General features: G+C 31.5%; 44 protein-coding genes (2 of these 44 running past the window's edge). 22 read left to right on the plus strand and 22 right to left on the minus strand.

Annotation, left to right across the window (positions count from 1 at the left end; translation table 11 throughout):
- Nucleotides 1-195: the start of a RadC family protein gene (gene radC, locus BT151_RS00585; RefSeq protein WP_072399621.1), read on the minus strand. It extends 504 nt beyond the left edge of the window; the window shows 195 of its 699 coding nt (coding positions 1-195); it begins with the start codon at nt 193-195; its stop codon lies beyond the left edge, outside the window.
- Nucleotides 196-244: 49 nt separating this feature from the next.
- Here radC and BT151_RS00590 point away from each other — a divergent pair, with 49 nt between their 5' ends.
- Both BT151_RS00590 and BT151_RS00595 read left to right on the plus strand, forming a co-directional pair.
- The gene (locus tag BT151_RS00590) at nt 245-1,048 is read left to right on the plus strand and encodes a dienelactone hydrolase family protein (RefSeq protein WP_072399623.1); all 804 of its coding nucleotides are present in this window, start codon (nt 245-247) and stop codon (nt 1,046-1,048) included.
- Nucleotides 1,049-1,217: 169 nt separating this feature from the next.
- Nucleotides 1,218-3,035: an FAD/NAD(P)-binding protein gene (locus tag BT151_RS00595; RefSeq protein ID WP_072399625.1), complete on the plus strand. Its 1,818-nt coding sequence runs from the start codon at nt 1,218-1,220 to the stop codon at nt 3,033-3,035.
- Between the two features lie 194 nt (nt 3,036-3,229).
- Here BT151_RS00595 and BT151_RS00600 read toward each other — a convergent pair whose 3' ends face one another.
- Nucleotides 3,230-4,585 carry a UDP-N-acetylmuramate--L-alanine ligase gene (locus BT151_RS00600; RefSeq protein ID WP_072399627.1) on the minus strand — a complete coding sequence of 452 codons (1,356 nt, stop codon included), beginning with the start codon at nt 4,583-4,585 and terminating at the stop codon, nt 3,230-3,232.
- A 71-nt stretch (nt 4,586-4,656) separates the two neighbouring features.
- The gene (locus tag BT151_RS00605; protein ID WP_072399628.1) at nt 4,657-5,607 is read right to left on the minus strand and encodes a tetratricopeptide repeat protein; all 951 of its coding nucleotides are present in this window, start codon (nt 5,605-5,607) and stop codon (nt 4,657-4,659) included.
- A 229-nt stretch (nt 5,608-5,836) separates the two neighbouring features.
- On the opposite strand from BT151_RS00605, the gene BT151_RS00610 reads away from it, so the two are divergent.
- The 4 genes from BT151_RS00610 to BT151_RS00625 all read left to right on the plus strand — a co-directional run bounded on the left by BT151_RS00610 (nt 5,837) and on the right by BT151_RS00625 (nt 14,344).
- Nucleotides 5,837-11,890 (plus strand): alpha-2-macroglobulin family protein, encoded by a 6,054-nt coding sequence (locus BT151_RS00610; RefSeq protein ID WP_072399630.1) that lies wholly within the window; start codon nt 5,837-5,839, stop codon nt 11,888-11,890.
- Between the two features lie 64 nt (nt 11,891-11,954).
- Complete coding sequence (locus tag BT151_RS00615; protein ID WP_245794672.1) at nt 11,955-12,326, plus strand: DoxX family membrane protein; 372 nt, start codon at nt 11,955-11,957, stop codon at nt 12,324-12,326.
- Nucleotides 12,327-12,500: 174 nt separating this feature from the next.
- Entirely contained in the window at nt 12,501-12,914 is a 414-nt protein-coding gene (locus BT151_RS00620; protein WP_143144227.1) for a hypothetical protein, read from the plus strand.
- Entirely contained in the window at nt 12,914-14,344 is a 1,431-nt protein-coding gene (locus BT151_RS00625; RefSeq protein WP_072399635.1) for a T9SS type A sorting domain-containing protein, read from the plus strand. The genes BT151_RS00620 and BT151_RS00625 overlap by 1 nt, the downstream gene beginning before the upstream one ends.
- Nucleotides 14,345-14,346: 2 nt before the next feature.
- On the opposite strand, the gene BT151_RS00630 is transcribed toward BT151_RS00625, so the two are convergent.
- The 4 genes from BT151_RS00630 to BT151_RS00645 form a co-directional block, all read right to left on the minus strand.
- Nucleotides 14,347-15,072 carry an SDR family oxidoreductase gene (locus tag BT151_RS00630; protein ID WP_072399637.1) on the minus strand — a complete coding sequence of 242 codons (726 nt, stop codon included), beginning with the start codon at nt 15,070-15,072 and terminating at the stop codon, nt 14,347-14,349.
- A gap of 86 nt (nt 15,073-15,158) precedes the next feature.
- A complete protein-coding gene (locus BT151_RS00635) occupies nt 15,159-15,680 on the minus strand; it encodes a DUF4136 domain-containing protein (RefSeq protein ID WP_072399639.1) in 522 nt (173 codons plus the stop codon).
- Nucleotides 15,681-15,895: 215 nt separating this feature from the next.
- Nucleotides 15,896-16,894: a GTPase ObgE gene (obgE, locus tag BT151_RS00640; protein WP_072399641.1), complete on the minus strand. Its 999-nt coding sequence runs from the start codon at nt 16,892-16,894 to the stop codon at nt 15,896-15,898.
- Between the two features lie 145 nt (nt 16,895-17,039).
- Entirely contained in the window at nt 17,040-18,149 is a 1,110-nt protein-coding gene (locus BT151_RS00645) for an adenylate kinase (RefSeq protein ID WP_072399643.1), read from the minus strand.
- 134 nt (nt 18,150-18,283) lie between these two features.
- Here BT151_RS00645 and BT151_RS00650 point away from each other — a divergent pair, with 134 nt between their 5' ends.
- The 6 genes from BT151_RS00650 (at nt 18,284) to BT151_RS00675 (ending at nt 24,630) form a co-directional block, all read left to right on the plus strand.
- On the plus strand, nt 18,284-19,441 hold the full coding sequence (locus tag BT151_RS00650; RefSeq protein ID WP_072399645.1) for a 5-(carboxyamino)imidazole ribonucleotide synthase: 1,158 nt from the start codon (nt 18,284-18,286) through the stop codon (nt 19,439-19,441).
- Between the two features lie 2 nt (nt 19,442-19,443).
- Nucleotides 19,444-19,926 (plus strand): 5-(carboxyamino)imidazole ribonucleotide mutase, encoded by a 483-nt coding sequence (purE, locus tag BT151_RS00655; RefSeq protein ID WP_072399647.1) that lies wholly within the window; start codon nt 19,444-19,446, stop codon nt 19,924-19,926.
- A 151-nt stretch (nt 19,927-20,077) separates the two neighbouring features.
- Entirely contained in the window at nt 20,078-22,123 is a 2,046-nt protein-coding gene (locus tag BT151_RS00660) for a M3 family metallopeptidase (RefSeq protein ID WP_072399649.1), read from the plus strand.
- A gap of 96 nt (nt 22,124-22,219) precedes the next feature.
- Nucleotides 22,220-22,723, plus strand: a complete 504-nt coding sequence (locus BT151_RS00665; protein ID WP_072399651.1) for a GbsR/MarR family transcriptional regulator — start codon at nt 22,220-22,222, stop codon at nt 22,721-22,723.
- Between the two features lie 400 nt (nt 22,724-23,123).
- Nucleotides 23,124-24,026, plus strand: a complete 903-nt coding sequence (locus BT151_RS00670) for a TIGR01777 family oxidoreductase (RefSeq protein ID WP_072399653.1) — start codon at nt 23,124-23,126, stop codon at nt 24,024-24,026.
- Between the two features lie 49 nt (nt 24,027-24,075).
- Nucleotides 24,076-24,630 (plus strand): sigma-70 family RNA polymerase sigma factor, encoded by a 555-nt coding sequence (locus tag BT151_RS00675; RefSeq protein WP_072399655.1) that lies wholly within the window; start codon nt 24,076-24,078, stop codon nt 24,628-24,630.
- A 259-nt stretch (nt 24,631-24,889) separates the two neighbouring features.
- Here the strand turns inward: BT151_RS00675 and BT151_RS00685 are convergent, their stop codons facing one another.
- On the minus strand, nt 24,890-25,723 hold the full coding sequence (locus BT151_RS00685) for a UbiA prenyltransferase family protein (RefSeq protein WP_072399658.1): 834 nt from the start codon (nt 25,721-25,723) through the stop codon (nt 24,890-24,892).
- Between the two features lie 120 nt (nt 25,724-25,843).
- Here BT151_RS00685 and gcvP point away from each other — a divergent pair, with 120 nt between their 5' ends.
- The 4 genes from gcvP (at nt 25,844) to BT151_RS00705 (ending at nt 31,258) form a co-directional block, all read left to right on the plus strand.
- Nucleotides 25,844-28,693 (plus strand): aminomethyl-transferring glycine dehydrogenase, encoded by a 2,850-nt coding sequence (gene gcvP / locus BT151_RS00690; protein ID WP_072399660.1) that lies wholly within the window; start codon nt 25,844-25,846, stop codon nt 28,691-28,693.
- 105 nt (nt 28,694-28,798) lie between these two features.
- Complete coding sequence (locus BT151_RS00695) at nt 28,799-29,857, plus strand: 3-oxoacyl-ACP synthase III family protein (protein WP_072399662.1); 1,059 nt, start codon at nt 28,799-28,801, stop codon at nt 29,855-29,857.
- A 3-nt stretch (nt 29,858-29,860) separates the two neighbouring features.
- Nucleotides 29,861-30,382, plus strand: coding sequence for a methyltransferase (locus BT151_RS00700; RefSeq protein WP_072399664.1), 522 nt, complete (start codon nt 29,861-29,863; stop codon nt 30,380-30,382).
- A 24-nt stretch (nt 30,383-30,406) separates the two neighbouring features.
- Nucleotides 30,407-31,258 (plus strand): glycosyltransferase family 2 protein, encoded by an 852-nt coding sequence (locus BT151_RS00705; RefSeq protein ID WP_072399666.1) that lies wholly within the window; start codon nt 30,407-30,409, stop codon nt 31,256-31,258.
- 107 nt (nt 31,259-31,365) lie between these two features.
- On the opposite strand, the gene BT151_RS00710 is transcribed toward BT151_RS00705, so the two are convergent.
- Both BT151_RS00710 and pafA read right to left on the minus strand, forming a co-directional pair.
- Nucleotides 31,366-32,172 carry a DNA/RNA non-specific endonuclease gene (locus BT151_RS00710; RefSeq protein WP_072399668.1) on the minus strand — a complete coding sequence of 269 codons (807 nt, stop codon included), beginning with the start codon at nt 32,170-32,172 and terminating at the stop codon, nt 31,366-31,368.
- Entirely contained in the window at nt 32,172-33,854 is a 1,683-nt protein-coding gene (pafA, locus tag BT151_RS00715; RefSeq protein WP_072399670.1) for an alkaline phosphatase PafA, read from the minus strand. The genes BT151_RS00710 and pafA overlap by 1 nt, the downstream gene beginning before the upstream one ends.
- Before the next feature lie 108 nt (nt 33,855-33,962).
- Here pafA and BT151_RS00720 point away from each other — a divergent pair, with 108 nt between their 5' ends.
- Nucleotides 33,963-34,703, plus strand: coding sequence for an MlaE family ABC transporter permease (locus tag BT151_RS00720; protein ID WP_072399672.1), 741 nt, complete (start codon nt 33,963-33,965; stop codon nt 34,701-34,703).
- On the plus strand, nt 34,700-35,467 hold the full coding sequence (locus BT151_RS00725) for an ABC transporter ATP-binding protein (RefSeq protein ID WP_072399674.1): 768 nt from the start codon (nt 34,700-34,702) through the stop codon (nt 35,465-35,467). Before BT151_RS00720 ends, BT151_RS00725 begins: the two co-directional genes overlap by 4 nt.
- A 90-nt stretch (nt 35,468-35,557) precedes the next feature.
- Here BT151_RS00725 and BT151_RS00730 read toward each other — a convergent pair whose 3' ends face one another.
- From BT151_RS00730 to BT151_RS00760, 7 genes are all read right to left on the minus strand, one after another.
- Nucleotides 35,558-37,024 (minus strand): DUF389 domain-containing protein, encoded by a 1,467-nt coding sequence (locus BT151_RS00730; protein WP_072399676.1) that lies wholly within the window; start codon nt 37,022-37,024, stop codon nt 35,558-35,560.
- 5 nt (nt 37,025-37,029) lie between these two features.
- Complete coding sequence (locus BT151_RS00735; protein WP_072399678.1) at nt 37,030-38,109, minus strand: mannose-1-phosphate guanylyltransferase; 1,080 nt, start codon at nt 38,107-38,109, stop codon at nt 37,030-37,032.
- 4 nt (nt 38,110-38,113) lie between these two features.
- On the minus strand, nt 38,114-38,710 hold the full coding sequence (locus BT151_RS00740) for a SprT-like domain-containing protein (protein WP_072399680.1): 597 nt from the start codon (nt 38,708-38,710) through the stop codon (nt 38,114-38,116).
- Between the two features lie 9 nt (nt 38,711-38,719).
- A complete protein-coding gene (locus tag BT151_RS00745) occupies nt 38,720-39,355 on the minus strand; it encodes an HAD family hydrolase (RefSeq protein ID WP_072399682.1) in 636 nt (211 codons plus the stop codon).
- A 3-nt stretch (nt 39,356-39,358) separates the two neighbouring features.
- Nucleotides 39,359-42,622 carry a T9SS type B sorting domain-containing protein gene (locus BT151_RS00750; protein ID WP_084647815.1) on the minus strand — a complete coding sequence of 1,088 codons (3,264 nt, stop codon included), beginning with the start codon at nt 42,620-42,622 and terminating at the stop codon, nt 39,359-39,361.
- 77 nt (nt 42,623-42,699) lie between these two features.
- Nucleotides 42,700-43,383: an SDR family NAD(P)-dependent oxidoreductase gene (locus tag BT151_RS00755; protein ID WP_072399684.1), complete on the minus strand. Its 684-nt coding sequence runs from the start codon at nt 43,381-43,383 to the stop codon at nt 42,700-42,702.
- A complete protein-coding gene (locus BT151_RS00760; protein WP_072399686.1) occupies nt 43,376-44,404 on the minus strand; it encodes a M28 family metallopeptidase in 1,029 nt (342 codons plus the stop codon). The genes BT151_RS00755 and BT151_RS00760 overlap by 8 nt, the downstream gene beginning before the upstream one ends.
- 163 nt (nt 44,405-44,567) lie before the next feature.
- Here BT151_RS00760 and BT151_RS00765 point away from each other — a divergent pair, with 163 nt between their 5' ends.
- From BT151_RS00765 to BT151_RS00780, 4 genes are all read left to right on the plus strand, one after another.
- Nucleotides 44,568-46,991, plus strand: a complete 2,424-nt coding sequence (locus BT151_RS00765) for an outer membrane beta-barrel family protein (protein WP_072399688.1) — start codon at nt 44,568-44,570, stop codon at nt 46,989-46,991.
- Between the two features lie 35 nt (nt 46,992-47,026).
- Complete coding sequence (locus BT151_RS00770) at nt 47,027-48,133, plus strand: nickel-binding protein (protein WP_072399690.1); 1,107 nt, start codon at nt 47,027-47,029, stop codon at nt 48,131-48,133.
- 118 nt (nt 48,134-48,251) lie between these two features.
- On the plus strand, nt 48,252-48,626 hold the full coding sequence (locus tag BT151_RS00775; protein ID WP_072399692.1) for a group I truncated hemoglobin: 375 nt from the start codon (nt 48,252-48,254) through the stop codon (nt 48,624-48,626).
- Between the two features lie 30 nt (nt 48,627-48,656).
- The gene (locus BT151_RS00780; RefSeq protein WP_072399694.1) at nt 48,657-50,045 is read left to right on the plus strand and encodes an FAD-binding oxidoreductase; all 1,389 of its coding nucleotides are present in this window, start codon (nt 48,657-48,659) and stop codon (nt 50,043-50,045) included.
- Between the two features lie 77 nt (nt 50,046-50,122).
- On the opposite strand, the gene BT151_RS00785 is transcribed toward BT151_RS00780, so the two are convergent.
- The 5 genes from BT151_RS00785 to porU all read right to left on the minus strand — a co-directional run.
- Entirely contained in the window at nt 50,123-51,745 is a 1,623-nt protein-coding gene (locus BT151_RS00785) for a pyruvate dehydrogenase complex dihydrolipoamide acetyltransferase (RefSeq protein ID WP_072399696.1), read from the minus strand.
- 3 nt (nt 51,746-51,748) lie between these two features.
- Nucleotides 51,749-52,747 (minus strand): pyruvate dehydrogenase (acetyl-transferring) E1 component subunit alpha, encoded by a 999-nt coding sequence (gene pdhA, locus BT151_RS00790; protein ID WP_072399698.1) that lies wholly within the window; start codon nt 52,745-52,747, stop codon nt 51,749-51,751.
- A 153-nt stretch (nt 52,748-52,900) separates the two neighbouring features.
- Entirely contained in the window at nt 52,901-53,383 is a 483-nt protein-coding gene (gene cdd / locus BT151_RS00795; protein ID WP_072399700.1) for a cytidine deaminase, read from the minus strand.
- A gap of 96 nt (nt 53,384-53,479) precedes the next feature.
- Nucleotides 53,480-54,682, minus strand: coding sequence for a type IX secretion system outer membrane channel protein PorV (porV, locus tag BT151_RS00800; RefSeq protein ID WP_072399702.1), 1,203 nt, complete (start codon nt 54,680-54,682; stop codon nt 53,480-53,482).
- 34 nt (nt 54,683-54,716) lie between these two features.
- Nucleotides 54,717-57,671, minus strand: the 3' portion of a protein-coding gene (gene porU, locus BT151_RS00805; protein ID WP_072399704.1) for a type IX secretion system sortase PorU. It continues 933 nt past the right edge of the window; 2,955 of the gene's 3,888 nt are visible here — the last part of the coding sequence; the start codon falls outside the window, past its right edge — the gene reads right to left on this strand; its stop codon occupies nt 54,717-54,719.

The raw sequence follows: 57,671 nt of genomic DNA on the forward strand, positions 1-57,671 counted from the left end.
TAAATTATTACCAACACTTGCTAAAATACGTTTGCATAAAGCTACTGCGCTTTCGTCTCTATTTCCTGAGCCAATTAAAATAGCTACTAATTCTGCATCACTTAATGCTGCTTTTCCTTTGTAAAGTAATTTTTCTCGAGGTTGATCGTCTTGACTCCAATTTTTTATGGAAAAAGAAGGTGGTTTTTCTGTCATGCAATAAAGATAAATATTGTAAATTTCAGAAGCAATAAAAACTCACACAATGAAACCATTAAAAAAAGAAGACATCAATCAAGACGTTTTTGATTTGTATGACGATTATGCTCATAATAAAATTGACAGACGCAAATTTGTTGAAAAGCTATCACTTTATGCCATTGGTGGCGTTACTGTTTCCTCATTATTAAGTTTTATTACGCCAAATTATGTAGATAATCTTTTAGTAAAACCAGACAGTACTACAGGCAAATTATCTGGAGTAATTGTAGTGCATGAAAACCGTGGATTGAATCCTTATATTGAAGATGTTGGTAGACGAACTGCTATTGAAGGTTTTATATCTTTAGCTCCAGATGCATTATCGCCTTTAGGAGGTTACCCAGGAAATGATGATGATGGTAGAGAATTACAACGCCAACGTGATAGAAATGAAATGCTTGAAGATTTTATTGCGGCTTATAACTATTTAATGTCTCATGAAGATTGTAATGGAAAAATAGGCGTGGTTGGGTTTTGCTTTGGCGGATGGATATCAAATATGATGGCTGTAAAAATTCCAACTTTAAAAGCAGCAGTCCCTTTTTATGGCGGACAACCATCAACTGAAGACACACTCAAAATAAAAGCACCATTACTATTACAATATGCAGGATTAGATACTCGTGTAAATGCTGGTTGGCCAGATTACGAAACAGCTTTAAAAGAAAACAATGTAGAGTATACTGCACATTTTTATCCAGATGTTAATCATGGATTTCATAATAATACCACACCTAGATATGATGAAAAAGCAGCTACTTTAGCTTGGGAACGAACCATTGCTTTTTTTAAGGAAAAATTGAAATAATTAGTTTAAAAATAAATTTAACTAACTTCCTTTAACTATCGATATAAATATTTAAAACTCTCCATTTAGTAACATTGTGTGCAATTTAGAAAATAATTATTTTAACTTTAAAACTTTAATCCTAGGACCTAAATAAGAAGGAGACTTCCAAAATTTTAAACTTTAACACATGCTAAACCTTTCTAATATTGCAATTGTGGGTAGTGGACCAACGGCTATATATTTACTAAATAATATTTGGAAGCATATAGATATACTGAAAGATGATATTAAAAGTATAACTATATTTGAGAAGGAAAAAATTTCTGGTATGGGAATGCCATACCATCCTAATACTACAGATATATATAACCTAGCAAACATTTCTTCGGAAGAAATTCCAAAACTCCCGCAAACTTTAGGCGATTGGCTTCGTCAACAAGAGCGTAAGTCATTACATCATTTTAATATAAAAGATATGCCTATTGATGACACAAAGGTATATAGTCGTGTTGCTATGGGGCATTATTTTCACGAGCAGTTTAAGCAATTGATAACATCTCTAACTTTTAAAGGCATTAAAGTTGTCGAGCGGTGCGAAAGTGAAGTAATAGACATTACTAAATCGAAAGAGGACGAAATAGAAATAAAAGACGTTCACGGAAAATTATATACTTTTTCAACAGTTATTATTGCTAATGGTCATGTATGGAAGGAAAAGGATAAACCAGAATCAGGTTATTTTGCTTCCCCGTGGCCAATACATAAGTTACTTCCAAAAAAGGATACATACTATAATTTTCCAATAGGTACTCTTGGGGCTTCATTGAGCGCTTTCGATGTTATAACTTCTCTATCTCATCGTCACGGAAAGTTTATTATGATTAGAGACGAATTGAAGTATATAAAACATAAAGAAGCTTCTCGATTTAAAATAGTTTTACATTCGGCTGAAGGATGGCTACCACATCTTCAATATGAGCAACAAGAACCAATGCGAGAAATATACCGTCATTTTAGCCGTGAACAATTAATTGAACTGTTAAACGAGGATGGTTTTCTAAGAATTGAGGAATTTTTCAATGTCCTATGCCGCCCAGCGTTGGTTGTCGCTTTAACTAAAGACAATAAACTTGATGTAGTTGAGAAACTCAAGGATGAAAATTTTAGTTTTAATGATTTTGTGAATTTGATGTCTGAAAAACATGAGTATATTAATTCATTTGATGGTATGAGATATGAAATGATAGCTGCTAAAGATTCTGTTTATAACAATATCCCCATTCATTGGATGGAAACATTGGATGACTTGATGTATAGCTTGAATTACCATGCCGAATTATTACCAGCTGAAGATCATCACTTTTTTCACAAAGAGATTATGGCTTTTTTGATGAATGTTATAGCAGCACTACCACTACAGTCAGCAAATATACTTTTAGCCCTTTACGATGCAGATTGCATAGAATTGAAGACGGGAATGGTGACAGTAGAAGATAATTCATTTAACACAGGAAAAACTAGAATAACTTTGGAATTAGAGAATGGTAGCTATGAAACATTGGAGTACAATTTATTTATTAATTGTGCTGGACAAAAAAAGATTGAAATAGAAGAATATCCTTTTCCATCATTAGTAAAAGAAGGTACTGTACGTAGCGCTTCAGCTAAATTTATAAATTCGGAAAATGCTGAAATTTTAATAGAAAAAGGGATGAAAGATACTATCATTTTTGATAGTGATTGTGCATGGCTGAAATTGCCAGGAATAGATATTGATTCAGCCTATAGGACAATCAATAAAAATGGTACATCCAACAATATTCTTTTTGATATCAATTTTTCTCATACTTTAAGTTTACGACCATATTCTTATGGACTTCAAGCATGTAATGCTACGAGTTTAATTCTTATAGAATCTTGGATTACAGAATTTGAGCAAGGAAAAAATATTGGTAAAGAAATTAAAAAAATAACTGAAATGTATGAAGATAATGATGAATTATAATATACCGCTTATGTTACTATTAGCCAAAATTAAAAACAAAACTTCTAGTTTGGTTCAATATTATAGCAAATGATAGTTATTATAAATATTTAATTTAAAAAGGAGATTAAGAACGGAAGTTTCTAAAAATCAGATAACTGCGCACTACAACCTATAAAAAATAGTAATTTAAATACTAACACCTAAGGATGAAATTATTCCATCAATCTTTTAACAGCATCAAAATCTAAACCACCATAATTACCAGAACTCATTAATAGTAACGCTTTATTTTCAAAATTTTGTTCAAAAAGAAAAGCTTTAAAATCGTCTGGGTTGGTATAAATAATTAAATCATCACGCTCAAAAGCATTAGCAATTTGCTCGTGAGTCACTTCTTCTAGTTTTTTAATTTCCACGGCATGTGGTGAGTAAAATACGACTGCAACATCGGCTGCATCTAAAGCTCCTTTATATTCTTTTAAAAATTCCGCATTTAAACTGCTATAAGTATGTAGCTCTAAACATGCTACCAATATTCTATTATTATATTGTTCTTTTACTGCTTTTGTAGTCGCTTCTACTTTACTTGGTGAGTGTGCAAAATCTTTATAAGCCACACTAGTTTTGCTTTCTGCTATTTTTTCTAAACGTTTGCTTGCTCCTTTAAAGGTAGCTATAGCTTCATAAAAATCGTCTTCATCAATACCCATATGTTGGCAAATCCATTTTGCTCCAGCAAGGTTATTTAAATTGTGTGCTCCAAAAACTTCAATTGGTAAAGGTCCTTCTGGAGTTTCTAAAAGCGTTTGTCCATTTTCAACAGTATATTCTGGTGTTTTGTATGCAATTTTTCTAATAGTATTATTACTAGCTTCAACCACATGTTTTACCTCAGGATCTTCTTCATTGTAGTTTATACTTCCGCCACTTACAATGCTATCAACAAAAATGCTAAACTGAGCTACATAATTCTCGTAAGTTGGAAATACGTTTATATGATCCCAAGCAATACCGCTTAACAAAGCAATGTTGGGTTTGTATAAATGAAATTTTGGACGCATATCAATTGGAGAGCTTAAATATTCATCACCTTCAAGCACTATAAAATCGTTGGTTTCGGTAAGTTTTACCATCACATCAAAACCTTCTAATTGCGCACCAACCATATAATCCACTTCTTTATCATGGTAATGCATAACATGCAGAATCATAGAGGTTATGGTAGTTTTACCATGACTTCCTCCAATAACAACTCGTGTTTTATGTTTAGATTGTTCGTACAAAAACTCAGGATAGCTATAAATTTTAAGTCCTAATTCTTGAGCTTTTAGGAGTTCTGGATTATCGGCTTTGGCGTGCATACCCAAAACAATGGCATCAAGAGATTTTGTTATTTTTTCTGGAAACCAACCAAAAGTTTCGGGTAGTAAACCCTTAGCTTCTAACCTAGATTTAGAAGGCTCAAAAATCGTGTCGTCACTTCCGGTTACTTGATATCCTTTATTGTGTAATGCTAATGCTAAATTGTGCATTGCTGCACCACCAATGGCTATAAAATGTACGTTCATGTGTTGTTGTAGAATGTCTTCAAATATACTTTTTTCACCTCGAATTCACGAATATTTTATGGTGCTTACCACTAAAGATTTAAAATCTTCTCTTTTTCCTCTTTAAAAGGTTTTATTTTTGGAAGTTCAGCAATAGCTAAATCTATATACTTTAAGGCTTCATTTTTATTATTTTTATGCATGTGTATTTGTGCCAAACGGTAATTTGCCCATGCTTTTGGAACACCATCTTCAGGAGAATATTTTTTAAGATAAGTTAGTAGGCATTGTTCACCTTTTTCTAATTCAATATTATATTCTGCAGCCACTTTTCCTATTTGATAATGCAGTGCATTTCGAGGATGTTTATCGTTAGCCTCCTCAATATTCTTAATAGCCTTTTCTGGCTCACTTTCATTTTCATAAAGCTTTGTTAACTTATCAAAGCAGACTAAAGAACCCCCTTCTTGAATGGCCATTTTATAATATTTCTCAGCTAATTCTGGATTATTATCATACTCATAAATATAACCTTTTGCTAAATACCCATCTACTCTTGAAAGATTTTCTAGCTCTTTAGCATATTGCAACGATTTACTTTTACTACCACCAAAAATACCCGGTAATTGCATATATAATTCCACCAAAGCCCAACGTACATCTATATGTTTTTCATCTAATTCTGCGGCTTTTAAAAACGAAGATTTAATATCACCAATTAAACCAATGGCTTTAAACTTATTTTGTAATGCTTTCATTCCTAAAGCACCACCATATTTGTAATAATAATTGGCATTATCTTGATTAGCTTCAACAAGTTTTTTATAACTCTCTATTGATTCATTCCATTTTTTTTGATGTCCAAAAGCATCACCTAACAACTCGATAGCCTCAAGGTTATTTGGGTTTACCTCTAAGTAATTAATGATAAAAACTTCAGCTTGTTTGAATTGTTTTTCTTGAAAAAAAACATCTACTTCATTAAGATTTGGTTGACAAAAACCCAATATTGGGAATAGCAATAAGAACAAAAAGTGCTTCATAATAATTAAGTCGATTATGCAAAAATAAGCTTTCATCTATAAATTTTCGCTCTTATAAAAATAGATTTTAACTCATCTAGTATAACGGTTAGTTTTAACTATAATTATAAAAAGCTAACTTCTATTTTAGGTTTAAAATAACTAACTTCACTCAACCAAATAAGTAGTTCGCTCATCCAAGGTTTTTTGGTATGGCTTTTGAAACTATTTTAGAGACAAACTTTAAGAAATGAAACAGATACTTTCTATAATAATGATTATACTTTTTGCAAACTTTTCTAACGCTCAATCTCAAAATTACGGAGATTTATGGAGTAAAGTAGAGCAATTTGAAATAGATAACCTACCCAAATCGGCATTAAAAATTGTTGAAGATATTGCACAAAAAGCTACTAGGGACAAAAACACACCTCAACTTATAAAAACCATGCTTATTAAAAGCAAGTTTGCTTTAGTTTTAGAAGAAGATGCACAATTAAACATTATAAATGACTTTAAAACTGAAATAAAAAACAGTTCGTTTCCAACAAAAAACGTTTTAGAAAGCATATTGGCGAATTTATATTGGCAATACTTTAATCAAAACAGGTGGCTGTTTTACAATAGAACTAAAACTTCTGAAAAGGTAGATACTGATGACTTTAGAACTTGGGATTTACAAACACTTTTTAACGAAATACATATACATTATCAAAATTCGTTACAAAACGGATTAATGCTTCAGCAAGAAGATTTAAGTAACTACGACACCCTTTTAAATCTTCAAAAAGATTCTAAAATTTATAGACCGACGCTTTTTGATTTCCTAAATCAGGAAGCTTTAGGTTTTTATAAAACAAACGAAACTCAAATTACGAAGCCAGCTTATAAATTTGAGATTGATAATCCTAAATTTTTAGATAACACAGAAAAATTTTTAAACTTAAAAATTGAATCAAAAGATTCTACGTCGCTTCAACTTAATGCACTTAAAATTTATCAGGATTTAATACAATTTCATTTAAAAGATGAATCGCCTTTCGCTTTAGCAGATGTTAATATTCAGCGTTTTAAATTCGTAAATGAACAAGCTACTTTTAATGATAAAGAAACTATTTTATTGGATGCTTTAAAAACGGAAAGCGAACGTTTAAAAACACATGAAGTTTCTGGTTTATACAATTTTGAAATTGCCTCTATTTACTACCAACAAAGCAATCAATATGAACCTAAAACCAATGAAGAAAATCGTTGGAAAGCTAAAGAAGCCATGGATATTTGTGATAACGTTATTGCAAAATTTCCAAAAAGTAAAGGTGCCGAAAAATGTGTCGTTTTAAAATCTCAAATCGAACAGCAAATACTTCAAATTACTACTGAAGATTATTTACCTATTCAAAAAGATGCGCGTTTATTAATAAGTTATAAGAACTTGGAGGAACTTAATTTTCAAGTTTTCAAAATAAATAGAAATCAGTTAGAAAAATTTAATAAAACCTATCAGAAAGAAGAACAGCTCGCATTTATTAAAAAACTAGATGCCTATAAAAACTGGGAAAGCAAATTACGTAATGAAAGTGATTTTCAAACGCATTCAACCGAAGTTCTAGTTCCCAAACTTGATAATGGTACTTATTTAATTTTTGCATCGGTTAAAAATGACAAAGAAACCTTTGCTTTTGCCACTTTGCAAGTCACTAATTTGGCTTTAGTTGAAACCGATAACAGCAAACACAAAATCTTTCAAATTATTGATAGAAATAACGGCAAGCCGATAAGCAATGCTACTGTTGAATTAAGTTACTACGAAAACAACAGCAGAAGCACGCAAAAAGAAAACTATACAACAAACTTATATGGTGAAGTAAAAATCGAGAAAAACAATGATCGTTACAGAAATATTAGTACTAAAGTTAATTACGGAAATGACACTGCATATTTTGGCGATTATTATGTAAATCCATATTACCAACGTGAAAAAGAAAAAGACACATACAAAGCATTCATTTTTACCGATAGAAGTATTTACAGACCAGGACAAACTGTTTATTTTAAAGCCATTGCTATAAAAAACAAAAATGGTAAATCTGAGGTTGTAGCTAACGAATCTGTTTATGCTACGCTATACAATGTTAACGGTGAAGACATTAAAGAGTTTGAATTTAAAACCAATGAATTTGGCTCTGTTGCTGGGGAATTTATTTTACCAAATAATGGTTTGAATGGTGAATATTACATTGAATTTGATGGTGAAGAAAAAGATTTTTTTACAGAACATTATTTCTCAGTCGAAGAATACAAACGCCCCAAGTTTGAAACCAAATTCACACCTATTACCGAAACCTTTAAAATTAACGATTCTGTAAGTATAAATGGTAGTGCTTTAGCTTATGCAGGCAGCAATATTACCGATGCTAAGGTAGTATATCGTGTACAACGAAAAGTACAATACCCGAGTTGGTATTTTTGGTATCGACCTTGGTTTAATAGCGAACCTCAAGAAATTACTCACGGGGAAAGCATCACTAATGATAAAGGAGAATTCGAAATCATTTTTAAAGCCATTCCAGACCAAAGTGTCGATAAAAGTAGCTTACCTATTTTTAATTATGAAATTACTGCCGATGTTACCGATTTAAATGGAGAAACCCGAAGCGCAACTACGGTTGTAAATGTTGGATATCATGCTTTGGTTGTTAAAATGAGTGTTGATAATGTTATAGATAAAACTAAAAAAGACATTAGCATTAATATTGATACTAAAAACTTAAATGGTGAATTTGTTCCTGCGAAAGGAGTTGTTAAAATATACAAATTAAAAGCACCAAACCATGTTTTAAGACTGCGACCTTGGGCAGCACCAGATTATCAAGATTTATCTGAAGAAACTTTTAAAAACCTATTTCCGCATCAAGCTTATTCAAATGAAGACAATGCAAATAATTGGGAAAAAGGTGAACTTGTTTTTGAAAAAGAATTTAATACTCAAAAATCAAAAGAACTCGCTTTAGGTAAAATTAAAAAGTGGAAGTCGGGTCAATACATTATCACTTTAGAAAGCAAAGATAAGTTCGGGCAAGTCGTAAAAGATGAAGTTAAAACAATCCTATTTAGTGATGACGATAAAACTTTAGCCGATAATCAATTATTTTCTATAACAACAAATAAACCAAATTATAAATCAGACGAAACAGCTATTATAACATTTGCTTCAGCAGCAGAAAATTTGAATGTTACTGTAACTATTGAAAAAGATCATAAGGTTATTAAAACACATATTATTCAACTTAATAACAATAAAAAAACCATTTCAATTCCTATTACAAATAAAGATATTGGTGGCTTTGCAGTACATTATAGTTATGCTGCGTTTAATAGTTTTCAATCTTCTACAGAGATTATATCGGTACCTTATCCTAAAACAGAATTAGATATTGAAACCACAACCTTTAGAGATAAATTACAACCTGGAACCGATGAAACTTGGAGTTTTAAAATAAAAGGACCACAAGGTGAAAAAATAAGCAGCGAATTACTAGCCAGTATGTACGATGCATCTTTAGACCAATTTAAACCTCACACTTGGAGTTTTAATCCAATACAACAATCCAATTATTATTCTAATAATCAAAGTAGAGGTTATAGTAATTTTGGCACTAAAAACTTTAGAGTTTATAATGAAAGAGCTTATGTCAGCTATCCTCAACAACAATATGATGATTGGAATTGGTTTGGGTTTAGTTTTGGGAATCGAAATATAATGCTTCGAGGAGTATCAAGTGTTTCTAATGCTCTAAGTGGAAGAGTCGCTGGAATTGAAGTTCAAGAAGACTCTTCAAACTTAGATGAAGTTGTAGTTGTTGGTTATGAAACTCAAAAAGAAAAAGCTTTAATTGTAAGTACTAAAACAGAACAAGGAGAGGGAACTGTTATTGCTCAAATAACTAAAAAAGAAAAACTAGATTTTGACAACGTTCTAATCCGTAAAAACCTTCAAGAAACCGCCTTTTTCTTTCCGCAATTACGAACAGATGCCGAAGGCAATATAAGTTTCAGTTTTACAACACCCGAAGCTTTAACACAATGGAAATTGCAATTATTAGCACACAAAAAAAATTTAGAAAGTGCTACTAAAACATTAACTACGGTTACCCAAAAAGAATTGATGGTTATCCCAAATGCACCTCGTTTTTTACGTGAAGGTGATAATATAACTATCAGTACAAAAATTTCAAATCTTACAGAAAAGCAACTTTCTGGACAAGCCATATTAATGTTAACCGATGCTATTTCTGGAAATGATGTTAATGTAAATCTTGGCAATTCAGAAAACAATAAAAACTTTACTGTTGATGCTAAAGGCAATACGCAAGTTTCTTGGAGTTTATCAATTCCAGATGATGTGCAAGCTGTTCAATATAAAATCATAGCAAAAGCTAGCGATTTTAGTGATGGCGAACAAAATGCTTTACCAATTTTAAGTAACCGCATGTTAGTTACTGAAACATTACCAATGTGGATAAGAAGTAACGAAACTAGAACGTTCACGTTAGATAAACTAAAAACAAATACCTCAACAACTCTTAAAAATCATAAACTGACTTTGGAAATGACTTCCAATCCGGCGTGGTATGCGGTTCAAGCACTTCCCTATTTAATGGAATATCCTTATGAGTGTAACGAACAAACATTTTCACGCTATTATGCCAATGCGTTGGCAAGTCATATTGCGAATTCGAACCCAAGAATTCAAGAGGTTTTTAATCAATGGAAAAACACGGATGCGATTATTTCAAACTTAGAAAAGAATGAAGAATTAAAATCGATTTTAATTCAAGAAACACCTTGGTTACGTGATGCAGAAAACGAAACCGAGCAGAAAAAACGAATTGCTTTATTATTCGATTTAAATAAAATGAATAATGAATTACAGTCAGCTATCAATAAACTAGAAAATAATCAAATGGATTCTGGAGCTTGGGCTTGGTTTAATGGCGGTCGAGAAAACAGATACATCACACAACACATTATTACTGGTTTTGGACATTTAAAACATCTGAATGTAAATAATGACGCGAATTCTAAAATGATTGAGAATGCTATCAAATATTTAGACGATCAGTTTATAAAAGAATACATAGACATTAGAAAATATGATGCAAAAACAGATTTAAATAAAGACCATTTAAGCTATACGCAACTGCATTATTTATATATGCGTAGCTTCTTTCAAGATGTTAAAAAATCAAAAGAAGTTGAAGACATTATAAAATATTACCAAACGCAAATTCAGAAATATTGGTTAAATCGTTCGCTATATTCAAAAGGGTTGATGGCTTTAATTTCTCATAGAAATAGCGATAAGAAAACATCGTCTAAAATCTTAAATTCTTTAAAGGAAACAAGTATCACTTCCGATGAATTGGGCATGTATTGGAAAGAAAACACCAACTCTTGGTATTGGTATCAAGCGCCTATTGAAACACAAGCATTAATTATTGAAGCTTTTTCTGAAATTGAAAACGATACCGAAACTATTGATAATTTAAAAATCTGGTTGCTTAAAAACAAGCAAACCAACCGTTGGAAAACCACCAAAGCAACTACCGAAGCTGTTTATGCGTTATTACTTCAAGGAAGTGATTGGTTGAGCGTAGCCGATATGGTTGATGTGGTTTTAGGCGGAAAACGTATTGAGCCTTCAAAACTAGAAGACGTAAAAGTTGAAGCTGGAACTGGCTATTACAAAACTTCATGGAATCCATCAGAAATTAAACCAGAAATGGCAGACGTTACAATAACTAAAAAAGGAGATGGTATTGCTTGGGGAAGTTTATATTGGCAATATTTTGAGGATTTAGACAAAATAACTTCAGCTGAAACACCTTTAAAATTGAAGAAAAAATTATTTCTAAAAAACAATACAGATACTGGTGAAGAAATTACCGAAATCACAGAAAATACCAATTTAAAAGTAGGCGATTTAGTAAGAGTTCGAATTGAATTACGAAGCGATAGAAACATGGAATTTTTACACATGAAGGATATGCGAGCTTCTGGTTTAGAACCTGTAAATGTAATATCACAATACAAATGGCAAGATGGTTTGGGTTATTATGAAAGCACAAAAGATGCCTCAACAAACTTCTTTTTTGATTATTTACCAAAAGGTATTTACGTTTTTGAATACGATTTACGCATAAATAATGCTGGAAATATGAGCAATGGCATCACCACTATACAAAGCATGTACGCTCCAGAATTTAGCAGCCATAGTGAAGGCAAACGTTTGTTAGTTAAATAAAAAGGTGAAAACAGATATAATGAAATATTTATTATCTTTAATTTATTAACTAATACATTTAATTATGAGTAAAGTTTTAACTATTGTCCGAATTATTTTTGGAATATTACTTGTCATTTTTGGAGCTAATAAATTTTTGAATTTTATGCCTGCTCCAGAAGAAATGCCTGAAGCTGTTATGAATTACATGACGGCGCTTATGTCCACAAAAACACTACAACTTGTTGGAGTTGTTGAAATTGTTGCTGGCTTATCTTTTATTTTTAATAAATATGGTGCTTTAATGGCTATTATTTTAATGAGTGTTTCTATTAACGCCGTTTTATTCCACTTGTTTTTAGGTCCTGCTGACATTGCTGGAGCACTAATTTTGTTAATTTTAAATATAGTAATGCTTTATTACTATCGAGATAAATATAAAGATTTACTAGCTTGATAAGCTTAAAAAAAGAGGCATTAAATGTCTCTTTTTTATTTTCTTAACTTTACAAAATATTTCACCCCCATTTTTTCTGTTTTGAAACTTAAAACTGAACATATAAAACCTAAAACCTACCTCCCATTACTTTGTGTTTTGTGGTTTTTAATGTCATGCGGAAGTCATAAAAACATGGCTACACAAGAATCTTCAATTGAAAGCAGCCCAAAAATTATCTTTTTAAATTATAATATTAAGAAAACTGCTGATAATAAAAGAAGTATTAAATTTATTAACAAGATAGTAACTGATGGTAAGTTAAAAAAAACTGATGTTCTTGAAGATGGTATTATAGGAGATTTAGTTTGCATGCAATTAGATAAAAATTCAAACACATTACAACGCTTTATTATAAAAAACCCACTGGTTAAAAACATTGAATATATTGATGAATCAAATTCATTTCAAAACAAAAAAATTGATTTAGATAGTGCTCAGTTTTCATTAAGACTGCAATTGAGACCAAACACAAAGTATATTGCTATTAGTAATTTTAGTACTTCTGAAAACCCAAAAAAACCTTTGATAAAAACAAATATTAATTAATGAAACACGTATTATTCTTAATATTATTTTTGGTTAATGTGATGCAAGTTTCATCTCAAATTTTTGATGTGGAGACGCTCAAGCTTTCTGGTGATACTAATAAAAGAATAAATCTCGTTATTTTAAGTGATGGCTATCAAGAAAGTGAACTAAATCAATTCACTATTGATGCAACAGATTTTATGAACGACATGTTTTCACAATCGCCATTCGCTGAATATGTTGATTATTTTAATGTTTACATCATAAAAGTACCATCCAATGAAAGTGGTGCAGATCATCCAGGAACAGCTAATGATGTTACTGAACCTGCTTCTCCTGTGCTTAATGTTGATACTTATTTTAATGCCACTTTTGATGCTTATGGATTTCATCGTCTTTTATTTTATGAAATAGATGGAAGTTATGCGAATAACACTGAAGCTAAAATTTATGATGTTCTAGCCAATAATTTTCCTAGTTACGATCAAGCTTTAATACTTGTTAATTCTAACGTTTATGGCGGTAGTGGCGGCATATTCCCAATGGCTTCTAAAGGTGTTGTTAATGGTGTAAAAGCAACAGAAATTGCCATACATGAATTAGGACATTCTTTATTTGATTTGAAAGATGAATATTTCCCTCTAGACGAAATTTATTTTAGTGAAGCTATTAACATGACACAACAATCAGATCCCAGTTTAATAACATGGAAAAATTGGTTAGGCACTAATGGAATTGGTATTTATCCATATAACAACTCTGGCTTTGCGGCAAATTGGTATAGACCTCATCAAGGTTGTAAAATGCGTTATTTAAGTTATCCATTTTGTTCCGTTTGTAAAGAAGGTATTATTGAAAAAATACATGATTTAGTTTCTCCTATTGATTCGTATACCCCATCTTCAAATATGGTTAACAGCCCAAGTTTTCCTATTGATTTTCAGTTGAATTTAATAAACCCCATACCTAACACCTTACAAAGAGTTTGGACATTAAACGCTTCAAATTTCACTAATAATGTTGATGCTGTTTCACTTATTGAAACCGATTTAGTTGAAGGCACAAACACCTTAAAAACTGTAGTTAATGATGCTACCACACTATTAAAAACAGATAATCATGAGACCATACATGTTTATACAGTAACATGGACTATAAATTATTCTGCTTTGGGTGTTGAAGATATTAATAGCATCATGAATAATTTAAGCATTACTATTTATCCAAACCCAACAAACAACATCATTAATTTTAAGTTTGAAAATAGTAATAATTTAAACTTAAAAATTGATGTTGTAGGATTAGATGGTAAAAAACTAAAGTCATTATTGGTCTCAAATTATGAAACTCAACAATTAGATATTAGTAATTTAAGTGCTGGAATTTATCTAACAAATTTCTATGCTAACAATACACTTGTAGCTAGTAAAAAAATAGTAAAAAATTAAACCTATTTGCTTGGTGGCATTGTTGGACGTACTTCAATTTTACTTGGTAGTGTTCTTGGATTCATTTTAAGTAAATCAACTACTAATTCCCCTATATCTTCACCTTGAATTTTCCAAGCATCATTATCGTTAGGTATATGTCCGTTAAAATGAGTTGCAACAGACCCTGGCATGATTGTGCTTACTTTTATATTATGTTTTCTTAAGTCTAACATCGCGGCTTGTGTAAATCCTGTAACACCAAATTTACTAGCGTTGTATGCAGATCCATTAGCAAAAAAATTAGTACCTGCTAAACTTGAAATAGTTATAAAATAGCCTTCAGATTTTTTTAATGCTTCAACACTAGATTTTATCGAATAAAAAACACCTGTTAAATTAGTATCGATGGTTTCCTGCCATTGCTCTAAAGTTAAATCTTCAATACTAGCAAAGTGACCGATACCTGCATTTGCTATAACAATATCTAATTGATTAAAATACCCTAAAACTTTTGCTACAGCTTTTTGCTGGCTATCAAAGTCTTTCACATCCGCTTCTATTCCAATAGCCTTCGCTTCAGTTTTTTTACTTGAATTAACCTGATTTGCAGCTTCAATAGCTGAAGATTCATTTCTACTTGTTATAACAACATTAATACCTTCATTAAGTAACGAAAGTGCGGTTGCATATCCTATTCCTTTTGTTCCTCCTGTGATAAGAGCTGTTTTATTTTTTAATGATTTCATAGTTTTAATTTCTTTAAAGTAAAACTACAAAATGAAAAAACAATAGTAGAATATATTATGTTATGAAAATTATAAAATTTGAAGAATTAAGTTTTTGGTGGGTATTGCATCAATACTTTTTCTACAATAGCATTCAAACGCGCCTCACGCTTTTCTGGAGTTCCATTTGGATTAAAATTAGACTCACTTACAGCTTGCCAAAACAATTGTTTCTTGTTTTCATCTACAAAATCTATAGTTATTTGTCGGTTTACATTGGCTTGACCTATTGGTAGTCCTATAGAAATTCCGCCTCCAACGTTTCCTCCACCACCGCCTAATCCAACACCTACAGACTGTCTTTGAGATTCTTGATATTCTCTACTTTTAATATCAATAAAAAAATCTGGTGTGTCTGATAAACTAAATCCTTTAACTGTCATTTTTGAATCTAAAGCATCTAATAAGCGTTTGGTATCTAACTCGCTTAAACCTGTTTCCATTTCGGAGTAATAATTGTAGGTTTTGTATTGTTGAAAGTTTGTTCCTTTATCGTAATCGTAGTTTACCCTAATTGGTGCGCATGAAACTATAATTAATGCTAGTAGTGTAATTATAAGAAATCTCATATCTCTATTTTTTTAATAAAGTTAATCAAAAATTATTCCAATAACATAATTTTATTCTGAATTGCGTTAGGGATTGAAGTGAAAATCCTTTTTAATATTATGATTAATAAAGGTTATTAAAGAACTATAAATTAGAAAATAACATCGTCTTCCTTCCTTGAAATGACGTTTAAAAAGATTGTAATGAAAAGCCCGACCTAAAAGGTAACGCCCAATTAATCATTCAACATTTTCCAAAGAGTATCTTTAAGTTCTGTAATACCTTGTTGAGCTACTGATGAAATAAACATGTAAGGAATTGGAAGTTCATTATCAAGTTCTACTTTAAGTTCTCCTCTTAACTCATCGTCTATCATGTCGCATTTTGATATGGCTATGATGCGCTCCTTATCAAGCATTTCTGGATTATAACGACGTAACTCGTCAAGTAAAATATCGTACTGTTTTTTAATATCTTTAGCATCAACAGGTATTAAAAACAATAAAATAGAATTACGCTCAATATGACGTAAAAAGTAATGTCCTAAACCTTTTCCTTCTGCAGCTCCTTCAATAATTCCAGGAATATCTGCCATAACAAAGGTTTGAAAATCACGATATTTTACAATTCCTAAATTAGGTTTAAGCGTTGTAAATTCATAATCTGCAATTTTTGGTTTTGCAGAACTAACAACAGATAATAGCGTAGATTTTCCGGCATTAGGGAAGCCTACCAAACCAACATCTGCAAGCACTTTAAGCTCCATGGTAATATACTTTTCTTCCATGGGAATACCTGGCTGCGCATAACGCGGTGTTTGATTTGTTGATGACTTAAAATGCCAGTTACCTAAACCGCCTTTTCCACCTTCAGCAATTATTCTTTCTTCACCTTCTTCTGTGATTTCAAAAAGAATATCGTTAGTTTCAGTATCGCGAATTACGGTTCCTAATGGCACATCTACATAAACATCTTCACCATCAGATCCAAAACTCCTACCGCTACTACCATGATCACCATGGCCTGCTCTAATATGCTTTTTAAATTTTAAATGAAGAAGTGTCCAAAGGTTTGATTTACCTCTAACAATAACATGACCTCCTCGACCACCATCTCCTCCATCCGGTCCACCTTTAGCTACATATTTTTCGCGATGTAAATGTGATGATCCTTTACCTCCATTTCCAGAGCTAACGAACATTTTTACATAATCTACAAAATTTCCTTCTGTCATTTTTTAAGTTAAAAGTTAAAAGTTAAAAAATTAAAAGCTTCTAACTCTTATATTTTCAACTTTTTGTTATTCCTACGCAGAGAGGAATTTAATAATGAATTAATTTAAAAAAACCTTTCGACTGCGCTCAAGGTGACACTAATAATTATAAAGAATCTATTACACCACTTAAACGTACAGTAATATCTTCTATACTACCAACACCATCAACACCAAAATATTTATCTTGAGCTGAATAGTAATCTTTTAAGATAGCTGTTTTGTCGTAATATTCTTTAATTCTATTACGTATTATCGACTCGTCTGCATCATCTTTTCTTCCACTAGTTTTCCCTCTTTCAAGTAAACGTTTTACCAGTATTTCATCATCAACTTCTAAGGCAATCATCGCATTTATTTGCGAATCTTTACCATCCATTAATTTATCTAAAGCATCAGCTTGTGCATTAGTTCGTGGAAAACCATCAAAGATAAAACCTTTAGCATCAGCATTTTTTTCAACTTCAGCATTAAGCATGTCAATAGTTACTTGGTCTGGAACTAATTCGCCTTTATCCATATAAGATTTAGCTAACATGCCTAAAGCGGTTTCGTTTTTAATATTAAATCTAAAAACATCGCCTGTAGAGATATGCACTAAATTATATTTCTCTTTTAAAAAATTTGCTTGTGTTCCTTTTCCAGCTCCTGGAGGGCCAAATAGCACCAAGTTTGTCATGTGTTGTGTTTCTTTTATTTGATATACTTCAGGCAAATTTCTTCCCAACCCATCATAATCTAAACCGTAGCCTACTATAAATTTGTTTGGAATTTCTATACCTATATAATGTAATTTAAAATCTTTTTTATAAGCTTCTGGCTTGTAAAATAGCGTTGCTATTTTTAACGCTTTTACATTTTCATTTTTAAAAATTCTATGAACCTCAGCTAGCGTATTTCCAGTATCAATAATATCTTCTAAAATAACTACAGTACGACCTGTTAAATCTTGTGTAAGTCCAATTAAACGCTGAATATCTTCAGTAGACTTAACCCCTTCATAAGATGCTAATTTTATAAAAGTCACCTCGCATGGTTTTGGGTATTTTTTCGCAAAATCGCTTACAACCATAAACGAGCCATTTAAAATTCCAACAAAAACAGGGATTTCATCGCCAATATCATTAGCAACTTCAAGGGCTAACCGCTGCATAGCTTCGTCAATTTGCTTTGCAGAAATAAATGGTTTAAAATATTTGTCGTGTAGCTTTATCACGGGTCTTAATTTTTAAAGTCGCAAAGATAATCAATAGATTGCCTAATACCAGTTTTTTGATTTATGATTTAGGAACTATTTTAAGATTTAAGTGTATTTTTGCGTATCTTAAATGTGTTATCAGCAATAAAAACATGACAAACTATTTTTCTTCAAATTTTAAACTTGGTATTCTTGGTGGTGGTCAATTAGGTAAAATGCTGCTCTATAATACCAGAAAATTCGATATTTATACCTGTGTTTTAGAGTCAAGCAATGAGGCTCCTTGCAAAATTGCTTGTGACGAGTTCCACTTAGGTGATTTAATGAATTATGACGACGTTTATAATTTTGGAAAACAAGTTGATGTTTTAACTATTGAAATAGAAAACGTAAATGTTAATGCTTTAGAAACCCTTGAAAAAGAAGGTGTAAAAGTATATCCATCATCAAAATCTTTAAAAATTATACAAAACAAAGCGAAACAAAAATTGTTTTATGTTGATAACGATTTACCAACAGCACCGTTTTCTCGCTTTGCATATACTTCTGAAATAGAAGAAGCTATTAATCACGGTGGTTTATCTTTTCCTTTTGTTTGGAAAAGTGCTCAGTTTGGATATGATGGCACAGGTGTAAAAATTGTAAAAGCAATTCAAGATTTAGAAGGCTTACCAAATGTAGAATGTATTGCAGAAAAACTAGTGCCTTTTAAAAATGAATTGGCTGTTATTGTTGCTCGAAATCCATCAGGTGAAACCAAAACATTTCCAGTAGTTGAAATGGAATTTCATCCTGAAGCCAATCAAGTAGAATATGTTATTTGTCCTGCTAGAATTCCGGATGATGTTGCAAAAAAGGCCGAAGATATTGCATTAAAAACTTCACAAGCTTTCAGCCATGTTGGATTGTTAGCTGTTGAAATGTTTCAAACTCAAGATGATCAAATTTTAATTAATGAAGTTGCTCCAAGACCACATAATTCTGGACATCAAACCATAGAAGCAAGTTACACATCACAATTTGAACAACATATTAGAGCTATACTGAATTTGCCTTTGGGAAAAACTGATAGCAAAGCTGGAGGCGTAATGGTAAATTTAGTTGGAGCAGAAGGGTTTTCTGGCGATGTTATTTATGAAAATATAGAAACCATTATGAAAATGGATGGTGTTACTCCTCATATATATGGCAAAAAGCAAACACGTCCATTTAGAAAAATGGGACATGTAACTATTGTAAATGAAGATTTAGGAGAAGCTAGAAGAATTGCAGAAGAAGTTAAAAAGACAATTAAAGTAATAAGTAAATAGTTATGAGTAAAGTTGGAGTTATTATGGGAAGCAAAAGCGACTTGCCAGTTATGCAAGATGCCATAGATATTTTAAATGGGTTTGACATTCAAGTTGAAGTCGATATCGTTTCAGCACACAGAACCCCAGAAAAATTGTTTGATTATGGTAAACATGCACATACTAGAGGTTTTTCGGTAATTATTGCAGGTGCTGGTGGCGCTGCGCATTTACCCGGAATGATTGCTTCATTATCTCCTCTTCCAATAATTGGTGTTCCTGTAAAAAGCAGTAATTCTATTGATGGCTGGGATTCTGTTTTATCTATTTTACAAATGCCTGGTGGTGTACCTGTTGCAACTGTAGCTCTAAACGGAGCAAAAAATGCAGGAATTTTAGCAGCTCAAATTATTGGCTCTAGCGATAAATGTGTTCTAGATAAAATTATTGCTTACAAAGAAGGCTTAAAAATAAAGGTAAACGAATCTGCTAAAGATTTAAAATGAAAAAAGCCCCAAAATAAATCAGGGCTTTTCAGCTATTAACAAATAATTCTCATGAGTTAGTCACTCTGTAAAAAATTGTCGGCTGCAAACTTATAAAAATTCTACTATGCATACATAGTGAAATTTCATTTTTAACACATTATCATACAAAATGACAAAAAATCCATTAAATAATTCATATAATACTAATTATAGTACCGCTCCATTCTCGAAAATTAAAAATGACGACTTCTTACCAGCATTTAAACAAGCTATAAAAGAAGCTAAATCGGAAATTGATACTATCGTAAACAATAATGAAGCTCCAACTTTCAAAAACACTATTGAAGCTTTAGACTTTTCTGGAGAACAATTAGATAGAATTTCAAGTATATTTTTCAATTTAAATTCAGCAGAAACCAACGACACTATTCAAAAAATAGCACAAGAAGTTTCTCCTTTATTATCAGAATTCAGTAATGATATTTCTTTAAATGAAGATTTATTTAAACGTGTAAAAACAATTTATGATTCTAAAAGTGATCTAGAATTAAATACTGAACAAGAAACGCTTCTTGATAAAAAATATAAAAGCTTTTCAAGAAACGGTGCTAATTTACCAGAAGACAAAAAACTTCAACTTAGAGAGATTGATAAAAAATTAAGCCAATTAAAATTAAAATTTGGTGAAAATGTATTAGCCGAAACCAACAAGTTTGAAATGCTAATTACTGATGAAACAGACTTATCTGGTTTACCAGAAGGTACAAAAGAAGCCGCTAAACAATTGGCAGAATCTAAAGACAAAGAAGGCTGGTTATTCACATTAGATTATCCAAGCTATATTCCATTTATAACTTATGCCGATAATCGTGAATTAAGAAAAAAACTAGCACTTGCAGCAGGCGCAAAAGCCTTTAAAGGTGACAAACTAGACAACCAAAATAATGTTTTAGACATTGTAAAATTAAGACATCAACGTGCTAATTTATTAGGCTACAAAACTCATGCACATTTTGTCCTAGAAGAACGTATGGCTGAGACTCCAGAAAAAGTTTCAGCATTTTTAAATGAATTGTTAGAAAAAGCAAAACCAGCTTCCGAACAAGAATTTACAAATCTTGAAAACTTCGCAAAAGATTTAGATGGCATTGACCATTTAGAAAAATGGGATGGTTCTTATTATTCAGAAAAATTGAAACAAAAACTTTTCAATCTTGATGACGAGCTTTTAAAACCGTATTTCAAGTTAGAAAATGTAATTGATGGCGCATTTACCGTGGCCAATAAGTTATTCGATTTAAACTTTGAGAAAATTGATACCATTGATAAATACCACGATGATGTTTTAACCTATAAAGTTACAGACAATAAAGGTGATTTAGTTTCTATTTTTTATGCCGATTTTTTCCCAAGATCAGGAAAACGTAATGGTGCGTGGATGACATCTTATAAACCACAGTACATTAAAAATAATGAGAATAGCAGACCTCATATCTCTATAGTTTGCAATTTTACAAAGCCAACAAAAACAAAACCCTCATTATTAACTTTTAACGAAGTTACCACTTTGTTTCACGAGTTTGGTCATGCCCTTCACGGTATGTTAGCGAACACTACTTATCCTAGTTTATCTGGAACTAGCGTGTATTGGGATTTTGTAGAATTACCAAGTCAGGTTTTAGAAAATTGGTGTTACGAAAAAGAAGCTTTAGAACTTTTTGCTAAACATTACGAAACTGGAGATATTATCCCGATGGATTTAGTAGAGAAGATAAAAGAATCAGCAACCTTTCATGAAGGCATGCAAACGTTGCGTCAAATTAGCTTTGGTTTGTTAGATATGAGTTGGCACGCTATTGAGTCGCCAGAAACAATTACATCTGTAAAAGAACATGAAAACAAAGCTTTTGAAGGCACTAAACTCTATCCAGATGTTGTAGAAAATTGTATGAGTACCTCATTTTCTCATATTTTTCAAGGTGGTTATTCATCTGGTTACTACAGTTACAAATGGGCTGAAGTTTTAGATGCCGATGCGTTTGAATACTTTTTAGAAGAAGGTATTTTCAATAAAACTGTTGCTAATAAATTTAAAGACAATGTGCTTTCTAAAGGTGGAACTGAAAACCCAATGACGCTTTACAAACGTTTTAGAGGACAGGAACCAAAACCTGAAGCGTTGTTGAAGAGAGCTGGGTTGATAGAATCAAATTAGAATTTTTAAAGGTTTAAGATTAAAACTTAAACCTTTATTTTTAAAATAAACTTTCAATAATTATTGAAAGTTTAAAAATTATTATATATTTGTACTATGAATTACGAAGAAGCTAAAATCAAATTTATTAGTACTTGGGGAAGTTTAGGTACACTTTGGGGAATAAATAAAGCCATGGCTCAAATTCAGGCACTGCTTTTTTTATCTACTAAACCTCTTTCTATGGAAGAGATTATGGAAGAATTAAAAATTTCTCGTGGTAATACCAGCATGAACTTACGCCAATTAATGGATTGGGGAATTGTAACAAAAGAGATTATTCCAGGAGAACGTAAAGAGTTTTTTACTACCGAAAAAGATGTACAAGAATTAGCAAGAATTGTTGCTAAAGAACGTAGCAGAAGAGAAATAAAACCTGTTATAAAAGTTTTAAGAGACGTTTCTTCTATTGAAGATGACGGCACAAAAAAAACTAAAGAACTCATAAAACAAACAAAAGCTTTACACGATTTAACTGAAACCGCTGATGCTATGATTAATAAATTAGTAAATCAAGAACAAAACTGGGTAACTAAATCTTTACTTAAATTATTCAAATAAAAAATTTAAATATTACTTTCAATATTTTCTGAAAGTTTAAAATATACAAAAATGAAAATCATGCACTACCTAAACTTTACAATATATCTTTTAAGTTTATTATTCTCCTTTTTTGAATACGTTAATAACAAAAATTCTATTGGCATAAGTATTATAACACTTTACATCCTCTTAGGCATAACACAGCCTATTTTAGCATTTGTTGTACTCTTTATTATAGATTGGTCAAATAAAAATCAAATTAAATTTGTAAAACGCTATTGGACATTTGTCATCCTATTTTTTATTATAGCGTATAGTATTAGCATATTTGAATTTGAATTCCTGATGAATGCAATATCAATAATCCCTTTTTGTATTTCTATTTATTTTATTTATGTAACTTATAAATATCAAAAAAATGAAAATAATTGTAATTGCGGGAGGTAGTGGATTTCTTGGCCAAGTGCTTAAAGCTTATTTTAGAAAAAAGGGATACATAGTAAAAATACTAACCCGAAATCCTAAGAAAGAAAATGATGTTTATTGGAACGCAAAAGATTTGGAAAAATGGACCGAAGAATTAGAAAACATAGAGGCCTTAATAAACCTAACAGGTAAATCTGTTGATTGTAGATATACAATAAAAAACAAAAGATTAATTTATGATTCTCGTATTGATTCTACAAATATTCTAGGCTTAGCAATAAACCTATGCCAAAATCCTCCTAAAGTTTGGATTAATATGTCAACAGCTACTATTTACAAACATTCTTTGGAAAAAGAAATGACCGAAGAAAACGGAGAAACAGGCAATGATTTTTCAATGAATATTGCAAAATCTTGGGAAAAAGTATTTAACTCTATAAACAACATTAAAACAAGAAAAATCATAATTAGAACATCCATTGTTTTAGGTAAACATGGTGGAGCAATTATTCCATTAACGAAATTAACAAATCTAGGTTTAGGGGGAAAACAAGGTTTTGGAAATCAAAAACTAAGCTGGATTCATGAAGAAGACTTTTCGAGAGCTATTGAATTTTTAATTACGAACAAAAACTTAAACGGTGTATTTAACCTATCTGTCCCAAAACCAACAGACAATTCAACCCTAATGAAATCATTAAGAAACATATTAAAAATTCCTTTTGGAATCTCTCATCCAAAACTATTATTAGAATTGGGGGCAAAAATTATTGGAACAGAAACTGAATTAGTATTAAAAAGCAGAAATGTTATACCAAAACGATTATTGGATAATGGTTTTTCTTTTAAATTTAAAAATATTAAAGCCGCGTTAGATGATTTATTAATCAAATAATAAATCCAATTTTTTACCTTATTTTTGAGAAAAGAAAAATTGTTCAACAATGCCCAACCATCAAATTAACCCTAATAAGTGGATCGATTTATATTCCGACTACTTATTTAACTACACTGTTTCTCGCGTTAGTGATAGAGAAATTGCTCAAGATTTGGTTCAAGATACTTTTTTGGCTGGTTTAAAATCTATGAAAAACTTTAAAGGAGAAGCTAGCGAACGTACTTGGCTTATTTCAATTTTAAAGCGAAAAATTATTGACCATTACAGAAGAATAAATTCGAAGAAAGGAAAAGCAGAAGTACGTATTACATATAACGACGATTCTGAAAGCGAAGGCGACTGGTTAGAAGAGCGCGTTGCAGATCCTTTTGATAAAACAGCGGAAGATAGTATGGAAAACGAAGAACTTGCAGACGCTATACATAATTGTTTAAGCAAATTACCAGAGAAACAAGCTCAAGTTTTTAAAATGAAAACTATTCAAGGTTTTGAAACCGAAGTAATTTGTAATGAATTAAATATTACAGCGTCTAACCTTTGGGTTATCATCCATAGAGCACGTACCGCTATGGCTGCTTGCTTAAAAGAAAATTGGTTTTAATTATGAGTAAGATTAAGATGTTCATTCCTTGCAATGAAGCAAATCATGTGTGTGACAAAACACAATATAAAGAATCTACTTTGTGGGAAAAAATTAAGCTCAACTTACATTTAATATATTGTAAAGCTTGTAGAAAATACACAAAGAGCAACTCAAAACTAACGCACAGTATTAAAGTTTCAAATGTGGAATGCATGGACAAAAAATGTAAAGAAGCTATGAAAAAAAACTTTGAAAAAGCTCTAAAAGACCAAATTAATCAATAAGCTATTAATAACAATACTAACCAAATTATTGGCAATCCTTCAACCCAAAACGAACTATAATATTTCCCTTGATTTATTTTTGAAAAAATCAAAAACACTAATATACTTATAGATATTAAAAATAAAATAGGTGTTTTAATCATATCTATTTCATTTTTAAAAAATTCTAAAAAGAAAAATACAACCAACAGTAAAACACCCATTATTTTTGTTTGCTTTACTCCTATTTTTTGAGGTACTGTTGAGAGCTTTAAACTATCATAACGTAAATCTCTAATTTCAAAAGGTAACATTAAAACAAGTACAAGCACAAAACGCTGTATTGCTGTAATTAAAACATCGTCATTTATTGAATACTCATTTTCAATTAAAGGAAGAAAAACGGTAACGCCACTCCAAACTAGAGCTATTAAATATATTTTAAGACCGCTTATACTTCTTAAATTATGCTTGCTATCTAAAAACAAACGCTTTGGCAAAAACGGGATGGCATACAAAAAAGTAACAGCACCAAAAGCGCCAATATATAGAAGTGTTTTAGAACTCAATTGAAATCCAAAATAACACATAAAAAGAAAGCAAAAAAATGAAAATATTTGAACAGCTTTTAACCAATTTGTTAAGCTTCTATGATGAAATTTTGCTATTCCAAAATACTTTACAAAATTATACCCTGTTATAGATGCAAAAAACACAAAGAAAAGCACATTATTAGTGTAAGAAACATGAAACTCAATTAGAGTTATCCATGTAAGTGAAAATACAGATAAAGCTACATGAATACTACTATCTATATAAAAATTAAAAAGCTTTTTTAATACTTCCATCTAGCAAAAATAAGCAAACTGTTGATAAGGTTTTTAAATGGTTAAAAACTTTCCATTTTCGACAATAAAACGCCATTTATATTGTTTATTTTTGCGAATTATATAATCAATTTCACTTTAATGAACACAAACGCTTTTGCATTGCGTCATATTGGTCCTAGAGAAGATGACCAGAACCTTATGTTAAAAACCATAGGTGTAGACTCATTAGACCAGTTAATTTATGAAACCATCCCAGATGATATTCGTTTAAAAAACGGATTAAATTTAGATGAACCGATGACAGAACATGAATATCTGCTTCACATTCATGAATTATCTAAAAAAAATAAAGCTTATAAAACATACATTGGGTTGGGTTATCATCCAACCATATTGCCGGCGGTTATTCAACGAAATATTCTTGAAAATCCAGGCTGGTACACTGCCTATACACCCTATCAAGCCGAAATTGCACAAGGACGCTTAGAAGCCCTTTTAAATTTCCAAACCATGGTTATTGATTTAACAGGTATGGAAATCGCAAACGCATCACTTCTTGATGAAAGTACAGCTGCTGCAGAAGCTATGAGTTTACTTTTTGCAGTACGTGAACGCGACCAGAAAAAAGCGGGAGTTAATAAATTTTTTATTTCTGACAATATACTCCCTCAAACCTTATCCCTTCTTCAAACTAGAGCAAACCCAATTGGTATTGAGTTAGTGGTTGGAAAGGAAGATGAATTTAATTTTTCTACTGAATTTTTTGGAGCTATTTTACAGTATCCTGGAAAAGACGGTCAAATTACAGACATTAAATCCTTTATAAGTAAAGCGAACGATGCTAGAATAAAAGTTGCTGTTGCTGCCGATATTTTAAGCTTAGTAAAACTTGAAGCTCCAGGTAAATTTGGAGCTGATGTGGTGATTGGCACAACACAACGTTTTGGAATCCCGATGGGTTATGGTGGCCCGCATGCAGCGTATTTTGCAACAAAAGAAGCTTATAAACGTGATCTTCCAGGGCGTATTATTGGTGTTACTAAAGATGCTAATGGCAACAGAGCGTTACGTATGGCATTACAAACTCGCGAGCAACACATTAAACGTGATAAAGCGACTTCAAATATTTGTACAGCACAAGTGCTTTTAGCAGTTATGGCTAGTATGTATGCTGTTTATCATGGACCAAAAGGATTAAAATTTATTGCTAATAAAGTTCATAATAAAACAGCTCTTCTTGCAAATGCTTTAGAAAAACTAGGCTACAAACAGATTAACACTTCTTATTTTGATACGCTTCAAATAAAAACAAAAGCTAAAAAAATTAAAAAATTAGCCACTGAAAAAAAGGTTAATTTATTTTACCCAGATAGCGAAACGGTTACTATTTCAGTAAACGAAACTACAGCTATTAGAGATATTAATTATTTGATTTCTGTTTTTGCTGAAGCTGCAAAAAAAGAAACTATTGTTATTTCAACTATACTGCAAGCAAATAATATTGATTCAACTACACAAAGAACATCAGATTTCTTAGTAGAACCTGTTTTTAACACCTATCATTCTGAAACCGAATTAATGCGTTATATAAAATCTTTAGAACGTAAAGATTTAGCATTAAATCACTCCATGATTTCTTTAGGATCATGCACAATGAAACTAAATGCCGCTTCAGAAATGTTGCCGTTAAGTATTTTTAAATGGGCTAATATTCATCCTTTTGTTCCAGAAAAACAAGCAAAAGGCTATTTAACAGTTTTAAAAGAATTAGAAGATCAATTAACCGAAATAACCGGTTTTGCAGCGACATCTCTACAACCAAATTCTGGTGCACAAGGTGAATTTGCAGGCTTAATGGTTATTAAGGCTTATCACGAATCTCGAGGCGATCATCATAGAAATATTTGTTTAATTCCATCATCTGCACACGGAACAAATCCAGCAAGTGCAGTTATGGCAGGAATGAAAGTAGTCGTTACAAAATCTACTGATGAAGGTAATATTGATGTAGATGATTTACGTGAAAAAGCAGAATTACATAAAGATAATTTATCATGCTTGATGGTTACTTATCCATCAACTCATGGTGTTTACGAATCTGCTATCAAAGAAATCACAAAAATAATTCATGATAACGGCGGGCAAGTTTATATGGATGGTGCCAACATGAATGCTCAAGTAGGCTTAACAAACCCAGGAAATATTGGTGCAGATGTTTGTCATTTAAACTTGCATAAAACATTTGCAATTCCTCATGGCGGCGGAGGTCCAGGAGTTGGACCAATTTGTGTTGCAAAACAATTAGTTCCTTTTTTACCTGGAAACCCAATTATAAAAACAGGTGGTGACCAAGCTATTACTGCTATATCCTCAGCACCTTTTGGTTCTGCTTTAGCATGCTTAATATCTTACGGTTATATAAAAATGTTAGGCGCTGAAGGTTTAACAGAATCTACTAAAATTGCCATTTTAAATGCTAATTATATTAAAAAACGATTAGAAGGTAGTTTTGATACGCTGTACTCTGGAGAACGCGGTCGTGCAGCCCATGAAATGATTGTAGATTGTAGACCTTTTAAAGCCAATGGTATTGAAGTAACCGATATTGCAAAACGTTTAATGGACTACGGTTTTCATGCGCCAACAGTTTCGTTTCCAGTTGCTGGAACGTTGATGATTGAACCTACTGAAAGTGAAAGTAAAGCTGAAATAGATCGTTTCTGTGATGCTATGATTTCAATTAAAAAAGAAATTGATAGTGTTTCAAAAGATGATGAAAATAATGTCTTAAAGAATGCGCCTCATACTTTAGAGATGATTACGGCTAATGAATGGTATTTACCTTACTCTCGTGAAACAGCAGCTTTCCCGTTAGATTATGTAAAAGAAAATAAATTTTGGCCAAGTGTAAGACGTGTTGATGATGCTTATGGAGACAGAAACTTGATATGTTCATGTATTCCAATTGAAGCATATGTTGAGGCATAAAAACGGCTTTTGAACATCGTAAATTAAAACTAAAATAAATTTGCCTTTATTTAAAAGATTTTATCTTGCTAAGACATTTTAATTAAAGGCACTTTTTTCTATTTTATGAATATTAAAATTACTGGCACAGGAAGTTATATTCCGGCTAATATTGAAACCAATGAAGACTTTCATAATCATGAATTTTTAAACAGTGATGGCTCAGCTATTAATGCGCCCAATCCTGTTATTGTCAAAAAATTTAAAGCCATAACAGGTATTGATGAGAGGCGTTATGCAAAAGATCATTTAAACACTTCAGATATTGCATCATTTGCGGCAGAAAAAGCTATTGATGATGCTAAAATTAGTCGTGAAGATTTAGATTATATTATTGTAGCTCATAATTATGGAGATGTAAGACATGATAGTATCCAGAGTGATACTGTACCAAGTATTGCATCAAGGGTAAAACACCTTTTAAGAATTAAAAACCCAAAATGTGTGGGTTACGATTTACTTTTTGGTTGTCCAGGTTGGATTGAAGGTGTTATTCATGCCAATGCATTTATAAAAGCTGGAATTGCTAAAAAATGCTTAGTTATTGGTGCCGAAACACTTTCTCGTGTTATTGACCCACACGACAGAGATTCCATGATTTACAGTGATGGTGCTGGTGCAGTAATAGTAGAATCCACTAATGAAGAAAGTGGTATTATTGCTCACGAATCTGCAACTTTCGCATTAGACGAAGCACATTTTATCTTTTTTGGAGAAACCAATAATCAAGAAGTTAAAGATAACCGTAGATACATAAAAATGTATGGTAGAAAAATTTACGAATTTGCTTTAACCAATGTGCCACTTGCCATGAAATGTTGTCTAGACAAAAGTGGAATTAACATTAAACAAGTTAAAAAAATACTTATTCATCAAGCTAATGAAAAAATGGATGAAGCAATTGTAAAGCGTTTTTATGAACTTTACAACATGCAAATGCCAAACGGAATTATGCCAATGAGTATAGGGAAATTAGGGAATTCTAGTGTTGCAACTGTACCTACTTTATATAATATGATTTTAAAAGGCGAATTAGAAAACCAGGAAATAAATAAAGGTGACATTATTATTTTTGCAAGTGTTGGTGCGGGCATGAATATTAATGCTATTGTATACAAACATTAATAAATGTACGAGAAAAGCTATCCAAATAAACGCTTTAAGCACACCATACAATTTTTACAAAAACATACTTCCTCCTCTGAAAGCATTTTAGATTTAGGCATCGTAAATCCGTTTAGTACAATAATGCAAGAACATGATTATTCTGTTGAAAACACTAAGGGTGAAGATATCGATTTAGACACTACAACTATTGAAAATTCAGATACTGATATTGTAACAGCCTTTGAGATTTTTGAACATTTATTATCACCTTTTACAGTTTTAAAAGCTATAAAATCTGATAAATTAGTTGCTAGCGTACCTCTTAAATTATGGTTTTCTTCTGCTTACCGCAGCAAAACAGATATGCTTGATAGACATTATCATGAATTTGAAGATTGGCAATTTGACTGGTTGTTGGAAAAAGCTGGATGGAAAATTATAGACCGTGAAAAATGGACTAATCCTACCAAAAAAATTGGTATTCGCCCTATTTTACGTTGGTTTACTCCAAGATATTACATTGTATATGCAGAAAGAGTTTAACTTTGAAAATTAAACTTTAACCTTTTGGATTTCTACATCATCATTCCTGCTCATAACGAAGAAAGCTCAATTGGGCTTACTCTAGATTCAATAGTTAATCAAACACTTTTACCTAAAAAGGTGATTGTAGTTAATGACAATTCAACAGATAAAACAGAAGAAATAGTTGAGATTTATACCAAAAAGCATCCTTTTATATCTTTAATAAACTCTAAATCTTCTAACAAACACTTACCAGGCTCTAAAATCATTAATGCGTTTTACAAAGGTTTTGAAACCTTAGATGATAACTATGATGTGATTTGTAAGTTTGATGCCGATTTAATTTTTCCTAATAATTATTTAGAGCAACTTTCAATTCATTTTAATAAAAATAACAAACTAGGAATGGCAGCTGGGTTTTGTTATATAGAAAAAAATAATGATTGGAAATTAGAAAATTTAACCCGTAAAGATCATATTCGAGGTGCGTTAAAGGCCTATAGGAAAAATTGCTTTATTGAAATTGGAAAACTAAAACCATCTATGGGTTGGGACACTGTTGATGAGTTATTGGCTAAATTTTATGGATGGGAGATTTTAACCGATGAATCTCTTCATGTAAAGCACCTAAAACCAACCGGAATGAGCTATAACAAAGCTTCAAAATATTTACAAGGTGAAGCTATGTATAAAATGCGTTATGGCTTTATTATTACTCTAATTTCGGCAACAAAACTCGCTTATAAAAAAGGAAACTTATCTTTGTTTAAAGATTACTTAGCTGGCTACTTTAAAGCTAAAAAAGAAAAAATTGAGCATTTAGTTACAGAAGAAGAAGGCAAGTTTATAAGGGATTTACGGTGGAAAGGGATGTTAGGCAAGCTAAAAGGTTAAAGAAGCTGTCTATGGTTCACGCTATGTCATATTGAACTTGTCGGAATATTTCAATTTATAGGCACTAAAATTTATTTCTACAAGTTCAGAATAACGAAAAGAACTAATTAAAAACCCCATCCTTTATAGCTACTCGAAGCCTCTAATTTGTTTTCAATGCTGTCTTCTAATTCTGGGAAAAAGTCTATTCCTGTAAGTTTTTCAATAGAATCTACTGATACTACAAATTCATATAATGGTTTATCAGAATTTTTATGTGGCATCAAAAAGGCTATCATTTTGGTTTTACCTGTGTTATTATCAATCAACACTTTATAAAACTGATTAGGAACCGAAACATCCTCATCACCAATAGTTTTCATATTACCTTTTAAAACACCACCAGTAACTACAAAAACGCCATCATATTTACTCGCCCAATAACGAACTTTTTGTTCTAAAGTATTCCAAATTCCAGAATTGAATTCATGCTCTTGCGGACTAATATTACTGGTTAAAAAAGTTTCATCGTGTGCAAATTGACTATAACGCCTATCTCCTGCAGGACATAAATGTCCGCGGTCGTAACCAGACTTTTTATAATTCCGCCAATTTGCTGCACCAGTTTTTACAGCTTTATCAATTTCAAAATAGGGCCGTTTGTAGTTTGTACTTGAAAGATGCGACTTCTTTAATTCATAAGCCACCCATTCTGCTTGTTCATCAGGTTCACTATAAGATAATGAATAACCTTCATGATGCACAATCTGACCTGTAGTACTTGACGGTAAAAAATATTTGTTAGTATCATTTTTTGAGGCTTGCCCTTCTGATACAATTTCTGCTTTTTCTTCTTCACCTAAAAAATTTTCATAAGTGTAAACGCCTAAAACAATTACAATAGCGACGATTGAATAAAAAGTGCGTTTATTCATTAATCTAAAACAAACTCTAAAGGTTGTCCAATACAAGCATTGGGAAAACTAATTCCTAAAAGTGCTGAAATAGTTGGTGCAATATCGGTAATATGAGTTAGCTTATTAGTTGCTCCATGTTGTATACCTTTACCGAAAAACAATAATGGAACATGTGTATCATAACTAAAACCTGAATGATGATCGGTTCCAGTTCTATTCCAAAGTGCATCTTTAAAAACTGCTGGATTATATACAAACATTAAATCGCCAGAGCGTTTTTGGTTATGTCCGTTACTCAATAAATTTTCCACAACTCCATTAGAACCATCAAACTGATTAATTTCAGAAGTCATATAAACTTTATCAATTAATCTATACTTTAATAATTTAAGTGATAAAACTTCTTTCACATTTTCTAAATCTATATTATTAGAATTTATTTTATCGTGATTCAAATAAATTTGATTATTAATTCTACTTAAAATTAAATCTGAAACTTTAAATTTTTGTTCTAAAAAAGTATTCATTTCATCAAACATTTGGCTTTCATCAAAAAGTCCAGCAGGAATTTTTTTAGATAATAAATAATTAATAACATTTGGCGCTCCATGATCGGCGGTTAAAAACACAGTGTATTCTCCTTTTCCAACTTTCTCATCTAAGGCATTAAATAATCGTTCTAAATCTAAATCTAACCGTAAATAGGTGTCTTCAATTTCTTTTGAATTAGGTCCGAAATCGTGACCTACTTTATCTGTACTAGAAAAGCTAACGGTTAAAACATCCGTAATGTCATCTTTCCCTAAAGCTTCTGCATCTATAGCTTTAATTGTAAAATCTGTTATCAAACTATTTCCAAATGGACTTTCTGCAATAATTTTAAAATTACCATTATCTTTTTTTAAAGCTTCTAAATTGTATGGAAAGGTTGCTGTTTCTTTACCTTCAAAAATCCTTTCAAAAGTATTTAAATCACTTCCACTTTCAGTATAAGAATTTATATCATACAATGTGTTCCACTCTTTAAAATAAGACTCTGTAATGTTTGTTTCATTAAAGTTTTTAACCCATTGAGGCAAATCATTCATATAAAACGAGCTTGTTATCCAGTTACCATTTCCGTCATGGTCATAATCTAACCAAAAAGCTGCATTTGCTGTGTGTCCTGCTGGCAAAATAGCGCCTCTATGTTTTATAGAAATCCCTATTGTTTTACCCTGCATTTGAGTGAATAGTCTATTTTCATCAGCAAACGTTGTGGTTAACATTCTGTTAGGCGACATTTTTCCATCTTTTGCATCACTACTATTTGTGCCAATTGCTAAAACAGAATCGTCTTGCACGCAGTTAACATTATGTCCTGATTCTTTATCAAACCAATCGTTACCAATAATACCATGATATTTAGGTGTGGTTCCTGTATAAATAGACGCATGCCCAGGTCCCGTTTTAGTAGGAATATAATTAAATTGATTGTTTTTACAGTTAAAACCCTCATTCATCATTCGTTTAAAACCACCTTCTCCAAATCTATTGTAAAAACGAGTTAGATAATCATATCGCATTTGGTCTACTACAATACCAACTACCAATTTTGGTCTTTCTATATTACTTTCATTTTTAATTAATGAAACTTCATTTTGAGCTTTACAAGAAAAGCAAAGCGGTATTAGTATTAAGGAAAGAATTATGTTTTTCATCATGCTATTAATATATGCCTCAAAAATACATATTTTAAAACATCATAATTTAAAATTAAGGTTAAATACCTGTATCTTTTTTTTACTTTAGCAATTACAAATTTTTATATGACCTACCTTCATAATATAGGAGCTTATTTTTTAATGATTGCTGAAATGTTTCGCAAACCAACAAAGTGGAGCGTGATGAAGCAACTTATTTTAAAAGATATTGACGATTTAATAATAGGCTCATTAGGTATTGTAGCTTTTATAGCCTTTTTTGTTGGTGGCGTTGTCACCATTCAAACCGCTTTAAATATTAGCAATCCTTTGATACCTAAGTATTTAGTTGGTTTCGCAACCAGACAATCCATAGTTTTAGAATTTGCTCCAACGTTTATATCCATTATTATGGCAGGAAAAGTGGGATCTTTTATTACTTCTAGCATAGGAACCATGCGTGTTACAGAACAAATTGACGCCCTAGAAGTTATGGGAATTAACTCTTTAAATTACTTAGTATTCCCCAAGTTTATTGCATTAATGCTTTATCCTTTTGTTATTTCTATTGCTATGTTTTTAGGTATACTTGGTGGTATGGCCGCTTGTGTTTATGGTGGTTTTAGTTCGCTTGAAGATTATATTACTGGTATTCAAACAGATTTTATTCCATTTCATATAACTTATGCTTTTATTAAAACGTTTGTTTTTGCGATTGCTCTAGCAACCATCCCGTCTTTTCATGGGTATTATATGAAAGGTGGTGCGTTAGAAGTTGGTAAAGCAAGTACAACATCTTTCGTTTGGACTAGTGTTGTTATTATTCTTTTAAACTATTTACTAACTCAAATGCTTTTAAGTCAATGATTGAAGTTAAAGATTTACATAAGTCATTTGGAGAAGCCCATATTTTAAAAGGCATTACAACATCTTTTGATAAAGGAAAAACCAATCTTATTATTGGGCAAAGTGGTTCTGGTAAAACCGTTTTTTTGAAATGCTTATTGGGTTTATTTGATTATGAAGAAGGTACAATAGCTTATGATGGAAAAGTATTTTCTCAATTATCTGAAGATGAAAAAAGAAATATGCGTGCTAAAATAGGCATGGTATTTCAAGGCAGTGCCTTGTTTGATTCTATGACGATTGCTGAAAATGTTATGTTTCCGCTAAAAATGTTTACAAAACAAAGTAAAAGTGAAATGCAAGACCGTGTGGATTTTGTTTTAAAGCGTGTAAACCTTGAAGATGCTCATAAAAAAATGCCAAGTGAAGCTTCTGGTGGTATGCAAAAGCGTGTTGCCATTGCACGTGCTATTGTTAACAATCCTAAATATTTATTTTGTGATGAACCTAACTCAGGATTAGATCCAAAAACTTCAATAGTTATTGATAATTTAATTCAAGAAATCACAGACGAATACCAAATAACAACCGTTATTAACTCACACGACATGAATTCGGTAATGGAAATTGGCGAAAAAATTGTGTTCCTAAAAAATGGTTTAAAAGAATGGGAAGGTTCTAAAGACACTATTTTTAAAACCGATAATGAGTCTGTAACAGATTTTGTTTATTCATCAAACTTGTTTAAAAAAGTACGTAAAATGTACTTGGAAGAAAATGAGTAATTGAACTAATTTTTAAAACCTATATTATATATATATGGTTTGATATGATTTTTTCAAATGTCCATATCAAACCATTATACAAATTGAAATTTAATTGATTCTCTTAACTACTAAAGTATCTAGGTTAAGTTTTAATTTTAACCACTTTTCAAGTTTAGCTTTATCCTTAACTCTAACATTTTCCTTAGCTAATGAATCCACCCATTTTACTGAGAAAATCGCTAGTGTATCCATTTTAGTAAAGTTCGTATTAATTACATTAGCATAAGAAAAGTCCTCGATGGTTTCGTAATTAATTTTAACCTCCTTACTTAACTCTTCAAAAGGGATATAGTTTTTCTCAAGCTTTGAAAGCTGTCTCACTTTATTTTCTAAAAAGGAAATTTTTTCGGTTTGTGATAATAAATCTAAAGAGTCTCTAGTTCTTAACTCCTCCATGTAATCTAAATTATTAATAGTTCTATTCTTAACTTGATTAACATATAACTTTGTTGTTCCTAAAGCATTGTAATTTAAAAAACGTTGTTGCAATAAATCTTTTGTGCTCTGTGGAACCTCATCTGTACCAAACGGAATTAATTCAATTATAGATTCGCCTTCAGGATTATAAGAATATGTCGCATATTTTTTAATATAATTAGCATTAGGCAATGTTTCTAATTCTGTATTTATAAATTGTTTTGCATCAATTTCAAACTTACTTTGTTTTAACACGCTTAAGAACGTCCAAATAGCAGGAATCATAACTATTACGGCTAATAAAGATGCAAATCTTGCTACACGCTTTCTTTTAGCAGAATTAGCGTATTTAAGCATAGGAAAACGTAATACCTTAAGTACAACAAAAGTTGCTAATGCTATAAAAATAGTATTAATTGTAAATAAATACATCGCACCTAAAAAATAATCCCACTTCCCTTTTGCTAAGCCATAACCAGCCGTACATAATGGCGGCATTAAAGCTGTAGCGATAGCTACACCAAAAATTACTGAGGCAATTGTTCCTCGTTTAGTTCTAGCTATAATAAGTGCTAATCCACCAAAAAAGGCAATTAAAACATCTCGAATATCGGGTTGTACTCTACCTAAAAGTTCTGAGGTATCTTCACTTAACGGAAATAACCAAAAGAATAAAAAAGCAGTTAATAAACTCAAAACAATCATAATTGCTAAGTTTATTAATGAGCGTTTTAATGTATCAATATCGTTAATTGCAATAGACAATCCTACACCTAAAATTGGCCCCATTAATGGAGAAATTAACATAGCTCCAATTACTACCGCTGTTGAGTTTGCATTTAACCCAATAGATGCTACAAAAATAGAACAGACTAAAATCCAAGCTGTGGCTCCTTTAAAAGGAATGTCCCCTTTTATGGCCTGTATTGTAGCGTCTCTATCTGTATCTTCTCGAAAATCTAATAACTCACTAAAAAAAACTTTTATACTTTTAAACAATCCTTGAGCATCTTTTTTGACAGCTTCCTTAGACTGTTCTACAGCTTGCTCACTCTTTATTTCCTCTTCAGAGAAATTGAATTTACTTTCTTCGCTCATATTAATTAACCGTATTGCTCTCCAAATTTATCTTTTACTTGTTGAAGTGTTTTCTTTATATCTTGTTCTTTTGTTTTAGGAAAGATAAGCAAAACATCGTCTTTATCAACAATAATATAATCTTGTAAACCATCAACAACAACTATTTTATTGCCTTTGGTACGTATCATATTACCAGATGCATCTTCGGTTAATGTTCTTGCATTTACAACAGCATTCCCGTTTTTATTCTTATCTAACTTGTCATATAAACTTCCCCAAGTTCCTAAATCGTTCCAATCAAATTCAGCAGCAATCACATACACGTTTTTTGATTTTTCCATAATGGCATAATCAACCGAAATATTTTCTGCACTAGGATAATTTTCTTTAATAAAATCGTCTTCAAATTCGGTATTATAAACAGAAATCCCAGCTTCAAAATGTTTATATAAATCGGGTTGGTTATTTTGAAAAGCTTCTACAACACTTTTTACACTCCACATAAAAATACCTGCATTCCATAAAAAATTACCTTGATCAATAAATTGCTTTGCAGTTTCGTAATCTGGTTTTTCTCTAAATTGATTTACAGATTTAATATCTTCCGTAGAAGTTTTATCAAACTCAATATAACCAAACCCTGTATTTGGGAATGTTGGTTGGATACCTAGCGTCATTAATGCATCATTTTTTGAACAAAAATTAAATGCTTGTTCAACATTTTTTGAAAATGTCTCTTCATCTTCAATCCAATGATCACTTGGTGCTACAATCATTAATGCATCAGGATTTTCCTTTTGTATTTTTAATGAAGCATATAAGATACAAGGTGCTGTATTTCGCATTGCAGGCTCTAAAACCACCTGTCTTTGTTTTACTTCTGGCAATTGTTCTAAAACCAAATCGTTATAACGCTCATTGGTTAAAATAAAAATATTTTCTTTTGGAATTAATTTTGCTAGCCGATGAAAGGTTTTTTGAATCAAAGTATCGCCAGTTCCTAACATATCGTGAAATTGTTTTGGAAAATCTTGTGTGCTTACTGGCCAAAATCTTGAACCTACTCCTCCTGCCATTAATATGGCATAATAGTTTTTATTCATAGTTTTAATTTAACAATTCTACTTCTGCATTTGGATTGAAAAGATACAACTTTCCTGATTTAATCTCAATGCACTCATAACGTTTAACACGTTTTTTACCCATTTGAAAAATTTTTCCATTATACAGTTTAAAATTACTCCCCATAGGTACTTCAAAAATATAAGTTTTATCGTTAGGTTCATCAAATTGTTTTAAAGCTAACGCTAACTTAACATCAGTGTCACTAGATGCTTTGGGGTTTTTAAAATGTTTTGCTAATAAGGGTAATAAATTATTAGGAAAATTTTCAGGGTTTAAAAACGGTAACATTAAATGCTGAAAAGTACGTTTCCACTCTATTCCATGAGGTTTTATAAAACGTCCGTAACCTTTATATGCTTCAAAATGGGCAATTTCATGTATTAATGTTATTAAAAACCGATACTTATTTAAATTGGAATTTATGGTTATTTGATGTTTACCATTTGGCAAGCGCATATAATCTCCATGTCGAGTTTTTCGCTCATTTTTAACTTTAACTAATAAATTATCATGCTCTAGCAATTTTAGAACTTGAGGTAAGGCACTGTTTGAAATATAGTTTTGAAGTTTACTTTGCATGAAATAAAATTATATCATATCTAAAAGTTGAGGCATACTTTTAAATGTTTTTGTGGCTTCACTTTTTAGCTCATTATTATAATCGTGTGCTGTAAAACCAAAAACATCAAAACCGCCATTTTTTGCTGCACTAACTCCAGATAAGCTATCTTCTATAACTAAGCATTCATGAGGTTTAAACCCCATAGTTTCTGCTGCCCATAAAAATACTGCTGGATCTGGTTTCCATTTTTTAATTGCATAGCAACTAAAAATATTGTTTTCAAAATAGGATATTAAACCACTGAGACCTAAATTAAGTCTTATTTTATCTTCGGGTCCGCTTGAAGCTACACAAAAAGGAATTGACAAATTTTTTATCAAGTCTTCTACACCTTCAACTGCTTTCATATTTGCTTTGAAAGCTTCAAAACTTTTTCGGCGATATTCTTCTTCAATAGTATCTGGTATTTCAGTTTCTGTTAATTCTGAAATTTTCTTCTTACAAGATTCAAAAAAACTCCCCTTAAAATGTTTCATGCCGTAAGCCAAATCTATATTAGTCCCATAGCTATTTGCTATATCTACCAATACTTGAATACTTATGGGTTCACTATCTACCAAAACACCATCACAATCAAAAATAATACATTTGTATTTGCTCATTAACTATAATTTTAGTGAAAAATGACCAGTAAATTCAATGTCAATATCTAATTTCACAGTAAACCAATAATCAGATGATGTCATATTTTCTCCACGAAAAGTTCCATCCCAGCCATTACTATTTGAGTTAATTTGTTTTAAAAGCTTGCCATATCTATTATAGATAAAAACAACTGCATTAGGATAATTTGCAATACCTTTAATCTTCCAAAAATCATTTATTCCATCTCCATTAGGTGTGAAATACTTGGGATAATCTATGATTGCTACATTTCTAGAATCTTCTCCACATCCAAACCTATCCTTTACAGAAACTGTATAAACGCCTCCTAAAACATCACTAAAAAAATTGCTATTTTGATAATTTATACCATCTATTGAATATTCAAAATCACCATCACCCGAAGCTATTATTTCAATAAAATTATTATCAGATAACTCATTGTATTCTACATTTGTAATCGAAGGCAATACTGAGCGTATTAGCTCAAAATCAAAATAATTTTCACAATAAATTCCATTTTTATTTTCACCAATAGTAAGCGTATAATTCCCCGCGTTAATTAAGTTAGCTTCAAAAGTATTTGAAATATTAGTTCCATCTTGATACTCCCAATTATAAGTATCTAAATTGTTATCAACACTTATACTTAATGAAGGTTCTAGATTACAAATAAAATAAGTTTCTACTATGTTTACGGTTGGTAATTCATTCACTATTAAATCAAAACTTGTTTCGGAATAGCACAAACTATTTAGCTCATTCTCCACCCTAACTTTAATATTTTGTAACCAAGGTTCTGTATTTTGAAAAAAAACTGGCAGAGGACTTGATAATTGGTTTCCGTTAGCATCAAAATAAATTATTCTTAAACCATTTTGATTACCAATAAGGTCTGCTTCAATATTGGATGTATCAAAATCAGCAAAGCCATTTCCTAAATCACAACCATAAAGTACTTGTGGCTTATTAACTTGTGGTTGTGAATTTGTATTTAATACTAAAGATGTTTCTTCATAACAACTTGTTTGTGGGTTTATAACTCTTACCGTAATTGTTTCTATGTTTATAATTGAGTTTGTATACGGGTTTGGTAAGGAACTTGGTAATTCGTTTCCATTAGCATCAAAATAAGAAACTTCCATACCTGTTTGGTTGCCTAAAACTTCTGTTTCAACATTTGAAGTATCAAAATACTCTGAAATACCATCATTATTATCATCACAACCTACTAATTCGGTTAAAATATTTGCTGTTGGCAATGGGTTTACCATTAATTTAAACGTAGTTTCGTTATAACAATTTGTATCAGTATTAATTGCACGAACAGTAATTTCCTCTTCGTTTATAACCAAATTTTCAACAGCATTTAGTGGCGATTGTATTTGCTGGTTATTTTGGTGATAAAATTCAATATCTATATTACTACTATTGTCTATTATGTTTGATTTAACTTTTTCTAAATCAAAAACGGAAAAACCATCTGTATCATTATTACAAACATATAAGTCTGAAGCAGATGTTAAATCCGGTATAGGATTTACAATTAAATCGAAGGTTGTTTCTGAAGAACAACAAGGATTATCTTTATGTGCAACCCTTACGATTATAGTTTCTATATCTTTAATGGTATTTGCAAATAAATTTGGTAATACATCATAATTATTCCCAGAACCGTCAATATAAGTTACAACCTTATTTACCTGACCTCCCAAGACCTGTTGCTCAACTGAGGATAAATTAAATGAGGATGAAAAACCTGTATTAGAATTATCCTCACAAGCATAAACATTATTAATTCCATATGCATTTGGAGGCTCTTTAACATCTATTGTTTCTGTTAAAACCTCAACACTACCATCTTTACCAGTAACTGTAGCGTTAATGGTGTATGTTCCATCTACAGAAAAGTCGTGAAAAGGTGATAAATCTGTGGAGGTATTATTTAATCCTGAAGTTGGGTCATCAAAATCCCATATTACTGAAGCTATGTTTGCTTTATTCTCTACACTAAACTCTTTTAAAAACTCCGAACAAATATTTGAAATATTCATTTCGAAATTGTTTGTAATGTGGTTTACGTTTCCTGTTACGTTTATATAAAAATTAGCTTCTGGTCTTCCAAAATCAGCAGTTGAAACATACTCATTATAATCAAAATTAGTTCCTCCTGCTACATTAGTACATCCTCTTTGCCATGAAACATCATTGTCTTGGGTTGATCCTGCTATAAAAGCTACCCCATCTCCATAAACAATTCCTTTATGCACTTCTACTAAAATTCTTTCAACATTTGCTGGAATTACTATTGGTGTATCAAAATCAACTTCAATAATCTGAGAAGTGCGATCTATGTTAGGTGAAAGTTGCTGATATTGACTACTTCCTATTAAATCTGTTTCAGAAAATGAAGCAGGAAAATTATCGTCTATTTTATAAATATTAAAACTAATTTCTGGCAACCAACCCGTTTTATTAATACCAACTTGTCCAGAATTAATCACAAATTCTTCATTTTTTGATATACCAAATTCTTCTAAGCTAAATGATCTCGCCCAATATATATATGATGATGTACATGAGTGTATACCTGTTTCAATTATATCATCACACAAATTATGAGACAGCCTTGTTGTTGAACCAAAACTTTGTATATCATATACTTCCCCAGTTACATTAATAAAAAAATTTGCATTTGGAACAGGTGTGGTTAAATCAGTAGTTGAAGTTAAACTATAGTTCTCTTGACAACCTTCATACCAAGATACTCCTGGATCATTAGCAGTACCAGCTATAAAAACTTCTGCTGATTCTGGATTGTAGAAGTCTTCATATTTTTTTACAGTAACTAAAATTCTATCAATACCAGCTGGAACGATTATTGGTTCTTCAAAGTCTACTTGGATAATTTCTGGATCACCGTTAATAATTGGTGCTTGACCAATTCCTCTTGCTCCTAGTAAAGTCCTTGGGTATAATGAATAAAAAAAATCTGGGAAATTTTCATCAATACTGTAAACATAAAATTGCAATGATGCTCCACTACTAGATTTGCTAAGCGCTACTTGTCCTGATTTAATTATAAATTGTTCATTTGCTGAAATACCAAATTCCGATAGCTTGAATACCCTAGACCACCCTTCATCTCTTTCGCAAGAAAACATATTTGTCTCAATAGGTACTGCTCCAACATTATGAGTTAATGTAATTTGAGCCGACAAGCAAAAGCTTAACAAAACAAATAAAACCGAAAGAATATTCCTCATATAAGCTAAAATAGAAAAAGGATTTAAATTATTTAATGTTTTCTGTTTTAATGCTTAAAATAACGTTTAATAAATTTTCAAGGCGTAGAATTAGAAACCTGCAATAATTTTCCGTTATAATATTTATTTCCGTTAAGGGAAAAATCAAAAATATATTCTGCCATTTCTAAAGCTGTTGTTGGTGCTTGATAGCCTGGAAAAGCTTCTTCTAACATTTCGGTTTGTACCGCTCCTAATGCTAATACATTAAAAGATGTCCCTGATTCCTTATACTCTTCGGCTAGAAGCTCTGTTAATGTTATAACAGCTGCTTTACTAGAGCTGTATGCTGCTAATCCTGGAAACTTCATGCTGCCTTGTACACCACCCATAGAACTAATAGTTACTACATGACTATTACTTTTCATAAAAGGTAAAACTACTCGCGTTAATTCTGCAACTCCAAACACGTTAGTTTTGTAAACAGCTTCAAAATCATTCATAGTAATTTCTGCAAATGGCTTGTTAAGTAAAGCACCTGCATTATTAATTAGAACATCAACTTGTTGCCAATTTGTTTTTATAAAATCTTCAACTTTTTTATAAGCTTTACCATCTCCTAAATCAAACGAAAATGTGGTAACATTATCTAATTTTAAACTTTGAATTGGATTTTCATTCCGCGAAAGCGCTAAAACGTTATATCCTGCTTTTGCAAATAATTGCACCAACTCAAAACCAATACCTCTACTTGTCCCTGTTATAATTATGTTTTTACTCATTATTCATTTTTATTTCCTTTGTTGGAGCATTTATCATACCCTCTAAAGCAGGAATCATTTTATTTATAAAATTAGTCATGTGTTCAAAATCCATTTCATCAGCTTCATCATCAACATGATGGTAATAATCAAAATTTGTAAAATCGAATGTCGAAATAGCTTGAGCAGGCACTTTAAACGCGTTATAAAATGAATAATTATCTGAGCGCTTAAACAAATTATATGCCTTCGCTTGTGGTAAAAAACCAATAATTTCTTCACCTAAATAAGCATTTAGTTTTCCAGCCATATTAGATAAATTATAGCCAGTAACGTAAGCCATTGTTTCTCCTTCTGCTCTTGGCACACCAATCATTTCAAAATTAATCATGGTATATAAATCTAAATTGTTTGCTTTTAGTTTTTCTGCTAAATGTTCAGATCCTTTCAATCCCATTTCTTCTGCAGCATATAAAGTGAACAAGATACTCCTATTATTATTTTTAGCTTTTGAAAAATATTTCGCCCATTCTAAAACAGCTACTGTGCCTGAAGCATCATCGTTTGCACCATTTGCAATTGTATCACCATTTACTTCTTTTGCAGTTCCTATATGGTCGTAATGTGCACCTAGAATAACAAATTCTTTTTTTAACTCAGGGTCATTACCCTCAATATAACCGACAACATTATAACCAACTATATCTTTTAAATTAAAACTATCTCTATAAGTTTCAAAATAAGGTTTAATATTATTTTCTTTAAAAATATTTTCAATAAATACTGCTGCTTTTTCAATACCAGCTGTTCCTGTATTTCTACCTTCTAATTCATCTGAAGCTAAATACTCCATGCTTTTTTTAATTGATGTTGAAGAAATTGGAGCTTTAAAATTTTTAATTTCCTCTATATCAGTATTGTTTTCTACATTATTAGAAATAGAATTAACACCCGCTTTACCAGGTTTACCGTCTGCAGCTTTGCGGCTAATAGAACAAGAAACAAATAATAATACTAGAACTATTGAAAGTATTTTTTTCATACAAATTTTATTTGAGTTTAAAGATAAAAAACTAAAAGACAGCTATAAAATTAAATGTTAGTTATTACAATTTATTTAATTAAAACTCTATATTTGAGTAAGTTAAAAAACCAACACCTCCAATCTAACATTGCGTTTAATCCTTTTTTTAAATATTTCCAGAATGAATTTTAAATGCATTATTAAATTATTGTTGTTTTTTATTTCATGTTATATTAATGCACAATCGCAGCATACAATAAGCGGATTAATTTCTGATAGCAATAATAAAGGGATTCCTTTTGCTAATGTTCTTTTACTAAAATCTAATGACTCTACTTTAACAAAAGGCACCATAACTTCTGATGATGGAAACTACAAAATGGAAGGTGTCCCAAATGGAAATTTTTTAATTATGAGTAGTTCGGTTGGTTATCAATCTGCTTATTCTAACCCTTTTTATTTAGATTCCGATCATGAAGCTGAAACACTAATTCTTAACGAAGGTGAGCAACTCAATGAAGTTGTTGTAGAAGCTACAAAACCACTATATCAACAAAAAATAGATAGAATGGTAATAAATGTTGAAAATAGTATTGTTTCCGCAGGTGGTTCTGCATTAGAAATTTTAGAACGCTCGCCTGGGGTTATTGTAAATAGGCAAAGTAATGATATATCTGTTGTTGGAAAAGATGGTGTTGTAGTCATGATAGATGGAAAGACTAGTTATGTCCCAGTTTCTGCGCTTATTCAAATGCTCGATGGCATGAGTGCAGACAATATTGAATCTATAGAACTTATAACTACACCCCCTTCAAACTTAGATGCTGAAGGCAATGCAGGTTTTATAAATATAGTCATGAAAAAACGTTCTGATTTAGGATTGAATGGTTCTTATTCCTTATCTGCTGGCTATAGTAATGATTTTGTTACTTCAAATAATATCAATTTCAATTACAGAAAAAACAAAATAAATCTATTTGGTAATTATTCCTTCTCTTGGGATGGAACCAACCAAGTCTTTACATTATACAAACAATTTTTAGACAATAATGACAACCTACTTACAACAGACACCTATGCAGATAGAGATGCTACACAAAGAAATCACAACATAAGATTTGGTTTAGATTATCAAACCTCAGAAAAAGCAATTATGGGTTTTTTAGTTACTGCTTATTCAAACAAATGGTCAATGGACGCCATAAATAAGACTGCTAATACAGAAAATGGTTTTCCAGATTCTTTTGTTAACGTTTTAAATGACGAAATTAATTTATGGGAGCATTTTGGAGCTAACTACAATTTTAAATACAACTTTACTAAAGATAAATTCATCAGTTTTGATCTAGATTATTTATACTATAAAGATGACAACCCTAACAACTACTTTAATACATTTTATAATGAAAATAATACTTTCGACAGAGAAGAATTAGCAAGAAGTGGAAAACTAACGCCTATTAAAACATGGGTAGCTAAATTAGATTACAATGCCAATATTGGAGAAAAAATTAAATTAGAAACAGGAATAAAAGGCACAAAATCAAATTTCAATAATGATGTATCTGTAGAAAATAATGATGGCTCAGGCTGGGTTATAGATCCAACGCTTACCAATTACAGCGATCTTAAAGAAAGCATATTTGCCACATATGCCTCATTAGATTATACCATAAATGATAGTTGGAGTTCCAAATTTGGTTTACGATATGAATATACTAGCACAAAATTAGATATCGATACTGAAGGCGTTGTTGTAGATAGAAAATATGGCAAGTTATTTCCAAGTATATTTTTCAACAAAAAAATTAACGACAATTTAAACATGAACGTTTCGTATTCAAAACGAATAACAAGACCAACTTTTAACGATATGGCCCCTTTTGTGATTTTATTTGATCCTACTACATTCTTTTCAGGTAATGCCTCTTTACAACCAGCTATTTCCAATACATTTAAATATGATATTAATTACAAATCTTACATATTCTCAATTCAATATACAGATCAAGATTCTAGCATTGCTAATTTTCAAGAACGTTATGATGAAGATAATGATAGGTTAATTTTTGAAGCTTCCAATTTAGACTACACTAAAACATTTAGTATCATACTTGGTTTTCCTTTAAAAATTTCAAATTGGTGGCGAACTCAAAACAATATTACATATATAAATCAGAAAATAAGAGGATTCTATAAAGATGAAGCATTAGAAGCACAACTTAGTAATTACACTATAAACTTATCAAATTCCTTTAAATTTTCTGATACTTTTTCTGGCGAATTAACGGCCTTTTATACCAGCGAAAGTTTATTTGGCACAGCAAAATACGATGCCTTTTATAGAGTAAATATTGGTTTACAAAAGAAATTTAGCGATAAATGGGGAAGCTTAAGATTTTCAGTAAATGATGCTTTTAATTCGTTTGAATTTAAAGGTGGAACTGATATTCCTGATGAAAATCTTTTAACTAGAAACCTTTTCGATTTTAGTGCTCCAACTTTTACGCTAACATATACCAGAAACTTTGGTAATAATAAATTGAAATCTGCTAGAGAAAGAGAAACTGGAGCAGAGGAAGAACGACAACGTGTTACTAATTAAAAAATGATTAACTTGTTAAGATAAATTATTCAACTATGCCAATTTACATGGATCGTCATGAAATACCAGAGGAAATTACCGCTGAGCATGTAGCAGAAATGCATCAAGAAGATTTAAAGGTCCAACATTTATTTGGCTGTAAAGGCATGACCTATTGGTGTGATGAAAATAGAAAAACAGCATTTTGCTTAATTGAAGCGCCAAATAAAAAAGCAATTCAAGAAATGCATAATCATGCACATGGTGAAGTCCCTAATAGAATTATTGAAGTAAATGAAAACATTGTAGCGTCTTTTTTAGGCCGTATTGAAGACCCAGAAAAATCACAAAACACCAAATTAAACATCATTAACGATCCTGCTTTTAGAGTAATTATGCTTATTGAAACCAGTGACTATTTACACAGACTTGAAGGCAATCAATTTAGCTTATTCTTACAAAAGTTTCATAATAGTATTACAAAATCTTTCAAGCAATTTAACGGTAGTATTGCAAAACAAGACAATAATAGTTATTTAGTTTCCTTTGCATCGGTTTCTAATGCTATTTTATGCGCCTTGAAAATTCAATATAATTTTAAATACATTACTTCAAAATCTGATGCTTCATTACGAACATTAAATATTGGGATTAGCTCTGGTTCTCCTGTTACCAATAAAGATTCCTTTTTTGAAGAAACTATAACCTTAGCCAAACAATTATGTGAAATTGTAGATCACCAAATTGTTATTACCTCTGAAGTTAAATCACTTTATGAAAGTGAAAACAGAAATAAATTTATTAATAAAGAGCATGTTAGAACAATTAACCACGAGGAAGAAAAATTCTTAACAGATTTAATGGATTTTGTAGAAACAATATGGAATAAGCCCGATTTTAATGTTAATGATTTTAGTACAAAATTAGGCTTTAGTAAATCTCAATTAAACAGAAAACTAAAAAACTTAACAGGAAAATCACCAAATAATTTTATTGTAGAATATAAATTACTGCAAGCACTTAAATTATTACACGAACAAAAAGGAAACATCTCTGAAATAGCTTTTGAAACAGGCTTTAACAGTCCTGCTTACTTCTCAACATGCTTCAAAAATAAATTTGGTATTCTCCCTTCAAAATACATTCAGCAACACCTTATTTAAATTTCAAAAAATTTTAATATTTTTTCTAATGGTTCAAAATTATCATTTTTTGAACTAAATCTATAATAGCTAACGTTTTAGTATTCATAATTTTGGTGCATAACCAATATTAAATATTATGACCAATACACTTTTTGAACGATTAGGAGGAACAAATGGGATTTCAAACATTGTAGATGACACTGTTGAAAACCATATGAATAACCCAGAAGTTAATGCTAGGTTTCTTCCTTTTAAAAACAAACCCGACCATCTTGCTATTATAAAACAACACACCATAGATTTTTTTAGTGCTGGTAGTGGTGGTGATGCAAAATACAAAGGTAAAGATATGATAACTGCTCATACAGGTATGAATATTAGTTCCACTGAATACATGCATGTTATGGACGATATTTTTACGGCTTTAGACAAAAATAATATTGATGAAGTTTCTAAAAAAGATGTACTTGCTATTTTATGGTCTTTAAAAGGAATGATAATTTCTAAATAAATAAAACAAAAAATTTAAAATCAACAAAAAATGAAAAACCTAGTCAAAAATTTAGACTCTTCAATAATTGAGGCATTTACTTCACAATTAAGAGGGAAACTTATTAAACCAACAGATTCAGATTATAATGAAACACGAAAAGTTTACAATGGCATGATAAATAAACATCCTGGAATGTTTGTTATGTGTGTAGATGTAGCTGATGTTATAGCTGCTGTAAACTTTGGAAGAGAAAACAATTTATTAATTGCAGTAAGAGGTGGCGGACATAATGGTGGTGGATTAGGATTATGTGATGATGGATTAGTCATCGATTTATCTGGTATTAAATTTATTCGAGTAGACACGTCAAATAACACTGTTAGAGTTGGTGGCGGAAACCTTTGGGGAGAAGTAGACCATGCAACACATCCTTTTGGATTAGCTGTTCCTGCGGGAATTATTTCGACAACTGGTGTTGGCGGATTAACATTGGGAGGAGGTGTTGGCCATTTATCAAGAAAATATGGTTTAACAATTGATAATTTATTAGAAGCAGATATGGTTTTAGCAGACGGAAGCTTCGTTACAGTAAATAAAGATAAAAACACCGATTTATTTTGGGCCATTCGTGGTGGTGGTGGAAATTTTGGAATTGTAACATCCTTTAAATTCCAAGCACATCCTGTAAAAACAGTCATTGGCGGACCAACTTTATGGCCTATTGAAAGAACTGAAGAAATTATGGCTTGGTACCATACATTTATTAATAACGCTCCAGACGAATTAAATGGTTTTATAGCGACTATGATTATTCCTGGTCCTCCTTTTCCAGATTTTTTACACGGAAATCAATATTGTGGTATAGTATGGTGCTACACAGGCAAGCAAGAAGAATTTGATAAATTGATAAAACCTGCTATGGATTTAAATCCTGTGTTTGCACATTGTGGAGAAATGCCTTATCCCTCTATTCAAACGTTGTTTGATGGCATGATGCCACACGGTTTACAATGGTATTGGAGAGCAGACTTTTTTAATGAATTAGGCCCAGAAGTTAGTGAGCAACATTTAAAATTTGGTTCTAAAATACCAACACCTCTATCTCAAATGCATTTATACCCAATTAGTGGAGCTGCAAGCAGAGTTGGAGCAGAAGATACGCCTTGGGCTTATAGAGATGCCAAATATGCAGGTGTTATTGTTGGTGTAGATCCAGAACCTAAAAATGCAGATAAAATAACCAACTGGTGTAAAGATTATTGGGAAGCATTACACCCTTACTCATCTGGTGGTGCCTATTCAAATTTTATGATGGATGAAGGACAAGAACGTGTAAAAGCTAGCTATAAACATAATTATGAGCGATTATCAAAAATAAAAAGTAAATACGACCCAGATAACGTATTTAGAGTAAACCAAAACATCAAACCAAATTGATCAAAAAAAACCTGTTTCAAATTAATGAAACAGGTTTTTAATATTTTGATTCCTGCATTCGCAGAAATAACATTTTTTTACACTAACATAGTTACAGGATTTTCAATGTACCCTTTTAATGTTTGAAGGAATTGAGCTCCCGTTGCACCATCAACTGTTCTGTGATCACAAGCTAACGATAGTTTCATAGTATTACCTACTACAATTTGCCCGTTTTTAACCACTGGTTTTTCAACTATATTTCCTACTGAAAGAATTGCAGAATTTGGCTGATTAATAATAGATGTAAATGTATCTATACCAAACATACCCAAGTTAGATACTGTAAAAGTACTACCTTCCATTTCTGCAGGTGTTAATTTCTTATTCCTAGCTTTTCCAGCTAAATCTTTAACAGCAGCTCCAATTTGAGGTAATGTTTGCTCATTTGCAAACTTAACTACAGGAACAACCAAACCATCTGGCACAGCTACAGCAACACCAATATGTACATGATTATTCAAACGCATTTTGTCTGGAAACCATTGCGAGTTTACTTGCGGATGTTGTTTTAATGCTAAAGCACATGCTTTTACAACGATATCGTTATAAGAAATTTTTGTATCTGGAATAGAGTTGAATTGTTGGCGGAATGCAATAGCATTCTCCATATCAAACTCTACACTTAAATAATAATGCGGTGCAGAAAATTTAGAATTTGTTAAAGCTTTAGCAATAGCTTTACGCATTTGCGAATTAGTAATATCTTCAAAATCTTCTTGTCCAGCTGGAACAAATTTACCAACTGATGCTCCTGAAGCAGCAGGTGTGAAATTTTCTATATCACGTTTAACAATACGTCCGTGTTCACCAGAACCTTGAACTTGTGTTAAGTTTATACCTTTTTCTTCTGCTAATTTTTTTGCTAAAGGAGATACAAATAATCTACCATTTGCAGTAACAGGTGTTGGTTTTGGCGCACTTGGTTTAGACTCTATTTTAGTAGCAACAGAAGCTGTTTTAGGCGCTTCCTTTTTAGCTTCAACTTTAGGAGTTTCTTCTTTTTTAGGAGTTCCAGATGTTTTAAAATTGGTAGCTACTCCAGAAACATCTGTTCCTGCAGGACCAATAATAGCTAGTAGAGCATCTACTTTTGCCGATTCTCCTTCTTGTAAACCAATTTCTAATAAAGTACCAGATTGAAATGATTCAAACTCCATAGTCGCTTTATCAGTTTCTATTTCAGCTAGAATATCTCCTTCTTCTACTTTATCACCAACCTTTTTTAACCATGTTGCCACAGTTCCTTCTTCCATAGTATCACTTAAACGAGGCATAGTAACAACTATAACGCCTTCTGGCAAATCTACAGATTCGCTTAAAGCATCTTCATTACTAGAAGATTCTTCTTTACTTTCTAAAGCTGTTTCTTCTTTTACTTCATTAGAAGCTCCTCCATTTAATAATCCAGAAATATCTTCTCCTTCATCTCCAATAATAGCTAAAAGCTCATCTACTTTAGTAGTTTCCCCTTCTTGAACGCCAATATGAAGCAATGTTCCTTCATTGAAAGACTCAAATTCCATAGTAGCTTTGTCGGTTTCAATTTCAGCTAAAATATCGCCTTCTTCAACCTTGTCTCCTACTTTTTTTAACCAAGCCGCAACGGTTCCCTCTTCCATGGTATCGCTTAAACGCGGCATATTTACTACTATTGCCATAGTTTATAATTTATGTTGAATAAATGGATAGTCTTCTTGCTCGTAAACCATATCGTAAAGTTGTTGTACTTCTGGATATGGAGATTCATCTGCAAATTTCTCACATTCAGCAACTAAATCTTTTACACGTTTATCAATTACTTTAATATCAGCTTCTGTAGCGTATTTATTTTCAAGAATAATATCCTTTACTTGAGTAATTGGATCTATTTTTTGATATTCTTTAACCTCATCTTTAGTTCTATAATGCTGGGCATCACTCATTGAATGCCCTCTATAACGATAAGTTTTCAACTCTAAAAATGTTGGTCCTTCTCCACGACGTCCTCTTTGAATAGCTTCATCAAAAGCTTCTGCTACTTTAATAGGGTTCATTCCATCAACTGGTCCGCATGGCATTTCATAGCCTAAACCTAGTTTCCAAATGTCTGTATGACTTGCTGTTCTTTCTACTGAAGTTCCCATTGCATATCCATTATTTTCACAAACAAAAACAACTGGAAGTTTCCAAAGCATTGCTAAATTAAAAGCTTCATGCAAAGAACCTTGTCTTGCAGCACCATCACCAAAACAACATAATGTTACTGCATCGCTACCATGGTATTTATCACCAAATGCAATACCTGCTCCTAAAGGTATTTGACCTCCAACAATACCATGACCTCCATAGAAACGGTGTTCTTTAGAGAAGATATGCATCGAGCCTCCCATACCTTGTGAGGTACCTGTTACTTTTCCAAATAACTCTGCCATAACACGTTTAGGATCTACACCCATACCAATTGGCTGAACGTGATTACGATATGCGGTTATCATTTTATCTTTTGTCAAATCCATAGCATGTAAAGCTCCTGCTAATACCGCTTCTTGACCATTATACAAGTGAAGAAATCCTCTTACTTTTTGTTGAATGTATACTGCAGCTAGTTTGTCTTCAAACTTTCTCCAGAATAACATGTCTTCATACCATTTGAGGTAAACCTCTTTTGTGATTTTTTGCATTTAGTTTATTATTTACATCAAAAACAATGCTCAAGATTTATATCTCAAGGTTTCATTATGAAATCCCAATCTAAAATTGGGAAAGCGAATAACAAAAGTAACACTTTAGTCATTAATGAAAAAACTGAAAATAGTAAATTTTACACGAAAACGTTATAGCACAGATTTATCAAAAACTAAAGGTAGCAAATTGGCTAATGATTTAGATTTTGCAACTTTACCTGTTTCACCCATAAAATAAATTTCTATAGGTGTTTCCTGCTTTATTTCATATTCCGCAATAGCCTGTCTACAAGCTCCACAAGGCGGAATAGGCTCTTTAGTTTGATTGTTTTTTGAACCTGCAGAAATAGCCATTCTAATCACTTTAGCATTAGGAAATTGTGAACCAGCATAATAAATCGCTGTCCGTTCGGCACATAAACCTGAGGGATACGAAGCGTTTTCTTGATTATTACCTGTAATTATTTCATTGTTATCTAAAAGTAAAGCGGCTCCAACATGAAATTTTGAATACGGTGCATATGCTTTTTCTCTAGCCTCTACAGCTTTTTGCATTAATTTAAAAGCTTCTTGTGGTAACTCATGAACATTATCAAAAACATATAATGTTGATTCTATTTTTATTTCCTTCATCGAGAGAATTTATTCAGTAAATTTATAAAACTATTGCAAACAAAAAAACTATTGCTAGTAGCAATAGTTTTTTTAATATCATTTTATAAATAATTCTTAATATTCGTTATATTCTCCTTCACCTAAATTAAACGTTAAAGAAAAGCGTAAAGTGTTTTCTAACGGGCTCTGTACTTTTGATGCAGAAAACAAATAAGACAAATCTATATTCACCACATTGGCTTTAAAACCTGCGCCTAATGCTAAAAACTTTCTAGCACCTTTGTCTTCACTTTCATTAAAATAACCTGCTCTAAAAGCAAAAGAATCTTGGTATAAATACTCTGCACCTAATGCCCAAGTAAATTCTTTTAACTCTTCGCTAAAACCGTCTGGCGCATCACCAAATGACTGAAACATGCCTGATAAAAAACTGACATCTGGGTCTTGACCTTCTACTATAATTGTTGGCTCATCACTATCTTGATTCTCGTCTCCATCAGTATCTACATAGCCATAAACAGGCGGTGTTGGCACTAATAATTTAGTTACTTCTGCAGTAACAGCAATTTTATTATAATCATCAAAAATAAAATCAAATCCTGTTCCTAAACGTAAATTTGTTGGTTGAAAATTCTCTTGACCTGCTTCATCATACTTAAATTTAGGCCCTATATTTTGAATTGCAAATCCTGCTCTCCAACGTCCATTAAAATCTGAATAGGCTTCTTCTTCACTTTGATAATACCCTGAAATATCTACTCCAAATGTACTAGCTGGTGTAGTATCGCCGCCTAAACCTGGTAATTTTAAATCTGATGACAAATAACGCATGGCAACAGACATACCAAATTGATCTGACAAACGTAATGCATATGAAACATCTAAAGTAAACTCATTTGGTCTTTGTATTAAGGCTTCAGAAAATTCATCGGTTACAAATTCTATATCTCCTAAAGAAAAATATTTCAAACTTACAGCGAATGCACTTTTTTCATCTAAACGATTAAAATAAGTGACGTTTCCTAAGAAAATATCGTTTACCAACTTGCTTAAATAAGGTGTATAACTAACACCTATTCCTGATTTTGCTTCCGAAAACACATATTTTGATGAATTCCATTGTTGCGAAAATGCATCAACACCTGTTGCAACTCCCATATCGCCCATTGCTGCGGCTCTTGCATCTGGCGCAATTAACAAAAATGGCACGCCTGTAGTAATAACTCTTCTGTCTTGATTTGGAAATATAATTGTTTCTTGAGCATTTATTTTAAAAACAAATGCAAACATAATTATTAGCAATATTAGATTCTTCATAAAGTAATTTTAATTTAACAAATATAAATTTTTATTAGAGTATAACAAGTTTCTCTATTTTCTCTACTTTTTTATTTAATAGGTTAGAATGTACTGTGAGCTTATAAATATAAACCCCTTTACCAATTTTATCTCCAAAATCGTCTCTTCCATCCCAAACTATATTTCTAGACAAAGAGCTTGTTATTTGTGTCCCTCCTATTGTTTGTCCGTTTAATGTTCTGACCAATTTACCTGAAACAGTAAATATTTGTATAGAAACGTCTAAAGGTTCCGAACTATTGTGATTAAACCAAAATTCTGTATAATTAACAAAGGGGTTTGGGTAATTAAGAACATTATTTATAACCAAATCTTGGTCTTTATCGAATACTATAAATTGAATTTCGGCAATTGATGAATTATTATAAACATCCCATGCTTTAATGGTTAGAGTGTGCAATCCAGGTTCTAAATCTCTAAACGGAAAGCTTACTGTTCCTTTTGTATAATCATCAACTTCAGTTTGATAATAATCGTTTAAAATAAAAGGATTTGTTTCATCACCATCAAGAATAGCTACAATATCATGACCAATACCGCTTGCAGTATTTATACCATTTAGGTCTTCTAATTTAACAAGCAATGTAGGCTCTTCATTAGTTATACCACCAGATACAAAGTTCTCATCATTCATATACAAAGTAATGAGCGGCCCAGTATTATCCTCGGCGGCATCTTCGTTTATACCACCAACTCTAACAGCATTCATACTACCTCCTGCTTGATCTTCTGTTAATGCTTCATTTTTTGAATAAAAACTTACTTTACCAAATCCAACAGGAATACCAATATCTTTTGGTACTACAAAATCAAATTCAAATTGACCGTTTTTTACTGATGCCTGTCCTCTGAATATAACTTCACCAAGGGTTGTGAAATCCAATTTTACAAGTTGACCATTTAAGCGAGTACCATCATTTGCAAGGGTTTCCCTATCTATTGGTTTATCATAAATAGCTGTTGAAAGAGTACCATTATAATTGGGTAGTAAATTACCCGAAACATCAGTCACTTCTCCTGCTAATTTCACATAACTTAAAGCCTTCAATGTATCTGTGGCTTGCGCAATTGGGACATCATTTATTTTAGTTAATCTTATGTTTGGCTTTGAAAACGCTAACTTCATTGCTGGATCACCAATAAAAAATATCAATCGCTTTTGACTTGCTCCTGAAATACTAGGGTCACTTTTTGTTAACCTTAAAGCCTCCGCCATTGATGGATATTCATTATCTCCATAAGTATCATTATCACTGTAAGAGAATAAATATTGCCCTAAAGTATTATTGAAAGAGATTGCAAAACTTACAAAAATTTGTCTTGTTGTTGTTATTAAACCAATAGATCCTGCTTGTTTATTCCAATAAGTGAATTCGCCTGCTGTTTGCCTAAAAGGATTATCAAACCTTGTAAATTCGCAAGTAACAGTAACAAAACAATTGAGTTTGTGATAATTACGAAATCCATTAATATCTGGTTTTAATAAAATACGCTCTTGGGCCAAACCATCTTCTCCACCATGACCAAAGTAATTTACAACCAAAGCTCCATTATCTACTGCATTTACAATTTCTGTTGTTACGGCAGGATATCTGTCACCTCCAGCAGAGGATTCTTGTTGAAAAGCATCCGAATGAATTTTAACAACATTCATAAATGGTTTTTCTTCTGTCACTAAATTACCTACATTATCCGTAGTTTCTTGCAAAAGCCCCTCCCAATCTTGATCGACATCATCAGAAATAACCACAAAATTATTTCTCCAACTCCCATAAGACTCTTTTGCATAGTAAGATTCTATTTTATCAACCATTTCTTTAGCGCGTTGTGGGGTATCGGCTAATATTCTACCAACCGCAATATCTAGTCTATCACTAGTTGCCATATCTCCTTCATTGTCATCCATCATGCCATAAAAATCATCAGACACAAACGATGTCGTTAGATTAAAACTACCATATGCGTTCCATGAAGGAACTATATTTGTATTATTAGGAATTCGATCTTTATAATCGAAAGAACCATCACCAAACAAACATAAATATTTTATTCTCTTTTCTGGTGTACTTGCATTATCATAAACATATTTAACCAAATTCCTAATGGCTCCAACATCCTGATTACCTGTACTAAATTCGTTGTAAATTTCATCTAACCCAACTACTTTTACATTTAAATTATACTGCGTTTTATTTATTTGAGCTAAACGTTGAGCATGAGTTATCATATTATTTGGAGCAATAATAATGTAGTCTATATCCTGAAATTCGCCTTGACTATTTTGAAAGATTGTTCCTTTAAGATTTTGATTATTCACAACAGTTTTAGAATCAAATTTTGGTTCAAAATAATCCTGAGCTGTTAATGCTAAATAGGTTTTTAAACTTCCTAAGGTTGATGTAAAACTCAAGTTTGGGTTTTGTTCTTCATTTATAAAATTTGAAACATTATAAATATCTGTTATATCCCATATTTCTGAAACTTGAGATGCATTAGTTATATTATACTGCCCAATTCCAGATGTATTTGCAACAGCACTGTTTTCAAATTGAAATTGTTTGTCATGAAAATTCAAGTTTCTCAAAGCTTTAATTGATATATAATCTAAATATCCAAGGGTACTAGGATTTCCCTGATTATCAAAATTAAGACCAACTGAAACTTTTGATGTGTTTACATTAATACTATTAGCATAGGTGGCTCCGTTTGCTAAAGTAGGGCTTGATACTCCTGAAATTGACAACGTAGAAACTGGAGAACCATTAATATTTACAACCATTGAGCTATTACTTGAAGATGCCGTTGCTACGACAACCGTTAAGTTTATAGGTTCTGTTGTTACTAAATCTGGAAAGTCAAATTCAAAGGTTTTATTACTATCAACATCAAATCTATCACCAAACCAGCGTCTTCCTAGCGACAATAAGTTATACTCATCAACTTCGTG

Source organism: Flaviramulus basaltis (assembly GCF_900114265.1).
GTDB classification, from domain to species: domain Bacteria; phylum Bacteroidota; class Bacteroidia; order Flavobacteriales; family Flavobacteriaceae; genus Flaviramulus; species Flaviramulus basaltis.

Excerpts from the sequence above, each read along its gene's own strand:
- BT151_RS00695 (WP_072399662.1), top strand. The coding sequence starts at position 28,799 with ATGAATATTAAAATTACTGGCACAGGAAGTTATATTCCGGCTAATATT.
- gcvP (WP_072399660.1), top strand. The coding sequence starts at position 25,844 with ATGAACACAAACGCTTTTGCATTGCGTCATATTGGTCCTAGAGAAGAT.
- BT151_RS00665 (WP_072399651.1), top strand. The coding sequence starts at position 22,220 with ATGAATTACGAAGAAGCTAAAATCAAATTTATTAGTACTTGGGGAAGT.
- BT151_RS00600 (WP_072399627.1), bottom strand. The coding sequence starts at position 4,585 with ATGAACGTACATTTTATAGCCATTGGTGGTGCAGCAATGCACAATTTA.
- BT151_RS00775 (WP_072399692.1), top strand. The coding sequence starts at position 48,252 with ATGACCAATACACTTTTTGAACGATTAGGAGGAACAAATGGGATTTCA.
- BT151_RS00620 (WP_143144227.1), top strand. The coding sequence starts at position 12,501 with ATGGCTACACAAGAATCTTCAATTGAAAGCAGCCCAAAAATTATCTTT.
- BT151_RS00720 (WP_072399672.1), top strand. The coding sequence starts at position 33,963 with ATGACCTACCTTCATAATATAGGAGCTTATTTTTTAATGATTGCTGAA.
- BT151_RS00670 (WP_072399653.1), top strand. The coding sequence starts at position 23,124 with ATGAAAATAATTGTAATTGCGGGAGGTAGTGGATTTCTTGGCCAAGTG.
- BT151_RS00750 (WP_084647815.1), bottom strand. The coding sequence starts at position 42,622 with ATGAGGAATATTCTTTCGGTTTTATTTGTTTTGTTAAGCTTTTGCTTG.
- porV (WP_072399702.1), bottom strand. The coding sequence starts at position 54,682 with ATGAAGAATCTAATATTGCTAATAATTATGTTTGCATTTGTTTTTAAA.
- BT151_RS00735 (WP_072399678.1), bottom strand. The coding sequence starts at position 38,109 with ATGAATAAAAACTATTATGCCATATTAATGGCAGGAGGAGTAGGTTCA.
- BT151_RS00710 (WP_072399668.1), bottom strand. The coding sequence starts at position 32,172 with ATGAATAAACGCACTTTTTATTCAATCGTCGCTATTGTAATTGTTTTA.
- BT151_RS00595 (WP_072399625.1), top strand. The coding sequence starts at position 1,218 with ATGCTAAACCTTTCTAATATTGCAATTGTGGGTAGTGGACCAACGGCT.
- obgE (WP_072399641.1), bottom strand. The coding sequence starts at position 16,894 with ATGACAGAAGGAAATTTTGTAGATTATGTAAAAATGTTCGTTAGCTCT.
- BT151_RS00770 (WP_072399690.1), top strand. The coding sequence starts at position 47,027 with ATGCCAATTTACATGGATCGTCATGAAATACCAGAGGAAATTACCGCT.
- BT151_RS00755 (WP_072399684.1), bottom strand. The coding sequence starts at position 43,383 with ATGAGTAAAAACATAATTATAACAGGGACAAGTAGAGGTATTGGTTTT.
- pafA (WP_072399670.1), bottom strand. The coding sequence starts at position 33,854 with ATGAAAAACATAATTCTTTCCTTAATACTAATACCGCTTTGCTTTTCT.
- BT151_RS00765 (WP_072399688.1), top strand. The coding sequence starts at position 44,568 with ATGAATTTTAAATGCATTATTAAATTATTGTTGTTTTTTATTTCATGT.
- BT151_RS00635 (WP_072399639.1), bottom strand. The coding sequence starts at position 15,680 with ATGAGATTTCTTATAATTACACTACTAGCATTAATTATAGTTTCATGC.
- BT151_RS00780 (WP_072399694.1), top strand. The coding sequence starts at position 48,657 with ATGAAAAACCTAGTCAAAAATTTAGACTCTTCAATAATTGAGGCATTT.
- BT151_RS00730 (WP_072399676.1), bottom strand. The coding sequence starts at position 37,024 with ATGAGCGAAGAAAGTAAATTCAATTTCTCTGAAGAGGAAATAAAGAGT.
- BT151_RS00745 (WP_072399682.1), bottom strand. The coding sequence starts at position 39,355 with ATGAGCAAATACAAATGTATTATTTTTGATTGTGATGGTGTTTTGGTA.
- BT151_RS00725 (WP_072399674.1), top strand. The coding sequence starts at position 34,700 with ATGATTGAAGTTAAAGATTTACATAAGTCATTTGGAGAAGCCCATATT.
- BT151_RS00785 (WP_072399696.1), bottom strand. The coding sequence starts at position 51,745 with ATGGCAATAGTAGTAAATATGCCGCGTTTAAGCGATACCATGGAAGAG.
- BT151_RS00650 (WP_072399645.1), top strand. The coding sequence starts at position 18,284 with ATGACAAACTATTTTTCTTCAAATTTTAAACTTGGTATTCTTGGTGGT.
- BT151_RS00760 (WP_072399686.1), bottom strand. The coding sequence starts at position 44,404 with ATGAAAAAAATACTTTCAATAGTTCTAGTATTATTATTTGTTTCTTGT.
- BT151_RS00700 (WP_072399664.1), top strand. The coding sequence starts at position 29,861 with ATGTACGAGAAAAGCTATCCAAATAAACGCTTTAAGCACACCATACAA.
- BT151_RS00675 (WP_072399655.1), top strand. The coding sequence starts at position 24,076 with ATGCCCAACCATCAAATTAACCCTAATAAGTGGATCGATTTATATTCC.
- purE (WP_072399647.1), top strand. The coding sequence starts at position 19,444 with ATGAGTAAAGTTGGAGTTATTATGGGAAGCAAAAGCGACTTGCCAGTT.
- BT151_RS00740 (WP_072399680.1), bottom strand. The coding sequence starts at position 38,710 with ATGCAAAGTAAACTTCAAAACTATATTTCAAACAGTGCCTTACCTCAA.
- BT151_RS00685 (WP_072399658.1), bottom strand. The coding sequence starts at position 25,723 with ATGGAAGTATTAAAAAAGCTTTTTAATTTTTATATAGATAGTAGTATT.
- BT151_RS00615 (WP_245794672.1), top strand. The coding sequence starts at position 11,955 with ATGAGTAAAGTTTTAACTATTGTCCGAATTATTTTTGGAATATTACTT.
- BT151_RS00625 (WP_072399635.1), top strand. The coding sequence starts at position 12,914 with ATGAAACACGTATTATTCTTAATATTATTTTTGGTTAATGTGATGCAA.
- BT151_RS00590 (WP_072399623.1), top strand. The coding sequence starts at position 245 with ATGAAACCATTAAAAAAAGAAGACATCAATCAAGACGTTTTTGATTTG.
- BT151_RS00630 (WP_072399637.1), bottom strand. The coding sequence starts at position 15,072 with ATGAAATCATTAAAAAATAAAACAGCTCTTATCACAGGAGGAACAAAA.
- cdd (WP_072399700.1), bottom strand. The coding sequence starts at position 53,383 with ATGAAGGAAATAAAAATAGAATCAACATTATATGTTTTTGATAATGTT.
- pdhA (WP_072399698.1), bottom strand. The coding sequence starts at position 52,747 with ATGCAAAAAATCACAAAAGAGGTTTACCTCAAATGGTATGAAGACATG.
- BT151_RS00660 (WP_072399649.1), top strand. The coding sequence starts at position 20,078 with ATGACAAAAAATCCATTAAATAATTCATATAATACTAATTATAGTACC.
- BT151_RS00610 (WP_072399630.1), top strand. The coding sequence starts at position 5,837 with ATGAAACAGATACTTTCTATAATAATGATTATACTTTTTGCAAACTTT.
- BT151_RS00605 (WP_072399628.1), bottom strand. The coding sequence starts at position 5,607 with ATGAAGCACTTTTTGTTCTTATTGCTATTCCCAATATTGGGTTTTTGT.